General features: G+C 72.0%; 45 protein-coding genes (1 of these 45 cut by a window edge). 10 read left to right on the top strand and 35 right to left on the bottom strand.

From position 1 onward, the window contains the following. Positions 1-144: 144 nt before the first annotated feature. Positions 145-1485: an Ig-like domain-containing protein gene (locus ABH926_RS39925; protein WP_370371329.1), complete on the bottom strand. Its 1341-nt coding sequence runs from the start codon at positions 1483-1485 to the stop codon at positions 145-147. 286 nt (positions 1486-1771) lie between these two features. On the opposite strand from ABH926_RS39925, the gene ABH926_RS39920 reads away from it, so the two are divergent. Then, a complete protein-coding gene (locus ABH926_RS39920; RefSeq protein WP_370371327.1) occupies positions 1772-4087 on the top strand; it encodes a tetratricopeptide repeat protein in 2316 nt (771 codons plus the stop codon). 183 nt (positions 4088-4270) lie between these two features. Beyond that, on the top strand, positions 4271-5611 hold the full coding sequence (locus ABH926_RS39915; RefSeq protein ID WP_370371325.1) for a ricin-type beta-trefoil lectin domain protein: 1341 nt from the start codon (positions 4271-4273) through the stop codon (positions 5609-5611). 61 nt (positions 5612-5672) lie between these two features. On the opposite strand, the gene ABH926_RS39910 is transcribed toward ABH926_RS39915, so the two are convergent. The 5 genes from ABH926_RS39910 to ABH926_RS39890 form a co-directional block, all read right to left on the bottom strand. After that, positions 5673-6056, bottom strand: coding sequence for a hypothetical protein (locus ABH926_RS39910; RefSeq protein WP_370371324.1), 384 nt, complete (start codon positions 6054-6056; stop codon positions 5673-5675). Then, positions 6053-6271 carry a hypothetical protein gene (locus tag ABH926_RS39905; RefSeq protein WP_015795803.1) on the bottom strand — a complete coding sequence of 73 codons (219 nt, stop codon included), beginning with the start codon at positions 6269-6271 and terminating at the stop codon, positions 6053-6055. The genes ABH926_RS39910 and ABH926_RS39905 overlap by 4 nt, the downstream gene beginning before the upstream one ends. A 71-nt stretch (positions 6272-6342) precedes the next feature. After that, on the bottom strand, positions 6343-7209 hold the full coding sequence (locus ABH926_RS39900) for a hypothetical protein (protein WP_370371322.1): 867 nt from the start codon (positions 7207-7209) through the stop codon (positions 6343-6345). Further along, positions 7206-7760: a SigE family RNA polymerase sigma factor gene (locus ABH926_RS39895; RefSeq protein WP_370371320.1), complete on the bottom strand. Its 555-nt coding sequence runs from the start codon at positions 7758-7760 to the stop codon at positions 7206-7208. Before ABH926_RS39895 ends, ABH926_RS39900 begins: the two co-directional genes overlap by 4 nt. Positions 7761-7771: 11 nt before the next feature. Next, complete coding sequence (locus ABH926_RS39890) at positions 7772-8116, bottom strand: hypothetical protein (RefSeq protein ID WP_370371318.1); 345 nt, start codon at positions 8114-8116, stop codon at positions 7772-7774. A gap of 144 nt (positions 8117-8260) precedes the next feature. Between ABH926_RS39890 and ABH926_RS39885 the strand changes: the two genes are divergently transcribed. From ABH926_RS39885 to ABH926_RS39875, 3 genes are read left to right on the top strand one after another with little or no spacing between them, the layout of a single operon-like run. Then, positions 8261-9166, top strand: coding sequence for an NADP-dependent oxidoreductase (locus ABH926_RS39885; RefSeq protein ID WP_370371316.1), 906 nt, complete (start codon positions 8261-8263; stop codon positions 9164-9166). Between the two features lie 4 nt (positions 9167-9170). Continuing rightward, positions 9171-9512 (top strand): VOC family protein, encoded by a 342-nt coding sequence (locus ABH926_RS39880; RefSeq protein ID WP_370371314.1) that lies wholly within the window; start codon positions 9171-9173, stop codon positions 9510-9512. Continuing rightward, entirely contained in the window at positions 9509-9979 is a 471-nt protein-coding gene (locus tag ABH926_RS39875; RefSeq protein WP_370371312.1) for an NUDIX domain-containing protein, read from the top strand. The genes ABH926_RS39880 and ABH926_RS39875 overlap by 4 nt, the downstream gene beginning before the upstream one ends. Here ABH926_RS39875 and ABH926_RS39870 read toward each other — a convergent pair whose 3' ends face one another. The 8 genes from ABH926_RS39870 to ABH926_RS39835 all read right to left on the bottom strand — a co-directional run bounded on the left by ABH926_RS39870 (position 9980) and on the right by ABH926_RS39835 (position 16604). Beyond that, on the bottom strand, positions 9980-11284 hold the full coding sequence (locus tag ABH926_RS39870) for a cytochrome P450 (protein ID WP_370371311.1): 1305 nt from the start codon (positions 11282-11284) through the stop codon (positions 9980-9982). Between the two features lie 30 nt (positions 11285-11314). Further along, positions 11315-11743 (bottom strand): GNAT family N-acetyltransferase, encoded by a 429-nt coding sequence (locus ABH926_RS39865; RefSeq protein WP_370371309.1) that lies wholly within the window; start codon positions 11741-11743, stop codon positions 11315-11317. Positions 11744-12011: 268 nt separating this feature from the next. After that, positions 12012-12668 carry a histidine phosphatase family protein gene (locus tag ABH926_RS39860; RefSeq protein WP_370371342.1) on the bottom strand — a complete coding sequence of 219 codons (657 nt, stop codon included), beginning with the start codon at positions 12666-12668 and terminating at the stop codon, positions 12012-12014. A gap of 110 nt (positions 12669-12778) precedes the next feature. Next, positions 12779-13282, bottom strand: a complete 504-nt coding sequence (gene rsfS / locus ABH926_RS39855) for a ribosome silencing factor (protein ID WP_370371308.1) — start codon at positions 13280-13282, stop codon at positions 12779-12781. A 97-nt stretch (positions 13283-13379) separates the two neighbouring features. Beyond that, positions 13380-15488, bottom strand: a complete 2109-nt coding sequence (locus ABH926_RS39850) for an LCP family protein (protein ID WP_370371306.1) — start codon at positions 15486-15488, stop codon at positions 13380-13382. Further along, positions 15485-16144, bottom strand: coding sequence for a nicotinate-nucleotide adenylyltransferase (nadD, locus tag ABH926_RS39845; RefSeq protein WP_370371305.1), 660 nt, complete (start codon positions 16142-16144; stop codon positions 15485-15487). The genes ABH926_RS39850 and nadD overlap by 4 nt, the downstream gene beginning before the upstream one ends. A 38-nt stretch (positions 16145-16182) precedes the next feature. After that, a complete protein-coding gene (locus ABH926_RS39840) occupies positions 16183-16353 on the bottom strand; it encodes a hypothetical protein (protein ID WP_370371303.1) in 171 nt (56 codons plus the stop codon). Between the two features lie 77 nt (positions 16354-16430). Further along, the gene (locus ABH926_RS39835) at positions 16431-16604 is read right to left on the bottom strand and encodes a hypothetical protein (protein WP_370371302.1); all 174 of its coding nucleotides are present in this window, start codon (positions 16602-16604) and stop codon (positions 16431-16433) included. Between the two features lie 151 nt (positions 16605-16755). On the opposite strand from ABH926_RS39835, the gene ABH926_RS39830 reads away from it, so the two are divergent. After that, the gene (locus tag ABH926_RS39830) at positions 16756-17832 is read left to right on the top strand and encodes a M48 family metallopeptidase (RefSeq protein ID WP_370371300.1); all 1077 of its coding nucleotides are present in this window, start codon (positions 16756-16758) and stop codon (positions 17830-17832) included. A 109-nt stretch (positions 17833-17941) separates the two neighbouring features. Here ABH926_RS39830 and ABH926_RS39825 read toward each other — a convergent pair whose 3' ends face one another. From ABH926_RS39825 to ABH926_RS39815, 3 genes are all read right to left on the bottom strand, one after another. Further along, positions 17942-18481, bottom strand: a complete 540-nt coding sequence (locus ABH926_RS39825) for a hypothetical protein (RefSeq protein ID WP_370371299.1) — start codon at positions 18479-18481, stop codon at positions 17942-17944. A 133-nt stretch (positions 18482-18614) separates the two neighbouring features. Beyond that, complete coding sequence (locus tag ABH926_RS39820; RefSeq protein WP_370371297.1) at positions 18615-19874, bottom strand: glutamate-5-semialdehyde dehydrogenase; 1260 nt, start codon at positions 19872-19874, stop codon at positions 18615-18617. A 69-nt stretch (positions 19875-19943) separates the two neighbouring features. Beyond that, the gene (locus ABH926_RS39815) at positions 19944-20339 is read right to left on the bottom strand and encodes a hypothetical protein (RefSeq protein WP_370371295.1); all 396 of its coding nucleotides are present in this window, start codon (positions 20337-20339) and stop codon (positions 19944-19946) included. Positions 20340-20429: 90 nt separating this feature from the next. On the opposite strand from ABH926_RS39815, the gene ABH926_RS39810 reads away from it, so the two are divergent. The 3 genes from ABH926_RS39810 (at position 20430) to ABH926_RS39800 (ending at position 22962) form a co-directional block, all read left to right on the top strand. Continuing rightward, positions 20430-21254: a MerR family transcriptional regulator gene (locus ABH926_RS39810; RefSeq protein ID WP_370371293.1), complete on the top strand. Its 825-nt coding sequence runs from the start codon at positions 20430-20432 to the stop codon at positions 21252-21254. Positions 21255-21409: 155 nt separating this feature from the next. Beyond that, on the top strand, positions 21410-21928 hold the full coding sequence (locus ABH926_RS39805; protein ID WP_370371291.1) for a SigE family RNA polymerase sigma factor: 519 nt from the start codon (positions 21410-21412) through the stop codon (positions 21926-21928). Beyond that, entirely contained in the window at positions 21925-22962 is a 1038-nt protein-coding gene (locus ABH926_RS39800) for a hypothetical protein (RefSeq protein WP_370371290.1), read from the top strand. Before ABH926_RS39805 ends, ABH926_RS39800 begins: the two co-directional genes overlap by 4 nt. A 79-nt stretch (positions 22963-23041) precedes the next feature. Here the strand turns inward: ABH926_RS39800 and proB are convergent, their stop codons facing one another. The 8 genes from proB to ABH926_RS39760 form a co-directional block, all read right to left on the bottom strand. Then, positions 23042-24169 (bottom strand): glutamate 5-kinase, encoded by a 1128-nt coding sequence (proB, locus tag ABH926_RS39795; RefSeq protein ID WP_370371288.1) that lies wholly within the window; start codon positions 24167-24169, stop codon positions 23042-23044. Positions 24170-24230: 61 nt separating this feature from the next. Beyond that, complete coding sequence (gene obgE, locus ABH926_RS39790) at positions 24231-25736, bottom strand: GTPase ObgE (RefSeq protein ID WP_370371287.1); 1506 nt, start codon at positions 25734-25736, stop codon at positions 24231-24233. An 89-nt stretch (positions 25737-25825) separates the two neighbouring features. Further along, entirely contained in the window at positions 25826-26083 is a 258-nt protein-coding gene (gene rpmA, locus ABH926_RS39785) for a 50S ribosomal protein L27 (protein WP_015795828.1), read from the bottom strand. 13 nt (positions 26084-26096) lie between these two features. Further along, positions 26097-26417: a 50S ribosomal protein L21 gene (rplU, locus tag ABH926_RS39780; protein WP_370371340.1), complete on the bottom strand. Its 321-nt coding sequence runs from the start codon at positions 26415-26417 to the stop codon at positions 26097-26099. 286 nt (positions 26418-26703) lie between these two features. Continuing rightward, positions 26704-30504 carry an Rne/Rng family ribonuclease gene (locus tag ABH926_RS39775; protein ID WP_370371286.1) on the bottom strand — a complete coding sequence of 1267 codons (3801 nt, stop codon included), beginning with the start codon at positions 30502-30504 and terminating at the stop codon, positions 26704-26706. A gap of 249 nt (positions 30505-30753) precedes the next feature. After that, entirely contained in the window at positions 30754-31593 is an 840-nt protein-coding gene (locus ABH926_RS39770; RefSeq protein ID WP_370371338.1) for a TIGR03936 family radical SAM-associated protein, read from the bottom strand. Between the two features lie 182 nt (positions 31594-31775). Further along, on the bottom strand, positions 31776-33698 hold the full coding sequence (locus ABH926_RS39765) for a cell wall-binding repeat-containing protein (RefSeq protein WP_370371285.1): 1923 nt from the start codon (positions 33696-33698) through the stop codon (positions 31776-31778). A 104-nt stretch (positions 33699-33802) separates the two neighbouring features. Next, a complete protein-coding gene (locus ABH926_RS39760; protein ID WP_370371284.1) occupies positions 33803-35044 on the bottom strand; it encodes a benzoate/H(+) symporter BenE family transporter in 1242 nt (413 codons plus the stop codon). Positions 35045-35125: 81 nt separating this feature from the next. Here ABH926_RS39760 and ABH926_RS39755 point away from each other — a divergent pair, with 81 nt between their 5' ends. Then, entirely contained in the window at positions 35126-35689 is a 564-nt protein-coding gene (locus ABH926_RS39755) for a helix-turn-helix domain-containing protein (RefSeq protein ID WP_370371283.1), read from the top strand. Here the strand turns inward: ABH926_RS39755 and galT are convergent. From galT to ABH926_RS39705, 10 genes are all read right to left on the bottom strand, one after another. Then, a complete protein-coding gene (galT, locus tag ABH926_RS39750) occupies positions 35686-36723 on the bottom strand; it encodes a galactose-1-phosphate uridylyltransferase (protein WP_370371281.1) in 1038 nt (345 codons plus the stop codon). The genes ABH926_RS39755 and galT overlap by 4 nt on opposite strands. 15 nt (positions 36724-36738) lie before the next feature. Next, positions 36739-37995, bottom strand: a complete 1257-nt coding sequence (gene galK, locus ABH926_RS39745) for a galactokinase (protein WP_370371336.1) — start codon at positions 37993-37995, stop codon at positions 36739-36741. Between the two features lie 106 nt (positions 37996-38101). Then, positions 38102-40039: a TIGR03960 family B12-binding radical SAM protein gene (locus tag ABH926_RS39740; RefSeq protein WP_370371279.1), complete on the bottom strand. Its 1938-nt coding sequence runs from the start codon at positions 40037-40039 to the stop codon at positions 38102-38104. A gap of 93 nt (positions 40040-40132) precedes the next feature. After that, on the bottom strand, positions 40133-41356 hold the full coding sequence (rodA, locus tag ABH926_RS39735) for a rod shape-determining protein RodA (protein WP_370371278.1): 1224 nt from the start codon (positions 41354-41356) through the stop codon (positions 40133-40135). 7 nt (positions 41357-41363) lie between these two features. After that, positions 41364-43535: a penicillin-binding protein 2 gene (mrdA, locus tag ABH926_RS39730; RefSeq protein ID WP_370371276.1), complete on the bottom strand. Its 2172-nt coding sequence runs from the start codon at positions 43533-43535 to the stop codon at positions 41364-41366. Next, positions 43536-44117, bottom strand: a complete 582-nt coding sequence (gene mreD / locus ABH926_RS39725) for a rod shape-determining protein MreD (protein ID WP_370371274.1) — start codon at positions 44115-44117, stop codon at positions 43536-43538. It abuts the gene before it with no gap. A gap of 32 nt (positions 44118-44149) precedes the next feature. Then, positions 44150-45022: a rod shape-determining protein MreC gene (gene mreC / locus ABH926_RS39720; protein ID WP_370371273.1), complete on the bottom strand. Its 873-nt coding sequence runs from the start codon at positions 45020-45022 to the stop codon at positions 44150-44152. 9 nt (positions 45023-45031) lie between these two features. Next, positions 45032-46069 carry a rod shape-determining protein gene (locus ABH926_RS39715; protein ID WP_041543219.1) on the bottom strand — a complete coding sequence of 346 codons (1038 nt, stop codon included), beginning with the start codon at positions 46067-46069 and terminating at the stop codon, positions 45032-45034. Between the two features lie 276 nt (positions 46070-46345). Further along, positions 46346-47467, bottom strand: a complete 1122-nt coding sequence (locus tag ABH926_RS39710; protein ID WP_370371271.1) for a phosphatase PAP2 family protein — start codon at positions 47465-47467, stop codon at positions 46346-46348. 150 nt (positions 47468-47617) lie between these two features. Next, positions 47618-47692: the final stretch of a DUF4233 domain-containing protein gene (locus ABH926_RS39705; RefSeq protein WP_370371269.1), read on the bottom strand. Its footprint extends 312 nt past the window's final position; only the last 75 of its 387 coding nucleotides appear in the window; its start codon lies off the right edge, out of view; the stop codon is at positions 47618-47620.

Genomic DNA, 47692 nt, shown 5'->3' with positions numbered 1-47692 from the left:
CGGCTCGGGGCCCGCCCCCCGGGGGCCGCGCGTCGGGGGGGGGGTCCGCCTATTGACCCCCCCCCCCCCCCCCGCGCCCCCCCCGCCCCCCCCCCCCCCCCCCCCCCCGCCCGGTTCTTTGTGACTACTGACCGGCGATCGGACTCACTGGCCGGCCGGAGCGGCCGAGACGCCCGCGGCCGAACCGGCGAGCCAGGTCTGCCAGCTCTCGTTCCAGTCGGTGAAGCCGTTGCCGTTGTGCACCATGTCCGGCTCTCCGGTGATCGTCACCGGGTCGCCGACGTTGATGAAGTTGTAGAACCAGTCCGCGTCCGCGGGCTTCAAGTGCACGCAGCCGTGCGAGGTGTTGTCCGTGCCGATCGAGTTGTCCCACCCGGCCGCGTGGACGTACGTCCCCGAGGTGGTGAGGTGCACGTCGTCATAGACCTTGAGGTCGTAGTAGTTGCCGACGCCCGGCGTGCAGCTGAAGCCCGGGACCGAGCAGGACTTCATCTCGATCATCGGCTGCTTGTCCAGCACCACCATGGTGCCGTTCCAGGTGCTGTAGCCCTTCATCCCGGTGTCGGTGGGGATCTGCTTGATCTCCTTGCCGTCCTGGAAGACGTGCATGGTGAAGTGCGCCGTGTCCACGACGGCACGCTGGTCGCGGCCGACGGTGAAGCTGAAGCCCTTCGTGAAGGAGCCGTAGGTCACGTCGCCGGCCTTGACGCCGTTGAGGTTCATCTGGACCGAGACCTTGGTGCCGGAGGCCCAGAAGTTCTGCGGGCGCCAGTCGACCTGGGTCGCGGTGATCCAGCTCCACGCGCCGTCGACGTGCGGCGTGGTGGTGACCGTCATCGCCTTCTCGACGTTCGCGCGGTCCTTGGCGTTCGGCGGGTTGGTGAAGGTCACCGACACCGGCTGACCGACGCCGACGGTCGTGCCGTCGTCGGGGAAGTAGCTCTGCAGTCCGAGCCGCTTCTGCGGGGTCATGGTCGTGAACTTCGCCGAGATGTCCTTCTCGGCCCCGGTGCCGTCCACGGCCTTGCCGGTCACGGTGTAGCTGCTGGATATGAACAGCGTCCCGGTCGACGACCAGGAGGACCCGTCCGCGGCGAGTGCGCCGTTGACCTTGTCCCCCTTGCCGTCCTGCGCCGTCACCGACTCGATCTTCCCGCCGGCGACGCTGATCTGGATCCCCGTCGAGGGGTCCACGTTCGTCGCGCCGTCCGCCGGTTTGGCGCTGAGCACCAGCGGCGTCGCCGGCGCCGAGGGCGTGGTGGCCCCCGTCGTCCCGGAGCTGCCTCCCGCGCTGGGCGCGGAGCTGCCGTTGGCAGCCGGAGCCGCCGCCGAGGGCTTGGAGCCCGACGAACTGCCGCAGCCGGCCGCCAGCAGCGTGGCCGCGGCGGCGACCGCGGTCAGCTGGACGGCGCGACGCCACGCGGGCCGGACGGTGACGCGGCGGGCGGCGCCCGCAGAACCATCCCGGCCGTGCTGACGTGCCACGAGTCCCTCCTTGGAATGCGCATAGTATCTGACCACGTATAAAGCGTTTGACGTCTAGTCACGTACGGAGTGTGTCGCGGTGGTCACAGCTCGTGCATCCCTGCACGCCGGGCCCCCTGGCGTCCGTACACCCACCTAGACGTCACGTCCTGCCCTAAGGTTGCTGAAGAATTCGACCGATCATGGCTTCGTGACAGATCCGGTACAAACGAGCGAGCGTAGACGCGGTGGCAAGCGTACGGCACGTCGGCATGAGAGGGCTGTCGTGGTATCGCACAGTGGGCAGATGCCGGATCCCGGCCAGGTCGGCGGGCTGGCGGAGCTGATCGATCTGCTTGGTGAGCTGCGCGCGTGGGCCGGTCAGCCGTCCTATCGCGCCCTGGCCAAACAGGCCGGGGCGATGATGCGGCCCCCGCAGAACGTGTCGGCCTCCACGGTCGTCGACGCTTTCAAGACCGGGCGCAGCCGCCTGGACATGGATCTGGTGATGGCCATCGTCCGCGCGCTGGGCGTGGTCGAGGAGGCGGACGTCGCCCGCTGGCGCGAGGCCTACGTCCGGGCCCACATCACGGCCAAGGCCGCCACCGCGCCGTCCGGGGTGCTCCGGCAACTCCCCGCCGATCTGGCCACCTTCACCGGGCGCGCCGAAGCCCTGGCGGATCTGGTCCGGGCGGCCGGATCCGGCGCGGACCGGGTGGTGGTCGCGTCGATCGAGGGCATGGGCGGTGTCGGCAAGACGCAGCTGGCCGTGCACGCCGCCCACGAACTGACGCGGGCCGGGAGATACGCGGACGCGCAGCTGTATGTGAACCTCCGCGGCTTCGACCCCGAGCGGCCGCCCGCCGACCCGGCCGATGTGCTGGACGTCTTCCTGCGCGCCCTGCGCGTGCCCACCGAGCAGATCCCCGCCGACGCCGACGAGCGCGCCGCGATGTTCCGCGACCGCCTGCACGGCCGCCAGACGCTGATCCTGCTGGACAACGCCGCCGACGAAGAGCAGGCACGGCCCCTGGTTCCGGCCGTCTCCGGCTGTCTGGTGCTCATCACCAGCCGGCGCAGCATGGCCGGACTGGACGGCTGCATACCGCTGGAACTGAAGGCGTTCCCGGTGTCCGAGGCCGTCGAGCTGTTGGCGGCCGTCGCCGGCCGGGACCGGGTCGGCGCCGAGCCCGAGGCCGCCGAGCGGGTGGCCGATCTGTGCGGGCGGCTGCCCCTGGCCGTCGCGCTGGCCGCCGGCCGGCTCCGCTCCCGGCCCGGCTGGTCGGTGCGGGACCTGGCCGAGCGGCTGGCCACCGGCGGGCTCGACGCCGTCGCGGCCGGCGGCCGTTCGCTGCGTCCGGTCTTCGACCTCTCCTACGGTGCGCTCTCCGATCCGGCGCGGCGCATGTTCCGTCTGCTGGGCCTGCATCCCGGCGACCACTTCACCGTCGAGGCCACCGCGGCCCTGGCCGGAGTGGACGTGGACACCGCGGCCGGACTGCTCGGTCTGCTCCAGGAGCAGCACCTGGTGGGGACCAGCTCCGACGGCCGGCACGAGATGCACGATCTGCTGCGGCGCTACGCCCTCGAGCACTGTCCGCCCGAGGGCGACCCGGAGCGGGAAGCCGCACAGGATCGGCTTCTGGAGCACTACCTCCACACGGCCTATCGCGGCGCCGTCCTGCAGTTCCCGAAACGCAATCCGATCGTCCTCCCGCTCCAGACGGCTCCGCCCGCGATCGTCCCGCTGGCCGACGCGGACGCCGCCTCCCAATGGTTTGAAGCAGAACTCGCATCGCTGCGATCACTGGTCCTCTCCGCGGCCGACACCCATCCCGCGGCGGCCTGGCAACTCGCCTGGTCCCTCGTCGGGCAATACACGAAGACCGGGCGATACCGCGAGATGACCGCGATGCAGACGGTGGCGCTGCTGGCCGCCGAGCGGCTCGGCCACCCCGAGGCCCAGGCGTACGCGCTGGACCGCCGGCAATGGGCGCTGTGCGGCATGGGCGACCTCGACGACGCGGCGGCCGACGCCGAGCGGGCAGTCGACATCTACCGCAGAATCGGCCACGAACTCTATGAGGCGCAGGCGCTGTGCGGACTGGTCAGCGTCCACACCCGGCGCGGCGACTACGGCCCGGGGCTGGAGGCGGCGCGGCTCGCACTCACACTGAGCCGGGCGCAAAAGACGAAGGCGTATCAGAAGACCCGGGCTCAAAGCCTGAATCTCGTCGCGTGGTGCATGGCGCACCTGGACCACGCCCAAGCCGAGGCCGCGGTGCCGCTGGCCGAGGAATCGCTGGCGCTTTTCGAAGAACTCGGCGACATCTGGGGACAGGCGACCGTCCTGGACACCATGGCCTACGCCTATCGCGCCTGCGACAAATACCTCGAGGCCATCGCGACCTACGAACGTTCCCTGGACCTGCGCACCAAGTTCGAGGCGCCCGTGCTGCGCGCGACGACGCTGTTGCTGGTCGGGGAGCTCCATCATCTGCGCGACGACGTGCCCAGTGCCCGCAAGGCTTATGAGGAGGTCGTCGATCTGGCCACGGGATCCGGTTCGTGGGTGGTCGCCGAGGCCGAGGACCGGCTCTCGGAACTGGTCGAGAGCGCTTGAGCCAGGCAAAGATTATCAAGATTCTTTGTCTCTGTTCTGGACAGCCCCCGGTGAGAGCGCTTTCATAAGCTTGCGCGCGCAACTGGTATAGACCGCGCGGACGCATGATGCCGGCTGTGGATGCCACAGCCCCGGATCCTGGTCCGCGGGTATTCGTGGTGCGTCAAACCAGGAGATCCCCACATGTCCTCAGCCCCACAGCAGTCACCACCCCGCACCGCCCGCAAACGCTTCCGGCGCCTCGCGGCGCTGGCCGCGCCGCTGGCCGTGGCGCTCGCGGCCTGGGCCGTCGCGCCCGACGGCGCCGCGCAGGCCTCGGCGCCCCCGCCGCCGTCGGGCTGGAACCAGGTGTTCCTCGACGACTTCAACGGCGGCGCCGGCAGCGGCATCGACGGTCAGTGGATGTACGACACCGGTCCGGGCTCGAACTTCGGCACCGGCGAGATCGAGACGATGACGAACTCGACCAGCAACGTGCACCTGGACGGCAACGGCAACCTCGACATCACCGCGCTGGGCGGCGGGAGCAACTGGACGTCGGGCCGGGTGCAGACCACCACCGCCAACGTCGGGGCGCCGGCCGGCGGCAAGCTGGAGGTCACCGCCTCGATCCAGCAGCCGACCGGCGGCCTGGGCTACTGGCCCGCGTTCTGGATGCTGGGCCCCGGCCAGTGGCCGGAGAACGGCGAGATCGACATCATGGAGGACGTCAACGCCCTGTCGGAGGTCGCGGGCACCATCCACTGCGGCACCTACCCCGGCGGCGTGTGCAACGAGGGCAACGGCATCGGCAGCGGCCTGCGGGCCTGCGGCGGCTGCCAGAGCGGCTTCCACACGTACACGATGGTGCTGGACCGCACGGACACCTCCAACGAGTCCATCACGTTCTACCTGGACGGGAACCAGTACTTCTCGGTGAGCGAGGGCCAGGTCGGCGCCTCGGTCTGGCAGCAGGCCTACGACCACAACCTGTCGATCATCCTCGACCTGGCCATGGGCGGCGGCTTCCCGAACGGCGTGTGCGGCTGCACCACTCCGACCGGCTCCACCGCCTCCGGCGGCACGATGCAGGTCGACTACGTCGCGGCCTACACCACCACCGGCAACGGCGGCGGCAACCCGCCGCCCCCGCCGGGAAGCGGCCCGATCTACTCCGGCGTCGGCTCCAACATCTGCCTGGACGACCGGAGCTCGAGCACCGCGAACTACAACCCGGTGCAGATCTACACCTGCAACGGCACCGCCGCGCAGCAGTGGAGCGTGGTCCAGGCCGGCAGCACGCTGCACGTCCTGGGCAAGTGCCTGGACGTCTACGCGGCCGGCACCGCGGACGGCACGAAGGTCGACCTGTACGACTGCAACGGCACCGGATCCCAGGTGTTCATCCCGCAGTCGAACGGATCGCTCTACAACCCGCAGTCCAACAAGTGCCTGGACGTCCCGGGCGCGACCACGCAGTCGGGGACGCAGGTCCAGATCTACGACTGCAACGGCACCAACGCCCAGCAATGGACCCTGCCGTAAGCGAAGCAGCAGTCGACGCGCGGCCCCGGACACACCTCCCGTGTCCGGGGCCGCGCGCCGTTCAGGAGGCACCCGGCGGGGTCGGGTGGGCGGCGCGGCTGACGATCGACGCGGGGTCGTAGGCGAACAGGCCCCACAGCGCCGCCACGGTCGGGTGCGCCGGGTCGGCCTGGTAGGACAGCCAGCAGGCCCAGCGGCCGCGGTGGGTGAACCAGCACTGGATGTGGCCGGGGAGCCAGCGGCCGTCGACGCGGACCCAGATCGCGGGCTGGCGCGGCTCGACGCGGCGGGCGTCGCGGGGCGGACGGGGAAGGCGGCGGGCGTCGCGGGCGGGGGTGTTGGGAGCGGCGGAGTCGTTCGGGCCTTGGCGCCGGTTCGGATGTGCCGGGCCGTCTGGGCCGCCGGACCAGTAGGAGCCGCCGGCCGCGCCCCCTCCCCCGCTCAACTCGGGTAGACGCGCAGCCGGCCGGCGCCGTCGGCCTCCACGCGCAGGCGCACGCGGCCGAGCGCATGCTGGATGCGGGCGGCGGTCTCCGGGCCGGCGAGGCCCTCGATGACCACCACGGAGCGCGGGCCGTCGATGTGGACGGCGGCGGGGAAGCCTCCGAGGCGGTCGACCTCGGAGGCCACGGCACGGGCTAGCGGGATGAGCGGTTCCACGGTTCGCGATCCTACTCGAACAAACTTTCGGATCAAGGGGGGCGGTCCATCCGGGCGAGCCCACCCTGCGGTCAGCCGTCCGTGAGGCGAACCGCCATCTGCTTCGCCAGCGCCACCATCGATGCCGTGCGGTCTTGGCCCGGCGGGAGGGTCTCCACAGCCGCCGACGCGACTCGGTCGCCACTGCGGACCAGGATGTTGCCGCCGCTTCCGCCGGCGGTGAACACGATCGCTTCATCGGCGACCGTCGAAGGCGAAGCCAACAGCTTGATTGTCTGGGGATCTCCGCACCCCGCCTCAAGCGCCGTGCGCGCCTTCGCCATGACGGAGGCCCCCGTTCCCGCGGCGTATGTGTAGATCGCTTCCTGCGCCCCGAACCCGTTCTCGGCGTGCGGCGGGAAGTAGAGCTTGTTGGGGCCCGGCTCCACCGGCATTGGCGGCGAGAAGTAGCCGGAGACGCCACAGGGGCTACCGCCCAAGATCGGCGCGACATGAGGCGCCGAGCTGACCGGCCCGGTCCAACCGGCTCCCAGATCCGAGGCCAGGAGGAAGTCGGAAGACGATGTGGTCCGGGACGTCGTCGGCGTCGGCATACGTGAAGGCGCAGGCGTCCGTGAAGGCGTAGGTGTCTGCGAATGCGCAGGCGTCCGCGAAGGTGTCGCCGAACTCGACTCCGTATTCATCGGCCCCGGCTCGCTGACATCGCCTCCCCCCGGCGACCACGCCACGATCCCGACGACCACCGCGCACGTGGCCGCCAGCCCCGACAGCCCCTGGACCATCCCGCGCCGCCGGCGCCGCCTCTGCGCGCGCTGCCGCACCACGCCGATCGGCGGCGGCGGGATCTCGACGCGGCCGGCACGGGCATGCAGTCCGGAGCGCAACGCGTCGCCGGGCTCGGGCTCGGCGCCCTCGTGGGGGAAGTGTCCCGTGCTCATGCTGCGCCCTCCCGATCCTTGGATGTGGTGCGTGCCGTGGGGGCGAACTCCACGATCTGCCCGTGCCTGCGCAGCCGGGCCAGCGCCTTGGCGGTCTGGCTTTTCACGGTCCCGACCGAGCACCGGAGGACGTCGGCCGCCTGCGCCTCGGTGAGGTCCTCGTAGAACCGCAGGACTATGACGGCGCGCTGCCGTGGCGCGAGGTCGTTCAGCGCGGCCATCAGGACGTCGCGCTCGCCGTGCTCCTCGGCGTGGTCCCCGACCAGGCGGAGCCCTTCGGGCACGGCCGCGACCGAGTACTCCGGCACCCGGCGTTTGCGGAACCGGCTGCGATGGCAGTTCAGGAGGACCCGCTGCAGGTACGCGTCCGGATTCTCGGCCCGCCGTACCCTCCCCCACGAGGCGCAGGCCCGCTCGAACGCGGCCTGGGCGAGGTCCTCGGCGTCGTGCGGGTCGCCGGTGAGCAGGAAGGCCGAACGCAGGATGCGCGGCCACCGCTCCGCCATGAACCGGTCGAAGCCGTCGTCGGACGGCTCTTTCGTTTCGAGCATGCCAACCCCCTTCACCCCCGCACGATGCCGAATGGCGGGGGCATGGTTGCCCCGCTACTCGGATCGGGTTCGCGAAGCCAGGCAGCCGCGAGGCCGACAGTACGTTGTTTCGCGGCCACGAGTTTGCGGTGCCGCTGTTCGTAGGCGCGGAGCGCGTCGGCGGTGTCGCGGTGGTTCGCGAGGCTGTCGGCGAGCGTGTGGGCGCCGGCGATGGCGATGGCGAGGCTGGAGCCGTCGCCGAGCAGGGACACACACGAGGCCGCGTCGCCGACCAGGCTGACACGGCCGCGCGTCCAGGCGGCGAGGCGGACCGCGCTGACCGCGTCGAAGTCCATCGCCGACATCACCGCGGCCACCGACCTCGCGCTCGCCCCGTGGCTGACGGACCGCGGCTGACGGACCGCGGCTGATCACGGGACGTGCGCGGGCGCCGCGGGCACGCCAGACTTGCCAGCACCAGCATGCGGTCGACCCGGCCGGGACCCAGATCGGAGCACACCATGAAGGCTGTCCGTTTCAGCCGGTTCGGAGGGCCGGACGTCCTGGAGCTCGTGGACCTGCCCGAACCGCATCCGGGGCCCGGCCAGGTGCGGATCGCGGTACGGGCGGCCGGGGTCAACCCGAGCGACTGGAAGAAGCGCAGGGGGCTGATGGACGAGGAGCTTCCGCAGACGCTCGGGTACGAAGCCGCGGGGGTGGTCGACGAGATCGGCGCCGGGGTCGAGGACGTCGCGGTCGGCGATCGGGTGGTCGGCTTCTCCATGGACGGGGCCGCGCAGGCCGAGTCGGTGGTGCTCTCGCACTACGCGCCGATCCCGGCCTCGCTCGACTTCACCGGCGCCGCAGCGCTGCCCGCCGCCGTCGAGACCGCCACGCGCTCGCTCGACCAGCTCGGGGTGAAGAAAGGCAGCACGGTGCTGATCAACGGCGCCTCCGGAGGGGTCGGGAGCGCCGCGGTCCAGCTCGCCGCGGTGCGGGGGGCGCGGGTGATCGGCACCGCCAGCCCGGCCAACCACGAGTACCTGCGCTCGCTCGGCGCCGAGCCGGTCGCCTACGGCGAGGGGATGGCCGATCGGGTGCGCGCGCTGGCCCCCGACGGGGTCGATCTGGCGCTCGACGCCGCCGGGAGCGGGGTGCTGCCGGAGCTGATCGGGCTCGCCGGCGGCGCCGACAACGTGCTGACGATCGCCGATTTCACCGGGGCGCAGGAGCACGGCGTCCGGTTCAGCCGGGGGGATTCGGGACGGGCGCTGCACGCGCTGGCCGAGGTCGGCCCGCTGATCGAGGCCGGGCGGTTCTCGCTGCCGGTCGCTCGGGCCTTCCCGCTCGCCGAGGTCGCCGAGGCGCACCGGGCGAGCGAAAGCGGTCATGTGCGGGGGAAGATCGTGCTGGTCGTGGCAGGCTGATCCGGTGAGTCTGAACCTGTTCGCGGGAGTGGCCGTCGCCGACTTCGGGGCGTCGTCGGCCTGGTATCGGAAGCTGTTCGGCGCCGACCCGACGTTCTTCCCGCACGAGACCGAGGCCGTGTGGCAGCTGGACGAGGGCCGGCTGTTCTACATCGTCGAGCGGCCGGAGCACGCCGGCCACGCGCTGCAGACGCTGATCGTCGAGGACTTGGACACCGTGCTCTCCGGCACTGCCGAGCGCGGCGTGGAGCCGGCGAAGCAGGAAACGTATGCGAACGGCGTCCGCAAGGTCACGTATCTCGACCCGGACGGCAGCGAGATCGCCTTCGGGGAGGTGCCGCGGTGAAGCAGAGCGCGGGCATTCTGATGTACCGGTTCGAGGACGGGGAACTGCGGGTGCTGCTCGTCCACCCCGGCGGGCCGCTGTTCACCAAGCGGGACGCGGGCTTCTGGTCGATCCCCAAGGGCGAGTACCTCGACGACGAGGACGCGATGGCGGCGGCCGTGCGCGAACTGCGGGAGGAGACCGGGGCGGTGGTCGACACCGCCGGCCTGGTGGAGCTCGGGTCGGTGCGGCAGAAGAGCGGGAAGGTGGTCACGGCCTGGGGCGTCGAGGCGGACTTCGACGTGACGGCGCTGGTGAGCAACCTGTTCGAGCTCGAGTGGCCGCCGCGGTCGGGGGTGCTGCGGGAGTATCCCGAGGTGGACCGGGGCGAGTGGTTCGGGCCGGAGGAGGCCCGCGGAAAGATCAACAGTGCGCAGGCCGCTTTCGTCGACCGGTTGGAGGCTTTGCTCGCGGAGCGCGGGGCCTAGTCAGTCCCAGCGGACCGGCAGGTGCTTCAGGCCGTTCTGGAAGTTGGAGGTCAGACGGACCGGATCGCCGTCCAGGCGGATCCGCGGCATCCGCGCGAGGACCTGGCCGAGCATCGCGCGCATCTGGGTCCGGGCCAGGTGCGCGCCGAGGCAGTAGTGCGGGCCGAAGCCGAAGGTGACGTGGTCGTTCGGGCTGCGGGTGAGGTCGAGGCGGTCGGGGTCGGGGAAGACGGTCTCGTCGCGGTTCGCGGAGGCGTGGTAGACCACGACCTTGTCGCCGGCGCGGATCTGTATTTCCTGTTCGCCGAGGGTGACGTCGCAGGTCGCGGTGCGGCGGAACTGCATGACCGGCGGCCAGAAGCGCAGGAGTTCGTCGACGGCCGGGTCGAGGCGGGTTCCGGGGTCGCGGCGGAGTCGGTCAAGCTGGTCGGGGTGCTCCAGAAGAGTGAGGAGCGCGCCGGGGATGCCGTTGCGGAGGGTTTCGTTCCCGGCGACGGCGAAGAGGAAGAACATGTTCTCGAACTCGTCGTCGGTGAGGCCTTCGGCCAGGAGGCGGCCGACGATGCCGCCGCCGTCTTCTTCGGCGCCGACTGGAGTGGCGGCTGCCAGACCGTGTGCGTACGCGTACATGTCGGCCAGGCCGGCCCGGGAGCGCGGGCTGAGCGGACGACCGTCGGGACGGGTCATCGAGGCCGGACGTTCGGCGAGCGCCGCGCGGCCCAAAGGGCTGAGTACCGCTGCGTCGGCGGTGCTCAGGCCGGCGTAGTCCGCGTCCTGATATCCGATCACCCGGTTGGCCCAGTCGTACAGCAGCCGGCGGTCCTCGTCCGGTACGCCCATGATGCGCGCCAGCGTCCACACCGGCAGGTCGGCGGCGACCTCGACGAAGTCGGCGTGCCCGGCGGGCAGGACCTCGTCCACGAGCACGCGGGCCCGCTCGGCGATGGTCTCCTCCAGGCGCCTGATCGCGCGCGGGGTGAAGGCGGCCGCCACGATGCGGCGCAGCCGGGACTGCGCCGGCGGGTCCTGATTCAGCATCATCGCGCGCACGAAGCCCAGGTCCTCCCGGGTCTCGGGGTCGCGGATCTGGGTGCCGCCCAGGTGTGAGGAGAAGGTCTGCGGGTCGCGCAGGACGCGCTTGACGTCGGCGTGCGCGAACACGCCCCAGTACCCGGGCCCGGCCGGCCACGCGCCGACCGCCGGCTCCTCGATCCAGCAGACCGGCGCGGTGCGGCGCAGCTCGGCGAAGCGGTCGTAGGGGACGGCGCGGGTGTAGGTCTCGGGATGGAAGATCTCAGCCGTCACGCTTCCAGGGTGCCGCAAATATCCATCGGCTCACAGGGGCTTGACCCAGCGGGACCACTCGGGCTGGGGCGCGTAGCCGCCGGAGCGCCAGGCATGGTGGGCGAGATCGTTCTCGTCGAGGACCATGGCGTCGGCGCGGGTGCCGCCGAGCGCGCGGAAGCGGGCCTCGGCGGCGGCCACCAGCAGGCGGCCGATGCCCGCGCGGCGGTGGCCGGGGTGGACGGCGAGGCGGTAGAAGTGGCAGCGCCAGCCGTCCCAGCCGGCGATGACGGTGCCGAGCAGGTCGGCGGTGGCGGGGTCGACGGCGAGGATCAGCGCCTCGGGGTCGCGGACGACGAGGGCTTCGAGCGCGCGGACGCTGTCGGCGGGACGGTGCGCGTCCTCGGCGGCCAGCTGCCAGAAGGCCAGGACCGCGTCGAGGTCGGCGGTGGTCGCGGGACGGAGTTCGGGGGCCGGCATGCCGAGGACGGTAGTGGGGCGCGGGCGGGGGCGGCTTCGGGCGACCGCGATGTGGGCCCGGCGGGCGGTGGCGGCGGGCGGTGGCGGCGGGGGCTGGCGCGCGGCGCGGGCAGCGCGCTGGCATGCGGCGCGGGCAGCGGGCCGGCCGGCGTGGCTTCGACAGCGGATCGGCGGGGTGCGCGCGGGGGTGGCGGGGGCCGGCGACCGATCCGGCAGCGGAACGATCAACGCCCCGGAGTGCCGGCCTGCCCGCCCGCCCCGGCGCGTCCTACTCGTCGTCGCCGATCACCGGCTCCAGCAGCGTGCCGGCGTTGTGCTCCAGCAGCCGCCAGCCGCGGCGGGCCTCGCCGAGGATGGACCAGCAGCAGTTCGACAGCCCGCCCAGCGCGCTCCACATCTCGCTCGACAGCCCCAGCATGCGGCCGAGCGCAACGCGCGCCGCGCCGCCGTGGGTGGCCACCACCAGGGTGCCGCCGGGCGGGACCTTCTCCAGGCCGCGCAGGATCGCCGGGACCACGCGGTCGGCGACCTCGACCTCCAGCTCGCCGCCGCCGCGGCGGATGGGCTCGCCGCGGCGGAAGGAGGCGAACTCCTCGGGGAAGCGGGCGATGATCTCGTCGTCGTTCAGGCCCTGCCAGCGGCCGGCGTAGGTTTCGCGCAGGCCCTCGTCGAGGCTGACCGGCAGGTCGGTGAGGCGGGCCAGGGTCTCGGCGGTGCGGGCGGCACGGATCAGGTCGGAGGCCACGATGGCGCTGGGGCCCAGGCCCGCCAGGACCCGCGCGGCGCGCTCGGCCTGCGCCAGGCCGACCTCGTCCAGGGGGATGTCGGTCTGGCCCTGGAAGCGGCCCTCGAGGTTCCAGGCGGTGCGGCCGTGGCGCCAGAGCACGATCTGGCGGGAGCCGGGCTTGTGCGCGGCCCGGTCCATGCCGGAGGGCGGGGCCTCGGCCGGCACCGGGCCGTCCGGGGCCGAGGCGCCAGCCTCTACGCCAGCCCCTATGCCCCCGCCCCGGTCCTGGTCACGGTCCTGGTTCCCGGTCACGCGCCCGGACCGCCGGCGAGGTCGTCGGCGTCGAACTCCTCGTCGAACTCCTCGGCGCCGTCGTCCTCGGGCGCGACGTCCTCGGCCTGGCCGGCGACCGCTGCGGCCGCGCCGGCCGGCCGCTCGCTGCGGCCGTTCGTCACCGACTCCGGCAGCTCGATGAGCGGGCAGTCCTTCCAGAGCCGTTCGAGCGAGTAGTACGTCCGCTCCTCGGCGTGCTGGACGTGCACCACGATGTCGATGTAGTCCAGCAGGACCCAGCGGCCCTCCTGCTCGCCCTCGCGCCGTGCCGGCTTGGCGCCGATCTCCAGCAGCCGCTCCTCGATGCCGTCGACGATCGCGCGCACCTGGCGGTCGCTGTTGGCGGAGGCCAGGACGAAGGCGTCGGTGATCACGAACACGTCGCTCACGTCGTACGCGACGATGTCGTCGGCCACCTTGTCGGACGCCGCTTGGGCCGCCGCGATGGCGAGCTCCCTGGCGCGGTCGGTTGCGGTCATGTAGTTCTTCCGTTCGTGGTCGCTTGCTGGGCGGTTACCAGGATCTCATGCGCGCCGGGGCACCGGGCCCGGGTTTCCCGGCGCGGCGGCGGGACGGTCAGCCCGCCGAGGATCCCGTCGAGGTCGGACGGTGCGTGGCGGGTCCGGTGCTGCCCTTGGTCCCGTCGGTCGGCCCGCCGCCGGTGGCGGAGGTGTCACCGGGCGCCGACGCCGTGCCGGCGCCGCTGTCGGCCGGGCTGTCCGGCGTGGTCGGCTGGTCGGCCGGCACCTGCCCGAGCTGCGTCCAGTCCGCGCCGAGCACCACCCGGGCGTCGGTGAGCGTGGTGTCGAACGGCGTGACCCGCACCGCGCTGTCCGGCAGCCCCAGCGCCAGCGCCACCTGGTCGCCGAGCGACGTCGCCCCCTGGGACGGCACCATCACGTAGGTGCTCGGCGTCTGCGCCGTCACGCCCTGGTCCACCGGGGTGTAGCCGCCGCCGACGAGCTTGGACTCGGCCATCGCGCGGCTGGAGACGGTGTCCATGCGGCCGGTGCCGTCGGCCACCGAGACCCGGGTCAGGCCGCCGTTGTCCTTGGCCTTGGACGCGCCGTCCAGCAGGTTCTTGACCACCGCGGACGCCTTGTCCAGGTCCATCACCCCGGTACCGTCGGAGCGCACCGGCAGCGGCTGCTCGGAGAACCGGCCGCCCTGCTCCTCGGTGCCCAGCGCGGTCAGGATCGCGGCCAGCTTGTCGTTGGGCAGCGCCGGGTCCGGGACCGCGGCCAGGCTGTTGAGCACCGCAGTGGTGGTGCTCGCCTGGTGCGGGATCTTGGCCAGCATGGCCTGCACGACCTGGCCGAAGCGGGCCAGCTGCTTGTCCGGGGACTCGCCCTTGGGCTTGTAGGTGGCGTAGTAGGCGGCCTTGTCGCCGGTCATGTCCTGCGGGCCGGCCTGGAACAGCGGCTTGCCGCTCGGGTCGAGCACCGCGGCGGCCGAGGCCGGGTCCACGGTGACGGTCACGCCGATCAGGTTGTTCAGCAGCGCCGCGAAGGTCAGCCCGTCCATCGACCAGACGCCGTCCACGTTCACGCCGAGCAGCGTGGTCAGCGCGTCCTTGCCGGCCGGCGCGGTGTTGGGCATGGCGCCGCCGAACGGCTGGCTGTCCAGCGCCGCGGACTCCACGCTCAGCTCGGAGGGGATCAGCACCGCCGCACCCCGGCCGGCCGCGTCGCTCTTGCCGGCCACCTCGTTCTTGTCCGCGACCAGCACCACGTTGCCGACCGCGTTGCCGTTGGGGTCCTTGACCTGGAACAGGACCGTGGTCTCGGTCGCCTTCACCCCGCCGCCGCCGCTGAACAGGACCCACGCGCCGCCGCCCACCAGCAGCACCAGCGCGGCGGCCAGCGAGATCAGCTGGACGCGGCGGCGCCGGGCGCGCTCGACGCGGCGGTCGTCGCTGCCGACGAACTGGAGCCAGTTGTTCAGCTCGCCCTCGGGCTCGCCGGTGTCGTCGGATTCGGTCCTGGTCTCGAACTCGGGCTCGGCCGCGGCGGCACGCGCCGGTGCCGGTGTCAGTATCGGCTCGGGGTCCGGCACGAAGCCGGCGACCGGCTCCGGCATCGTCGGGAACGCCGAGACACGCTGGACGGACGGGTCCTCATAGGCGGGCTGCTGGGGGAACTGCTCGTAGGACGGAGTCTGCGGAGCCTGCGGGGCCTGGGGAACCGGGGGAGCTTGGGAACCCTGGTAGGTGGGCTGATAGAAACCCGAGGAGTCGAGGTTCTGGTACTGGGCAGGCGCTTCGGGATAGGCGCTCCCGTATCCGTACGACTGCGTTTGGTAAGGATCCTGCGGCTGGTAGGGATCCTGCGCCGGGTAGGGATCCTGCGCCTGATACGAGTCCTGGGCTTGGTACTGCTGATACCCGCCCTGTTGGTACGCGCCCTGCTGGTACGCGCCCTGCTGGTACGGATCTTGCTGGTACTGCGGCTGCTGGTAAGCCGGATCCGCGTAGCCGCCGTACTGGTCGTACGCCGCGGCCTCCTGCTCGGCCCGGGCCACGTACTCAGCGGGCCGCTCGTACTCCCCCGAACCGTGCCGTCCGGCGTTGGGCCCCTGGCTCTGCGCGGTCTGATACGGGTCCTCCGGAGGGCTGTCGGCGCGCCGCCGCCGGCCGCGTCCTCCTCCGCCGCCGCTCGGCGGATCGTTCTCCCCCGGCCAGCTCATGCCGTCCCTGTCCCAGGGGTGTCCCGATAGAGCCCCCGCTTGTTGATGTACTGGACGATGCCGTCGGGCACCAGGTACCAGACCGGCTCCCCGTGCCGGACCCGCTCGCGGCAGCCGGTGGAGGAGATCGCCATGGCCGGCACCTCCACCAGCGAGGCCTTCCCCGGCGGCAGGCCCGGGTCGGCCAGCTGGTGGCCCGGACGGGTGACGCCGATGAAGTGCGCGAGGTCGAACAGCTCCTTGGCGTTGTGCCACGAGAAGATCTGCTCCAGCACGTCCGCGCCGGTGATGAAGAACAGGTCGGTGTCCGGGCCGCGCTCGGCCGACAGCTCCCGCAGGGTGTCGATGGTGTACGTGGGCCCGCCGCGGTCGATGTCGACGCGGCTCACCGAGAACCGGGGATTGGAGGCGGTGGCGATCACCGTCATCAGGTACCGGTCCTCGGCCGCGGACACCCGGCGCTCGGACTTCTGCCAGGGCTCACCGGTCGGGACGAACACCACCTCGTCGAGCCCGAACAGGCTCGCGACCTCGCTGGCCGCGACCAGGTGGCCGTGGTGCACGGGGTCGAAGGTGCCGCCCATCACGCCCAGCCGCGTGCGGCGCCGGCGGGTCGCCCCGGCGGCCTGCGGCTCGGGCGTCGGATGAGAGGTCATGGCGCGTCACCCTACCCGGTCGGACCGGGGTGGTGGGACTACCGATCCCTGTTCAGACGCGTGGTCACGAACAGCAGGATGAGCAGGACCACGAGGACGATGGCGCCGTTCAGCGGCGGGTTGATGCCGTTGTGCGTCTTCTCAGGCGTGGCGGCCCCCTCGGCGAGGAGGGCGTGCGCGGCCTGCGTGGCGGAGGAGATTGCGGACATGGACGTCAGCATAGGGGGTGCCGGGTAGCGGAATCCCGGCAGGGTGCCCGCTATGGCGGGCACGTCAGCCGCGCGGGCTACTCGCCCTCGGAGTCGTGATTCCGGTAGCCGCGCAGACACGCCCACGCGAGCAGCGCGACCAGGATCACCGCGCCCAGGATGAACCACCTCAGCCAGCCCGCGGTGTGCGCGGCGGTCTGCTGGGGGAACGGGCTGGCAGTCGCCAGGAAGATCGTGTGAGCGGCATGCATAACGTCCACACTACGCCGGGCTTATAGGGAACTCATTGGCAGGTCCACGCGTCCCTATGGGGAGAGCTCCGCCGGCAGTCACGGGAGCGTCCCGCAGGGGCCGTGCCGGGTCTACTGTGAGCTACTGAAACGTCTACAAGGGGGTTCCTGTATGCCGGATCGCGAAGGTTCTGAGAACACGCCGGAGCGGAACCGCCAACGGTTCCCCGGCATCAGCTCCCGGGCCTACGAACACCCCTCGGACCGCACGGCGCTGGTCGCGCTGCGCAAGATCGAGGGCTTCGACATGCTGCTGCGCAAGCTGTCCGGGTTCATCGACGAGCGCAAGATCCGGCTGTCGCTGCTGGCCGACGGCGTCAAGGTCGGCGATCTGCAGTTCCCGCGGCTGCAGACGATGCTCGAGGACGCGGTCGACGTGCTGGACATCGGCTTCATGCCGGAGATGTACGTGGTCCAGAACCCGGTCCCGAACGCCTTCACCATCGGCATGGACCGCCCGACGATCGTGCTGACGACCGGGCTGTACGAGCTGATGGACGAGGAGGAGATGCGCTTCGTCGTCGGCCACGAGGCCGGCCACGTGCTGTCCGGGCACGCCGTCTACCGCACGATGCTGTTCTGGCTGACCAACTTCGCCACGAAGCTGGCCTGGATGCCGATCGGCAAGTGGGGCATCGACATGTTCATCAACGCCCTGCTGGAGTGGTTCCGCAAGGCCGAACTGTCCTGCGACCGCGCCGGTCTGCTGGTCGAGCAGGACCTGGACGCCGCCATGCGCTCCCTGATGAAGCTGGCCGGCGGCTCGCACCTGGCCGAGATGAACCCGATCGCGTTCCTGGAGCAGGCCCGCGAGCACGAGGGCGGCGGCGGCATGCGCGAGTCGATCCTGAAGCTGATGAGCCTGCGCGAGCGCACCCACCCGTACACCTCGATCCGCGCCCTGGAGCTGACCCGCTGGGTCGAGGCCGGGGACTACCAGCGGGTGATGGGCGGCACCTACCCGCGGCGCGAGGACGACCCGCAGGCCAGCGTCCGCGAGGAGGCCAAGGCGGCGGCGAGTCAGTACAAGGAGAACTTCGAGAAGACGACCGACCCGCTGCTCACGAAGGTGCGCGGGTTCGCCGACGAGGTGGCCGGGGTCGGCAGCCGGATAGGCGAGACGATGTACCGGAAGTGGGGGCCGAACCGGGGCTCCGACGGCGCTCCGGAGGACGACACCGAGGACTGAGCCCTGAGCTCTGAGCTCTGAGCTCTGGGCCCTGGGCCCTGGGCCCTGATGCGGTGAGGCCTTGCGCGCGGCGGCCCCGGTTCCGGATGGAACCGGGGCCGCCGGCGTGTCAGACCTTCATCACCAGCTGGTAGTCCAGGCCCGCGACCGAGAACCGCAGCGAGTCCCGCCCGGAGACCGGCCCGGCCGCGCTCGCGCTGGTCCGCGCGCCTGAGCCGTCCGGGGTACCGGAGGCCGGGGGCATGTTCGGGTTCCGGCCGTTCCCGCCCTTCGAGGACGAGAACAGCCGCGGCACGCCGATGATCGCCGACGTCACCAGCGCGGCCAGGACCACCCACGCCACGTTCCGCCGCCAGCGCCGGCGCCGCCCGGTGCCGTAGTCGACCGGCGCGCCCTTGTCACGGACCGGCGCGGGGGCGTCGGCGAGGTCGGTCGGGGTGCCGTCGGTCCGCCAGCCGCCGTCGCGCGGACGCTGGCGCTTCCACTTCTCGCCGAGCTCACGTTGCCGTGCCGAGGGCTCCTTGAAGGTCGCGGTCTTCGTCGACTCCTTGGTGAAGGAGCGCTCGAACTCGTCCCACTCCTGCTCGGAGAATATCGGCGCGTCGCCGGGGTTCTCGGCGTTCTGGTTCTGGTTCTTGTCCTCGGCCACGGACGGCCTTCCCCAAACCCTTAAGGCACAGCCCATTTCCCCCGGGCCGCGACACGGACATGATGGGCGAAAGGCTACTTGATCCGGCTCCGTTGCACACCTGGTTCCGGGGCCTGTCGGTGGGACCGGCGGCTCATTCGCGGATCTGGCCGTCGCCGACCATGAGGTACTTCGTGGAGGTGAGCTCGGGCAGCCCCATCGGACCGCGCGCGTGCGTCTTCTGGGTGGAGATGCCGATCTCGGCGCCGAACCCGAACTCGCCGCCGTCGGTGAACCGGGTGGAGACGTTCACGCCGACCGCGGCGGCATCGACCCGCAGCTGGAAGGCCCGGGCCGCGTTCAGGTCGCGGGTGACGATCACGTCGGTGTGGCCGGTGTTGTAGGCGTTGACGTGCTCGATGGCGGCGTCCAGGGAGTCCACCACCGCCGCCGACAGGTCCAGCGACTCGTACTCGGCGGCGAAGTCCTCGCCCGTGGCCGGCACCACGGCCGCGGAGAAGGCCGCGACGCGCTTGTCGCCGTGCACCGTGACGCCCTTGTCCGCCAGCGCGGCGAGCGCCCGGGGCAGGAACGTCTCGGCGACGTCGGTGTGCACGAGCAGCGACTCGGCGGCGTTGCAGACGCTGTAGCGCTGGGTCTTCGCGTTGACCAGGATCGCCAGGGCCTGGTCGAGGTCGGCGGAGGCGTCGACATACACGTGGCAGTTGCCGGTCCCGGTCTCGATCACCGGGACCCGCGCGTTGTCCACGACGGACCGGATCAGCGAGGCGCCGCCGCGCGGGATGAGCACGTCGACCAGCCCGCGGGCGTTCATCAGGTGGGTGACGGCCGCGTGCGAGTCGCCGGGCACCAGCTGCACGGCGTCGGCCGGAAACCCGGCGGCGGCCAGCGCGTCGCGCATCACGGCGACCAGCACGGTGTTGGAGTCCTTGGCGGAGCTGGAGCCGCGCAGCAGGGCGGCGTTGCCGGACTTCAGGCAGATGCCGGCGGCGTCGACGGTGACGTTGGGCCGGGCCTCGTAGATGATCCCGACCACGCCGAGCGGCACCCGCACCTGCCGCAGCTCGATGCCGTTGGGCAGCACTCCCCCGCGCACGCTCTCCCCGACCGGGTCGGGCAGCGAGGCGAGCTGGCGCAGCGCGTCGGCGATCGCCGCCACGCGCGCCTCGGTGAGCGTGAGGCGGTCGATGTAGCCGGCCGCCGAGCCGCCCTGCCGGGCCCGCTCGGTGTCGCGGCCGTTGGCCTCGACGATCTCGGCGGTGCGGGCGACGAGCGCGTCGGCCATGGCGTGCAGTGCCGCGTCCTTCTCACCGCGCGGTCGCTGAGCCAGGTCGGCCGCGGCCTTCTTGGCTCGGCGGGCGGCGTCCAGGACTTCGGTCTGCAGGTCCGTCATGGGTCCAGCCTAGGCCGGACGGGGGCGTCCCAACGGGGATTTCGCCTGTCGAGACGGCCCACGCCGGGGTCAGACCGCGAGCGGCTTCACGGTCAGCTGGTAGTCCTCCCGCACCCGGCCCCGCTCGTCCAGCACCAGGAACACCCGGGCCGACCAGGCGGTCTCCCCCGCGTCCTGGCCCTGTGCGCGGTCCAGGCGGACGGTGAAGGCGACCATGTCACCGTGGACGACGGCGTCGTCGCCTCCGGCGGCGGTGAAGGCGCGGTTCGCGACGAAGGCCTCGTTGGCCTCGGCGACCCGCTCGACGAGGGCGGCGTGCCCGATGTACTGCTTTCCCTCGATGTACTCGATGCCGTGCTCGGCCCACAGCTCCGCGACGGCCTTGGTGCGCTCCGCCGGGTCGGTGACGCCCCAGACGGCGATGTAGCGGTCCACGATCTGCGTGATCTCGGTGGTGTTCGTCATGGCCATGACTCTCGGTGCGCCGGTCGTGGGAGAGTCAAGCGGCCCGGTCCGGCGGGACTCTCCGGTAGGGGGAGGCTTCAGAATCGAGCCATGGGACCGTTCCTCTCCATCGGCGACTTCTCGCGCGCCACGCACCTGACCGTGAAGACCCTGCGCCACTACCACGATGTCGGCCTGCTGGAGCCGGCCGACATCGACCCGGCCACCGGCTACCGCCGCTACACCACCGGGCAGATCCCGGCCGCGCAGGTCATCCGGCGCTTCCGGGAGCTGGGTATGCCGCTGGAGGAGATCCGGACGGTGATGGCCGCCCCGGACGTGGACACCCGCAACCGGCACATCGCCGCGCACCTGGACCGGCTGGAGGCCGAGCTGGGGCGGACGCAGCGGGCCGTCGCCTCGCTGCGCGATCTGCTGGCGCCCGGCGAGGCCGATGCCGCGCCGGACATCACGCTGCGCGCGTCGCCCGCGATGCCCGCGGCGGCGATCACCGACACCGTCTCGGTGGCGGACGGCGCCGCGTGGACGCAGGGCGCGCTGGGCGAGTTGTACGCCACCGTGGCGGGCCAGGGGCTGGCGCAGACCGGGCCGGCCGGCGGGCTGTTCACCGACGCCGTGTTCACCGAGCATCACGGCGAGACGACGATCTTCGTCCCCTGCGAAGGCCCGGTGCGCCCCCTCGGCCGGGTCCGGCCCGCCGCGGTCCCGGCGGCCGAACTGGCGGTCATCGAGCACACCGGGCCGCCGATCGAGTCCGATCGGGCCTACGGCGCGCTGGCGGCGTACGTCGAGCGCCACGCCCTGGCGGTGCAGGGCCCGATCCGGGAGTACTACCTCGTCGGGCAGCGGGACACCGCCGATGTGGCACGCTGGCGGACCGAGGTGTGCTGGCCGGTGTTCCGGGTCGGGGCCTGAGGCCGGCGCGGACTGGCGGAAAAGCCGTCGGCGCCGATGCAACCGAACCCCTGACCGTCCCAGTCGGGTGGGTGTCAGCGAGCGGGGCCACCGGGTCCCGCCACCACCGGGCCGCCTGTGCCCGGCCGGCGAGACACGCAAGGAGGGCGGGGGCGATGGCGAGATCCGAGCGGGACGCGGAGTTCACCGAGTACCTCAGGGCACGATCGGCATGGTTGACCCGGGTCGGCTATCTGCTGTGCGGGGACTGGCACCGGGCCGACGACCTGGCGCAGACCGCGGCCGTGCGGCTCTACCGGCACTGGAACCGCGCCTCCCGCGTCGAGAACATCGACGCCTACGCGCGCCGGATCCTGGTCAACGCCTACCTCGACGAGAAGCAGACCGCCTGGTCCCGCTTCACCTTCCTGCACCGCGGCACGATCGACCGGGAGGCGCCGGCACTCGACGCCGACGCCTCCCTGGATCTGCGCGAGGCGATGGCGCAGTTGGCACCGCGGCAGCGGGCGACCGTGGTGCTGCGCTACTACTGCGATCTGTCGGTCGACGAGACGGCGGAGGTACTGGGGTGTTCTCCCGGCACCGTCAAGAGCCAGACGGCCCGGGCGCTGGCCCATCTGCGGGTGCTGTTGACACCCGCGTCGGCGATCGAACTCGAAGGGATCACACGATGACCGACGATCTGTATCCGACACAGACCCTGGCCACGGCCCTGCACACCATGGCGGATTCCGACCAGCCGCCCGTGATGGACGTCGAGCATGTGCTGCGGGAGGGACGGCACAGCCTGGTGCGGCGGCGCATGGCGGCCCTCGGCGGCGGGACCGCGGTGCTGGCGGCGAGCGCGCTCGCGGTCGGGACGCTGACGGGGATGGGGAGCGGGGTGGGGGGCGGCTCTGAGCCGGCTGCTTCGAGCACCTCGTACGTGGTGGACCCGCACGATCCGGTGGTCACCCACTGGCAGTTCGCCTACGTCCCGCCGGGGATGATCGCCTACGGCGGATACGACCCGACCGATGAGCAAGTGAGCACGATGATGGAATCCGAAAGCGGCCGCTTCCAGCTGGAGCTCACTCCGATGCAGGCTCCCATCGCCATCGGCGGGAAGGGCGCGAGCGCCCCCACCCAGAAGGTCCCGGTGAAAGTACCCGGAACGACCACGGCCTATTGGTTGGGCTACGGAAACGACCGGATCATCCTCAGCAACGGCGAGGGCGGCGAGATGGCCGACTTGGCCTTGCGGCTGAAGAGCGGTCAGTGGGTACAGATCGGCGTCAACAATCTCGAAGAGCGCAAGGACTGGAAAGAGCAGGCTCTCAAAGCGGCAGCAAGCCTGGTCAAGAAGGATCGGTCGGTGCCGATGCCCTTCCGAGTCGCCGAGGTCCCGCAAAGCTTCAAGCCCTTGCCCGGCGGCAATGCTCTCCACAAGAACGGGCTCACCAATGCCGATATCGGGTTCCGCCTCGGCCAGGATCAGCACGCCCCCACTGTCGGGATCTTCGCTTTCACCACCGGTGCGGAGAAGATCCCGGCGCAGCATGGCACCGAGTACACCTGTAGGGACTCCAACGGCCTGACCGTCTGTGTCTCTGTCTCCGACCCCGAACCCAAGGAGCTGAAGGCGGTCGGCGGTGCCCGGGGCCTGCTCGATCGGGTGACCTCGCTCGGCAACAACCCCGCGAACTGGACGACCGACGTCTTCCACTGACCATGCGACACGACCCGAGCCGGGGCCGCCTGCCAGGTGGTCCCGGCTCCGCCGTTCGTCGATCAGCCCTCGTAGACGCCTACCGCAGCACGACCAAGTCGTCCCGGTGCACCAACTCCCGCTCGTACTGCGGCCCCAGCGCCGCCGCCAGCTCCCGGGTCGAGCGCCCCAGCAGCTCGGGCAGCTCGCTGGCGTCGTAGTTCACCAGGCCGCGCGCGACCGCGACCCCGGCGTCGTCGACCAGGTCCACCGGGTCGCCGGCGTTGAAGGACCCTTCGACGCCGGTCACGCCGGCCGGCAGCAGCGACAGCCGCCGCTCGACCACCGCGCGCACCGCACCGGGGTCCAGGCGCAGCGAACCGCGGGTGTCGGCGGCGTGCGCCAGCCACAGCAGCCGGGTCGGCGTGCGCGAGCCGGTCCGGTGGAAGAGCGTGCCGACCGTCTCGCCGCGCAGCGCGCGCGCCGCGTGCGCCGCCGACGTGAGCACGACGGGGATCCCGGCCTCGGTCGCGATCCGCGCCGCCTCGACCTTCGTCGCCATCCCGCCGGTACCGACCCCGGCCTTGCCGGCTCCGCCGATGGTGATCCCGGCGAGGTCCTGCGGGCCGCGTACATCAGCGACCTGCGAGGTGCCGGGCTTGGCCGGGTCGCCGTCGTAGAGCGCGTCCACGTCGGACAGGAGCACCAGCAGGTCGGCGTGCACCAGGTGGGCCACCAGGGCGGCGAGCCGGTCGTTGTCGCCGAAGCGGATCTCGTGGGTGGCGACCGTGTCGTTCTCGTTCACGATCGGCAGGACGTCCATGTCCAGCAGGCGCGCCATCGTCTGGTGCGCGTTGCGGTAGTGCGAGCGCCGGGTGGTGTCGTCGACCGTGAGCAGCACCTGGCCGACCGTGCGGCCGTAGCGCGCGAAGGAGGCGGTGTAGCGCCCGACCAGCAGGCCCTGGCCGACCGAGGCCGCGGCCTGCTGGGTGGGCAGGTCCTTGGGCCGCTTGCGCAGGCCCAGCGGCGCCAGGCCCGCGGCGATGGCGCCGGAGGAGACCAGCACCATCTGGGTCCCCGGCACGCCCAGCCGCGAGGCGAGGGCGTCGACCAACGCGTCGACGCGCTCGCCGGACAGGCCGCCGACGGCGGTGGTCAGCGACGAGGAGCCGACCTTGACCACGATCCGCCGGGCGGCGGACACTTCCTCACGCAGCTGGCCGGACACGCTCGCTCAGAACCCTTACTCTCGGTTTCCCCCGGCTGCCGGCCTCCCGCGGGTGCGCGGGCTACTCGTCGTCGTCCTCGGGGGCGAACAGGTCGATTGTCCCATCCGCGCGGCGCCGGTGCGCCTTGCGATACTCGGCGTCTCGCGATGTGGGCCGTTCCTCGTGCAGGTGCAGGCGGGGGTCCTCGCCGCGGCGGCCGCCGGTGGCGGTGACGCCCAGCGCGCCGGTCGGGATCGAGGGCTGCCAGTCGAAGACCACGGCCCGCGGGCCGTCGCCGATGACCACGGTGTCGCCCTCGTTGGCGCCCATCTTGACCAGTTGGTTCTCGACGCCGAGCTTGTTGAGCCGGTCCGCGAGGTAGCCGACGGCCTCCTCGTTGTTGAAGTCGGTCTGGCGCACCCAGCGCTCGGGCTTGTCGCCCCGCACGAAGTAGGCGTCCTCGTCGGCGTCGTAGGTGATGGTGAAGCCGATCTCGTCGACCGCCTTCGGGCGGATGACGATGCGCTCGGGCTCCGGCTCGACCCGGGTGGCGCGGGCGGTGTCCACGATCTTCGCCAGTACGAAGGACAGCTCGCGCAGGCCCGCGCGGGACACCGCGGAGACCTCGTACACGTCCAGGCCGCGGGCCTCCAGCTCCGGCCGCACGATGTCGGCCAGGTCCTTGCCCTCGGGGATGTCGGTCTTGTTCAGCACGACCAGGCGCGGCCGCTCGGACAGCTTGCCGTACAGGCCCCACTCGCTCGCGTCGCGGGATTCCTCGTAGGCGCGCAGTTCGGCCTCGATGACGTCCAGGTCGGAGATCGGGTCGCGGTCGCTCTCCAGCGTCGCGCAGTCCAGGACGTGCACCAGCACCGCGCAGCGCTCGATGTGCCGCAGGAACTCGTGGCCCAGGCCCTTGCCGTCGGAGGCGCCGGGGATCAGGCCGGGCACGTCGGCGATGGTGTACACCGACTCCCCGGCGCTGACCACGCCCAGGTTCGGGACCAGGGTGGTGAACGGGTAGTCGGCGATCTTCGGCTTGGCCGCGGACATCGCGGCGATCAGCGAGGACTTGCCGGCGCTGGGGTAGCCGACCAGGGCCACGTCGGCGACCGACTTCAGCTCCAGGGTGAACTCGCCGTCCTCGCCGGGCTCGCCGAGCAGCGCGAAGCCGGGGGCCTTGCGCTTGGAGGTGGCCAGCGCCGCGTTGCCCAGGCCGCCGACGCCGCCGTGCGCCACGACGAAGCGGGTGCCGCCGCCGACCAGGTCCGCGACCACCTCGCCGGAGGAGTCCTTGACCACGGTGCCGGAGGGCACCGGGAGCACCAGGTCGGTGCCGTTGGAGCCGGTCTGGAAGTCGCCCCCGCCGGGCTTGCCGTTGCCGGCCTTGCGGTGCGGGGAGAAGTGGTAGTCCAGCAGCGAGTTGGTGTTCGGGTCCACGACCAGCACGATGTCCCCGCCGCGGCCGCCGTTGGCGCCGTCGGGGCCGCCCAGGGGCTTGAACTTCTCGCGCTTGACCGAGGCGCAGCCGTGGCCGCCGTTCCCGGCCGTGACGTGCAGCTTCACACGATCGACGAATGTCGCCATGGTCAGCGCCTCCTTGCTCTCTGTATAGGTCCTAGAACACGAAGAAGCGGGCCGGGGATCTCCCCCGGCCCGCTCCGTGAAGCCGAGTGTTACTCAGCCGCCGGGACGATCGAGATGACGCGCCGGCCGCGCAGAGTGCCGAACTCCACCTTGCCCGCGGCCAGCGCGAACAGGGTGTCGTCCTTGCCACGGCCCATGTTCAGGCCGGGGTGGAAGTGGGTGCCGCGCTGGCGGATGATGATCTCGCCGGCGTTGACGTTCTGGCCGCCGAAACGCTTCACGCCGAGGCGCTGGGCGTTGGAATCGCGGCCGTTCTTGGAGGACGATGCGCCCTTCTTGTGTGCCATGTCTCAGCCGCCCTTACTTCTTGCCGCCGTCGATGGCGGTGATCTTGATCTGGGTGTGCTTCTGGCGGTGGCCCTGACGCACGCGGTAGCCGGTCTTGTTCCGGTACTTGAGGATGTGGATCTTCGGACCCTTGGTCTCCTCGACCACCTCGGCCTTGACCTTCACGCCCTCCAGGACCCACGGGTCGGAGGTGATGGCGTCCCCGTCGACGAGCAGGATCGCGGAAAGCTCCACTTCCTGGCCGGCCGGGGCACCCGGGAGGCGGTCCACCTCGACGACGTCGCCGACAGCCACCTTGTGCTGCCGTCCGCCGCTCTTGACGATCGCGTACACCGCGAAACTCACTCTCTTCTCGTCGACTGTGGGTCGATCAGGTCTGCTGCCTTACTCGCGACCAACTCAGTTGCCGGTCACGAGCGTCCGGCACTTCTTGCGAGGTGCGGACTGACGACCCATCGAGCCGATCATCATCCGGGCCGCGTCTGCTTGCGCAGGGGCCCTGCGATGCCGGGCACGCGTATCGCATGCCGAAGCTCAAGGGTACGGAAGTCCGCGCCTGTGGGTCAAACTGAGGCCCGCCAGGCCCGGCCGAGCTGTGGTGCCCGGCCGGACCTGCCGGTCAGTTGTGCGCCGCCGGCGGGCCGGCGGGACGCTTGGCCGCACGGCGGACCCGCAGGCCGCGCCGCTTCGGGGCGGCCTCGGCCGCCTCGGCGCCGTCGGCCTCGGCCTCGGCCTCGGGCGCGTCGGCCACGGCCACCGCGGTCGCGACCGGCGCGGTGCCGGCCTGCCCGGCCGCCTGAGCCTCGGTCTCCTCCCGGTCCGCCGCCGCGGCGCTCACGCCGGCGCCCGCGGGCGGGACGTAGACGGTGTGCGCCTGGGCGTCGCCGGCGGCCAGCCGCTCGGTGACGTCGGCCTCCTCGGCGGCGACCACGTCGCCCGGGGTCACCACCGGGGCCACCACGTGCTCGTGGCTCGGGATGCGCTCCACCTCGCTGTGCTCGGACAGCTCGGCGGCCTCGTCCTGGGCCCGGCCGTCGGCCGCGGCGACCTCGGCCGCCCTGGTCACGGTGACCGGACCGGCCTGCGCGTGCTCGCCGTCGGCGAAGTCCTGGAACTCCTCCGGCACCCCGTCGACGTCGTACTGCGGGTCGAAGTGCTGCTGGCGGTCGGCGTGGCCGTGCGACTTGCGCCGCTTGCGCCGGCCGCGGCCGCCCTCGTGCTCCTCCTCCGCGCCGCCCTGGCCGCCCTCGGCGCGGGACTCGCCCGCCCGGCCGCCCTTGCCCGCGGACCCGCGGCCGTCGCGCTCGGCGCCGTCCTCGGCCCCGTGGCCGTGGCTGTGGCCGACCGGCACCGGCTCCATGTGGACCAGCACGCCGCGGCCGTTGCACTTGTCGCAGGTCTCGGAGAAGGCCTCCAGCAGGCCCTGGCCCACGCGCTTGCGGGTCATCTGGATCAGGCCCAGCGAGGTGACCTCGGCCACCTGGTGCTTGGTCCGGTCCCGGCCCAGGCACTCCAGCAGCCGGCGCATCACCAGGTCGCGGTTGGACTCCAGGACCATGTCGATGAAGTCGATGACGATGATGCCGCCGAGGTCGCGCAGCCGCAGCTGGCGGACGATCTCCTCGGCCGCCTCGATGTTGTTGCGGGTGACCGTCTCCTCCAGGTTGCCCCCGGAGCCGGTGAACTTGCCGGTGTTGACGTCGATCACGACCATCGCCTCGGTGCGGTCGATGACCAGCGAGCCGCCGGAGGGCAGCCAGACCTTGCGGTCCAGCCCCTTGGCCAGCTGCTCGTCGACCCGGTGCACGGCGAAGATGTCCTGCTCGGAGGTCCAGCGCTCCAGGCGCGGGGCCAGGTCCGGGGCCACCCCGCCGACGTACTCGCGGATGGTGTCCCAGGCCTGGTCGCCGGAGACGATCAGCTTGCTGAAGTCCTCGTTGAAGATGTCGCGCACCACGCGCACGGTCAGGTCCGGCTCGCCGTACAGCAGGGTCGGGGCCGAGCTCGCGGAGGAGGCCGCCTTGCGCTGGATCTCCTCCCACTGCGCGGACAGCCGCTCCACGTCGCGGCGCAGCTCGTCCTCGGTGGCGCCCTCGGCGGCGGTGCGCACGATGACCCCGGCGTGCTCGGGCACGACCGCCTTCAGGATGGTCTTGAGGCGGTTGCGCTCGTTCTCCGGCAGCTTGCGGCTGATCCCGGTCATGGTGCCCTCGGGCACGTAGACCAGGTACCGGCCGGGCAGCGAGATCTGGCTGGTCAGCCGCGCGCCCTTGTGCCCGATCGGGTCCTTGGTGACCTGGGTCAGGACCGCCTGGCCGCTCTTGAGCACGCTCTCGATGCGCTTGGCGTGGCCGGTGATGCCGGCCGCGTCGAAGTTGACCTCGCCGGCGTACAGCACGGCGTTGCGGCCCTTGCCGATGTCGACGAACGCCGCCTCCATCGAGGGCAGCACGTTCTGCACCTTGCCCAGGTACACGTTGCCCACGTAGGACGCGGACTGCGCGCGGTTGACGTAGTGCTCGACGAGCACGCCGTCCTCCAGCACGCCGATCTGGGTCCGGTCGCCGCTCTGGCGCACCACCATGACCCGCTCGACGCTCTCCCGGCGGGCCAGGAACTCGGCCTCGGTGATCAGCGGCGCGCGGCGGCGGCCGGTGTCCCGGCCCTCGCGGCGGCGCTGCTTCTTGGCCTCCAGGCGGGTCGAGCCGCGCACGCCCTGCACGTCGTCGTCCGCGGCCAGACCGCCCTTGCGGTCGCGGCTGCGCACCCGGGACTCGCGGACCTTGACCACGGTGTTCGGCGGGTCGTCCGGACCCGGCTCCACCGACTCGCCACCGGCCCGGCGGCGACGACGGCGGCGACGGCGGCTGGAGGAGCCGGTGCCCTCCTCGTCCTCGTCACCCTCGTCCTCGGCCTCCGCCTCGGCGTCCTCGGCCGCGGACTCGGCCTGCTCCGCGCGATTCCGGTTCCGGTTGCGGGTCCGGGTCCGGCGGGTCGGGGCCTGCTCCTCCGCGGCTTCGGCCTCGACCTCGGTCTCGGCTTCGGCCTCCTCCTCGGTCGCCTCGGCCTTGGCGGCCTTGACGGCGGCCTTCTGCGCGGCGGCGGTGGTCAGGTCCGGCGCCTGGAACAGGACGCCGGCGGCCGGCGCGGCGGCGCGCGCGGCGATGATGGCGCGGGCCCGCTCGGCCGGGGACAGGCTCTCGAGGTCGACGGCCTCGGCGCCCTCGGCGGCCGGCTCCGGGGCGGCGGGCTGGGCGCCCTTGTCCCGGCGGTCCTGCTTGTCCTGGCGCTGCTGCTTGTCCGGACGCTGCTGCTTGTCCTGGCGCTGCTGCCGGTCCGGCTTGGACTCGGCGGCCTCGTCCTGGGCCCGCGGCGGACCCGCCGGAGCGGAGGCGGCGCGGCGGCGGGTGCGCTTGGGCTTGTCCTCCGACTCGGTGTCGGTGTCGGCAGCGGGCTCGGCGCTCTCAGCCTTGGCCTTGGCAGGCGCCTCGGCCGGAGCCTCCTGGGCCTGCGCGGCCTTCTTGGCCGTCTTGGCCGGGAGCTGCGGCGCCGCGAACGGGTTCGCGAACGGCGAGGCGAGGCCGGTCGGGCGGGACGCGGACTCGGCGGGCTGGTCGCCGGCCGTGTCGGTGTCGGCGGCGGTGTCGGCCGCCTGCTCGGCGGCGGTACCGGCCGAGGTGGCACGGCGGCGGGTACGGGCGCGGGGCGCGGTTTCCGGCTGAGCGGCCGCCTCGCCCTTGTCGGTGTCGCTCTTGGCGGTGTCAGCCTTGTCCGCGGCGCTGTCGGCGGACGCCGCGGCCTGCTCGCGGTCGGCCGCGGCGGCCCGGGTGCGCTTGGCGGTCCCGGCGCGGCCGCTCTCGGCCTCGGCACCCGATTCGGCACCGGAAGCCTGCTCGACGGCGGTACCGGCCGAGGTGGCACGGCGGCGGGTACGCGTGCGCGCGCCCTTTGCGGTGGTGTCGGACTCCTCCGATGCCGGCGGCTCAGCGGAAGCGGCGGGCGCGCCATCGGCGGCCTGACCTGCCGTCTGGCCGGACTCGGCCGATTCGGCTCCCGGGACCGGCTCGGCCTCGGCGGCCTTCTTCCGGGTCCGGGTCCGCGTGGTCTTCTTGGCAGCGGGCGCGTCCGCCTCGGCCGTCTCCGGCTCGGGCGCGGCGACCTTCTTGGCCGCGGTCTTGCGGGCCCGCTTGGGCTTGCTCTCAGGCTCCGCGGCGGCGTCGTCCGAGCCCGTGGCCTGCGGCCCGGTCTCCGACCCCGGCTCCGGGGGCTGCGGCGGGCCGGCCGGGCGGCTGGCCGCCCGCCGGCGCGAGCGCGTGGGCGCCTCGCCTTCGTTCGTGGCGGCCGTGGCGGCCGCGTTCTGCGCGTCTGACGTCTGGTCCGGCTGTTCGCCGGGGACGCCGGTGGGCTCGTTGTCGAGCATCCGGGCGGTTCTCCCGTCATGCCCCCCGGGCGCGCGCGAAGCGGTGACCCACATCCTTGCTGCCGATAGGCAGACGATGGGCACGGCCGGCGAATCCCTGACAGATCCGGGTGCTCTGCGGCGCCACACAGGTGGCTGTTGTTGTCTTCACCTCGTCTGTCCGACGGGCCCGGCGTTAGAGGGGCCGGGCACCGACCTGACGAGAAGTCTGGTTGGTTCGTGCTCTCGACGTCACCGGCCGCCTCACCTCTAAGCCGCCGACCCCGCGGCGGCCCGGTCCGGATCCAGGGGATCGGACAGCGCCTCCACGCTCACACTGGTCGGCGTCGCGTCGGATCCGTCCCGCAGCGGCCCCTGCGCCAGCCTCGTCACCTGGGGCGGGACGGGCGGCACCAGGCCTGCCACACGACCGAGTCCGGTCAGGACGTCGTCGGGCCGCACGGCGGGTGTCAGGTGCCGCACGACTAGTCGCAGTATCGCACAGGGTCGATCCTCACGCCCGCCACCCTCGCCGACACCGCCCTGACCTGCGGAAACGCCGAACCCCCCGGAGTCGTCCGAGCTCACCGCCCCGGACTGGATGCCGGTGACGGCGGCCCGGGCGTCGAACGTCCGCACCCCGTTCTTCGTCATCCGCTCGACCAGCACCTCCTCGGCCGCGCCGAAAGCGGCGACAGCCGCGGCGGCCTCCTCCGGCGCGACCCCCGGCAGCCGGATCTCCCACACGGAGGCCTCCAGCCGCTCCATCAGGTTCGGCGTGGCGGCCTCCACGACCTCCAGGATGTCCAGGTCGGCCGGCAGCGACCCGTCCAGCGCGGCCGCGAGCTCGGCGGGCACCAACGCCCGCGTGACCCCGATCTCGACGTACTCGGCCTCACTGGCCACCCCGGTCGGCGCGGCCCCGGCCCACGACACCTTCGGATGCGGCGTGAACCCCGCCGAGTACGCCATCGGCACCCGCGCCCGCCGCAACGCACGCTCGAAGGCGCGCTGGATGTCACGGTGGCTGGTGAAGCGAAGCCGCCCGCGCTTGGCGTAGCGGATACGGAGCTTCTGGACGGTCGGCGGCGGGGGCGGGCCGTCGGGCATGCGGGCCACGGGGCGGAGTCTCCTCGGTGATGCTGGGTGGTGATGCTGGGTGGTGCGGTTCTGTGACTGTTCAGGATAGCCGGTTCAGGCGGGTGGTTACTGTGGGTAGCGAAGAGGGCGACGGCGCCGGGTGGCGTCGTCGCCCTCTCGCGAGAACGTTCGGGGGCCGGAGCCCGCCGGGATTAACGGGGACCGGTGTGAGCAGCCGGGTTGTTCTCCTGGTACACCCACTGGTTGGGCTCGCCCATGAGGTCGCCGACCTGGTCCTGGATGCCCTCGTCGAGCACCTCGGGACCGCCGAACAGGATGGCGTCGTTGACCGAGCCGGAGGCGTCGCGCAGGTAGTCGGCGGTCTCGGACGGCAGCGCGGTCGGACCGGTCAGCAGCAGCGGGCCGCCGACCGAACCGGCGAGCACACCGCCGGCCAGCGCGTCCGGGAACTTGTACCCGGTCGCGATGCCGACCACCTGCGGCCCGCCGAAGAACGTGCGAGCCACGATCGCGGCCGTCTGGAACCGGTCGTTGCCCTTCGCCGGCGCCGCCGCCACACGCACCGAGCTCAGCGCCGTCACAGCCTGGCCGCCGACCCCGAACACCGTGCGCTGCGACACCGAGTTGAGGAAGTTCAGCGTGGGCGCCGGCATGACCTTGTCGTCGGTGAGCACCACGACGGTGTTCGGCCGCGACGCCGCCACGGCACCGGCCGCGAGCGCGTCGGGGAAGTCCAGGCCGGTCGCGGCGAGAACGGTGACCGGGTCGTGCGTGTAGGTCGGGACGATCGTCTCCGCGACGTCGACAGCGGTCTCGAAGCGGTCCTTCCCACCGATGCGCGACGGCCGGAACCCGGCGGCTGCGATCTGCTGGAAGGTGTGGTCGGAGATGGCCTTCGTCTGCCCGAGCACGTACACGTACGAACCCGGCCGCAGGGTCCGCTTCAGCTCAGCGAGCGTACGCGGGTCCAGGCTGTCGGTCTCGGTGAGCAACAGCGGACCCTTGCCGCCCTTGAGCTGGCGGGCCAAAGCGGTACCGGCAAGCGCGTCGGCGGGCACATCCTCACGCGCGATGACCGCGATGTCGGCCTGGCGCGCAGCCGGCGGATTCGACGCGGTGGGGTCCCACGACCAGTGCGAGATCTGCACCGCGGTCTCTATGCGGTCGGCACCGTCGAGGCGCTCGACGAGGTTGACCGGGTTGTCGGCGGAGGGCGGCTGGTTCATGTTCGCCGCGGGCTGCCAGCTCAGGCGACCGCTGAGCGGGCTGATCGGGGTCTCCGGCGCCCCCTTGACAGGCGCGATAGTCATGATCTCGCCGTTGACGGCGTTGGCGTAGGCGATGGTGCGGCCGTCGGGCGACCACACGGGGCGGTCGTTCTTGATGTTCGAGCCCTGGTCAACGGTCAACTGGGTGAGGTTCGAGCCATCGACCCCGATGGTCCAGATCTGCAGCCCCTTGTTGGGGTACTGGGTGTCCAGCATCGAGAAGGTGACAGTCCGTGCGTCCGGCGACAGTGAGGGGTTCCGGCCGCCGCCGGTGTTCAGAACGAACCCCGCGTTGCCGGTGTAGCCGTTGTAGACCCAGACCCCGGAAGTGTGGCTCTTGCCATCTATGCGCTGGAAGGCGAGCACACCGTTCGCGCCGCCCTGGGGCGCGGAGTCCTGGTCGCCCGCCTGGTGTCCTGCGGAAAGCACTACCGGAGCGGTGCCGCCGAGGCTGGGAACCTGGTAGAGGTTGCCGCCTGCCGCATAGACGATGAAGCTGCCGCCGTTCATCCATGTCGGGTGCGTCGCACCGGCATTGGCGGCCACGACTATCGCGTCACTGCCGTCGTACCGGGCCGAGATCACGCTGCCGTTCTGGTCGACGTAGGCGACCCGGCTGCCGTTCGGAGACCACTCGGCGTCGGTGACCTTCGAAGAAGGCATGTTCTCAGCGCTGGTGCTGCCCTGGCTGACGAAGTGCAGCTGGTTGTCCCCAGTGGAAACAGTCAGCTTCCCGTTCAACCCCGGGAACGTCTTCGGCGAGACATTCGCATGCGCCGGCATCGCCAAAGAAGTGGCTGCGGCAAGGGCTGTCGCGGCGGCTGCCGTGAGCTTCTTTGCGGACACCTTTACTTCTCCCCTGGGTAGATCTGGGTCCTGCGATCCGACGTGCCAGCTTATCCATCAGGGGTCTTGGGGTCCACCCTGCGCAAGGTGTTGATTGCCTTCGGTCACGCGTTGTTCACTTCACGGCTCTTGAACTGGGACGCGGCCAGCAATGCCATGCCTACAAGCAGCCCCCAGAAGGCCGCTCCGACGCCCACCACCGTGACTCCCGATGCCGTGGTGACGAAGGCCGCTGTCGCCGGTTCGCGGTAGCGCGTATCGGTGAGGGCCGTTGTCAGTGCGCCGCCGAGGGCCGGCAGGAGGGCGAGGCCCGCGACGCCTTCGATCAACAGTGGCGGTGCCGCTATGAGCAGTGCCGTCGCCGCTGCCGCGCCGAGCCCGAGCAGGACGTACAGCGCGCCCGCCGTCGTGGCGGCGATCCAGCGGTGGCGGGGGTCGCGGTGCGCGTCGGGGCTGGCGGCCAGGGCGGCGGTGATGGCGGCGAAGTTGATGGCGATGCCGCCGAAGGGGGCGCCGAGGGTGGTCGCGGCGCCGGTGCCCATGAGGACTTCGCGGATCGGGGGTTCGTAGCCGTAGCTGCGCATGACGGCGATGCCCGCGAGGTTCTGGGATGCCATCGTCACCAGGTACAGCGGGAGGGCGAGGCTTATCAGGGTTCCGATATGCAGGCTCGGGGTGGTGACCGTCAGGGTCGGGAGCAGGCCTCCGGTGAGGTGCCCGCGGGTGGACGGGTCGAGGGCCAGGCCGATGAACGCCGTGGCGAGGGCGGCGGGGGTGGCCCAGCGCTTCGCGAAGCGGCCCAGGAGCACCCAGACCGCGATGGCCGGCAGGGCCAGCTTCGGCAGGCGGACCGCCGCCTGCGCCGACTCGAGGCAGATCGGCGCGATCACGCCCGCCAGCATCGCGGCCGAGATCGGGGCCGGGATGCTCGCGATCCAGCGGGTCAGTGTGCGCGAGAAGCCCGTGACCACCGTCAGCAGACCCGCCACCGCGAACGCGCCCAGCGCTTCCCGGTAGCCGGACGCCCCGCCGTGGCCGGCGTGCGCGCGGCCCGCGCCGATGCTCACGAGCAGGGCGGCGCCGGGGGTGGACCAGGCGATGCTGATCGGCATGCGGTGGCGGGCGCTGAATACGATCCCTGCGATACCCATCGAGACGCTGAGGACCAGCAGTCCCGACGCCGCCTGGCGCTCCGTGGCGCCGATCGCCCGCAGTCCGGCGATGACTACGGCGAACGAGCTGGTGAACCCGACGAGCGCCGTGACGACGCCCGCGCCGAACGTGGGGCCCAGCCCCTCAGCCGATTCCTCGGCGGCCTCGGCCTCGCCGATCTGCTCCACAGTCACGACGGACCTCCACTGTTCCGTATATGGAACAAGCTACCAGCCCGGCCCGGTCCGCTTCCGCCCTAGGTGTAGGTTGCGAACGTGGGAGACGGCACAACAGCGGACTTCGCCGCCCAAATCGGCGCACGCGTCCGGCGCCTGCGCCGCGAACGCGATGTGAGCCTGTCGGCCCTAGCGCGCGACGCCGGCGTGGGCAAGGCGACCCTGTCCGGGCTGGAAGACGGCTCGCGCGGCAACCCCACGATCGAAACCCTCTACGCGATCGCCGGCCGCCTCGGCGTCCCGATCGGCGCGCTGCTCCCGGATCCGCAGCAGCAGGGCGACAAACCGCTGGAGACGATCCATGGAACCGCGGTGTCAGCCTCGCTCCTGGAGACCTTCTCCGATGCGGATACGGACACGGAGCTCTTCCGTCTCCACATCCGCCCCGGCTACCAGCAGCTCTCCCCCGCGCATCCGCCGGGAACGGTCGAGTACCTCACCGTTTTCGCCGGGACCTCGGAAGTGGGCCCGCCCGGCGCGCTGCTCACCATCGGGCCGGGCGAGCACGCCTCGTGGAAGGCGGACGTGCCGCACACCTACCGCGCGATCGGCGACGAAGCCGTCTCCGCCAGCCTGCTGATCCGCACCCCGAGGATCCGCTAGTCCTCGCCGCGCAGCATCGCGGCCGCGCGCTCCGGCCGGATGTCGTTCATGAACGCCCCCGCGCCGGATTCGGTCCCGGCCAAGTACTTCAGCTTGCCCGGCGCGCGCCGCAGTGACGCGAGCTGCCACCGCAGGTGCGACTCGGCACGGCCGGCGTTGACCGGGGCCTGATACCACGAGCCGATGTACGGCATCGGGCCGTCGAACAGCGCGTCGAGCCGCTGTACGCAGTCCTTGCCGATCACCGCCAGTTCGTCGCGCTCGGCGGGGGTCAGTTCCGGGAGGTCGGGAACGTGGCGGTTCGGGACTATGTCCACCTGGAACGGCCAGCGTCCGGCGTAGGGCACGTAGGCGGTGAAGTGCTCGCCGGCGGTGATGATGCGGGAGCCCTCGGCCTTCTCCTCGGCCAGCGAGTCGCACGCCACGCAGCCGCCGGTGCTCTCGTGGTAGGCCGTGGCGACGTCCAGCATCTTCTGCATGCGCGGCGGGACGAAGGTGAACGCGTAGATCTGGCCGTGCGGGTGGTGCAGGGTGACGCCGACCTCGACGCCGCGGTTCTCGAAGCAGTACACGTACTCGATGCCGGGGCGGGCGGCCAGTTCGGCGGTGCGGTCGGCCCAGACGTCGACGATGTGGCGGATGCGGGAGACCGGCAGGGCGCCGAAGGAGGCGGCGTGCTCGGCGCTGAAGACCACGACCTCGCAGCGGCCGGTGTCGCCGGCCAGGGAGGGGAAGCGGTTCTCGAAGACCGCCACGTCGTAGTCGGCGGCCGGGATCTCGCTGAGGTGGCCGGGGCGCGAGGGGTCCAGCGGGCACTGGTCGGCGGCCGGCAGGAAGGTGCGGTCCTGCCGGTGCCCGGCGACGGCGGTGATCTCGTTGGTCAGCGGGTCGCGGCGCAGTTCGCTGGTGGTGGACACGGTCGGCAGATCGCGCTCGTCGGCGGCGGAGCGGTCCTGGCCGGGGGTCTCGTCGTAGTAGATCAGCTCCCTGCCGTCCGAGAGCTTGGTGACGGTCCTGGTCAGATCGAGGTCCATGGTTCGAGGTCTCCGTCAGGGGATCCGGTGCGCGCCGGCCGAGGCGACGGCTGGGAAGAACTGGGGCTCGGCGTATCCGTGCTCTGCGAAGGCGGCGAGGATGGCGTTCTGGACGTCGTCGAGGATGTCGCGGTCCACCAGGGCGATGGCGCTGCCGCCGAAGCCGCCGCCGGTCATCCGCGCGCCGTGCGCGCCGGCTGCGACGGCGGTGCTCACGGCCAGGTCGAGTTCGGGGGCGCTGACCTCGTAGTCGTCGCGCAGGGAGGCGTGGGACTGCATCATGCGGTGCCCGAGGCGCGGCAGGGACAGGGGTTCCTGGTGCAGGATCTCGACGAACTGCTCGACGCGCGCGTCCTCGGTGACCACGTGCCGCAGGCGCCGCGCGAAGGTCTCGCCGAGGCCCACTGAGACCTTCGCGAAGGACTCCGGCAGGCCGGACAGCGGGATGTCGCGCAGGGCCGGGACACCCAGGAACTCTGCGGCGCGCTCGCAGGCCGAGCGGCGGTCGGCGTAGCCGTTCTCGCCGTGCGCGTGCGAGACCCGGGTGTCGATGACCAGCAGCAGTGCGTCCTGGGCGGCCAGGTCGAAGGGCTGCGGGCGGACTTCGCCGCTGCGGGTGTCGATGAACAGCACCGAGCCGTCCTGGCCGAACGCCGAGGACATCTGGTCCAGCGGGCCGCAGGGCACACCGGCGTAGATGTTCTCCGCGCGCTGGGTGTGCCGCGCGAGCTCGGCGGTGGTGAGCTCGAACCCTGAGACGCCGGCCAGCGCGAGGGCGGTCGCGCACTCGAGCGCGGCGGAGGAGGACAGCCCGGAGCCGACCGGCACCGTGCTGGTGAGGTACACGTCCGCGCCGCTGACCGGGAATCCGCCCTGCTGCAGGATCCACGCGACGCCGACCGGGTAGCCGGCCCAGCCGGTGACCGCCGGCTCGGCCAGCGGCGTCATGTCCGGGTCCGAGGCCCCGCGGGCGTCGGCCGCCGAGGCCGGGCCGACGAGCGCGTCGAGCGAGATCTCGACCGTCTCGCCGAGCTGCGCCGCGTGGACGCGCAGGACGCGGTCCGGCCGGGGCGCGGCCGCGGCGTAGCAGGCGCGGTCGATGGCCATCGGAAGTACGAAGCCATCGTTGTAGTCGGTGTGCTCGCCGATGACGTTCACCCGTCCCGGCGCGGCCCACACTCCGGCGGGCTCACCGCCGAACCGCTCGGTGAATCCGCTTCGCGCGCTGTCCACGGCCGACGTGGCCGATCCCATGTCGAGGCTCACCGCCACCCTCACCCCAGCTGTTGTGATCCGTTTGATTCTGTTCGGATCTGGTGAGGTCAGAGTAGCGGTGAGATCATCGCCCCGACAAGCGCGCCGCCGCGGCGATGTCCGCTCAGACCACCGTCAACGGCAGCAGCTTCACCCCGGTCGGTCCCACCTGGATCTCGGTCCCCATCTGCGGGCACACGCCACAGTCGTAACAGGGCGTCCAGCGGCAGTCCTCGACCTCGGCGCCGCCACCCTCGGCCGCCTCCAGCGCGTCCTGCCAGTCCTCCCACAGCCAGTCCCGGTCCAGGCCGGAGTCGATGTGGTCCCAGGGCAGGACCTCGTTGTACTCACGCTCGCGGGTGGTGTACCAGGCCAGGTCGACCGGGGTGTCGGCGAGCGCGGCCGCGGCCGCCTCGGCCCAGCGCTGGTAGGAGAAGTGCTCGCTCCAGCCGTCGAACCGGCCGCCGCGCTCCCAGACCTCGCGGATCACCTTGCCGACGCGCCGGTCGCCGCGCGAGAGCAGGCCCTCGATGACGCCGGGCTTGCCGTCGTGGTAGCGGAAGCCGATGGCCTTGCCGTAGTTCTTGTCGGCGCGGATCGCGTCGCGCAGCTTCACCAGGCGGGCGTCGGTACTCTCGGCGTCCAGCTGCCCGGCCCACTGGAACGGGGTGTGCGGCTTGGGCACGAACCCGCCGATGGACACCGTGCAGCGGATGTCCCGGGTGCCGGAGGCCTCGCGGCCGGCCTGGATCACCTTGCGGGCCAGGTCGGCGATCTGCAGCACGTCCTCGTCGGTCTCGGTGGGCAGACCGCACATGAAGTACAGCTTCACCTGCCGCCAGCCGGCGCCGTAGGCGGCGGTGACAGTCCGGATCAGGTCCTCCTCGGTCACCATCTTGTTGATGACCTTGCGCATGCGCTCGCTGCCGCCCTCCGGGGCGAAGGTCAGGCCGCTGCGGCGGCCGTTGCGCGAGAGCTCGTTGGCCAGGTCGATATTGAAGGCGTCGACCCGGGTGGAGGGCAGGGACAGCGAGGTGTTGGTGCCCTCGTAGCGGTCGGCCAGGCCCTTGGCGACGTCGGCGATCTCGGTGTGGTCGGCGCTGGACAGCGAGAGCAGGCCGACCTCCTCGTAGCCGGTGGCCGCCAGGCCCGCCTCGACCATCTCGCCGATGCCGGTGATGGAGCGCTCGCGGACCGGGCGGGTGATCATCCCGGCCTGGCAGAAGCGGCAGCCCCGGGTGCAGCCGCGGAAGATCTCCACCGACATGCGCTCGTGCACGGTCTCGGCCAGCGGGACCAGCGGCTGCTTGGGGTAGGGCCACTCGTCCAGGTCCATGACCGTGTGCTTGGCCACGCGGAAGGGCACGCCGTGCTTGTTCGGCGCGACCCGGCGGATCCGGCCGTCGGGCAGGTACTCGACGTCGTAGAACCGCGGCACGTAGACGTTGCCGGTCTTGGCCAGGCGGAACAGCAGCTCCTCGCGCCCGCCGGGACGGCCCTCGGCCTTCCAGGCGCGGATGAGGTCGGTGATCGCCAGCACCGCGCCCTCGCCGTCGCCGACCACCGCGGCGTCCAGGAACTCGGCGATCGGCTCGGGGTTGAACGCGGCGTGCCCGCCGGCCAGCACGATCGGGTGCTCCTCGGTCCGGTCCTTCGCCTCCAGCGGGATCCCGGCCAGGTCCAGCGCGTTCAGCATGTTCGTGTAGCCGAGCTCGGTGGAGAAGGACAGGCCGAACACGTCGAAGTCCTTCACCGGCCGGTGCGCGTCCACGGTGAACTGCGGGATGCCCTGCTCCCGCATCGCCTTCTCCATGTCCGGCCACACCGAGTAGGTCCGCTCGGCCAGCACGCCCTCGCGCTCGTTGAGCACTTCGTAGAGGATCATGACGCCCTGGTTGGGCAGGCCGACCTCGTAGGCGTCGGGGTACATCAGGGCCCAGCGGACGTCGCAGGCGTCCCAGTCCTTGACGGTCGAGTTGAGCTCGCCGCCGATGTACTGGATCGGCTTCTGCACACTCGGCAGGACCGCTTCGAGCTGCGGGAACACGGATTCGACTGGCATCGGATTACTCGTCCTCGGGCTTTGGAGGGGATGTGGCGGGCTGACGGCGCCGCAGATCCAGCCTAACGCGTGCCCGAAGGACGATCCGTCGCTTCACTCCACCGTGATCGCCGGCCTCGTGGACCTCAGCCGCACGTTCTCCACCAGCCCGACCGCGATGAAGCTGGCGAACATCGACGAGCCGCCATAGGAGACGAACGGCAGCGGGATCCCCGCGACCGGCATGATCCCCAGCGTCATGCCGATGTTCTCGAAGGTCTCGAACGCGAACCAGCTGACCACGCCGGCGCAGACCAGCATGCCGAACAGGTCCTCGCACTGCCTGGCGATCGCGATGCCGCGCAGGAGCAGGACCGCGAAAAGCGCGATGAGGACCACACCGCCGACGAAGCCCAACTCCTCGCCGGCCACCGTGAAGACGAAGTCCGTCTGCTGCTCGGGGACGTAGCGGCCGTTGGTCTGCGTCCCGTTGAACAGCCCCTTGCCCAGCACGCCCCCGGAGCCGATGGCCAGGCGGGCCTGGGCGGTGTTGTAGCCGACGCCCTGCGGGTCCAGATGCGGGTCGGCGAACGCCGCGAACCGGTTGACCTGGTGCTGGGCCAGCAGGTGCAGCTGGGTGGCGGCCACGGCGGCGACCGCCGCGCCCGCGCCGAGCACGGCCAGCCAGCGGCCGCTGGTGCCGGCGAAGACCAGCAGGCCGGCGGTGGCGACCAGGATCACCATCGCCGAGCCCAGGTCCGGCAGGAGCATGATGATGCCGGTCGGCAGGCCGGCGACCAGGCCGGCCCCGGCGATCCGGCGCGGGGTGACCGCGTCGTCCCGCTCGGACATCCCGGACAGCACGCCCTTGGTCGGCGGCAGCGTCAGCACCACCGCCAGGCCCAGGACCACCGCCACCTTGGCGTACTCGGCGGGCTGGATGGAGAAGCCGCCGCCGAGCTCGATCCAGGACTTCGCGCCGTTCACCGTGGAGCCCAGCGGGCTGAGCACCGCGCCGAGCCCGAGCAGTGCCAGCACGTAGAACACCGGAGTGACCGCGCGGACCCAGGCGTAGGACAGCACCGAGGTCAACATCATCAGGACCAGGCCGATCGCCAGGTTCATCAGGTGCCGCTTGAGGAAGAACTGCGGGTCGCCGCCGGTCAGGCTGGTGCGCCCGCGGGTGGCCGACCACACCAGGATCGCGCCGTACACCGACAGCGCCAGCGCCGCGGCCAGCAGCGTCCAGTCGAAGCGGCGCAGCCGGCTGGAGCGGCGCCGGGTCTCGGCCACCGGCATCGCCGCCGGGCCCTTGTTGATCGCGGGATTCAGGGTCACGGCGCGCTCACTGCTTCGTGGGGGACGGCGACGGCGGCGGGGGCGTGGGCAGGGTGGTGGCCGGCGGCAGGGCCGGCAGCAGACCGTCGGGGCGCACCACCGGCAGCGCCGTGGGCAGCGTGCCGTTGGGGTTCGGATGCCCCATGTCCACGCCGAACAGCGCGGCCAGGATCGCCTCCACCGACGGTCCGGACGTCCCGACACCGGTGCCACCCTGGGAGACCATCATCGCCACGACGTAGCGCGGCCCGGTCTCGGTGCCGGCGTAGGCGACGAAGCAGGACGTGGTCTGCTTTCCGTAGACTTCCGCGGTTCCCGTCTTGGCGTAGGTCGGGATCAGGCTCTCCGGCCAGCCCGCGAAGGCCGGGCCCGCGGTGCCCTCGGTCGAGGTGCCGTGCAGCGCGTCCTGCAGGAACGCCAGCGTCGAGGCCGACACCGGGAGCTTGCGGGTCACGATCGGCGCCAGGTCCTTGTCCACCTTGCCGTCCGCGGAGATGAGCGCCCGCCCGATCTGCGGCTGGTAGAGGATGCCGCCGTTGGCCACGGCCGCGTACACCCGGGCCAGCTGCAGCGGCGTCACCAGGTCGCCGCCCTGGCCGATGGCCGAGATCGCGGCGTCGCCGGGCTGGTACTGGAAACCGGCGACGCAGTTCTCCTTGGCGATCGCCTGCAGGTACGCCGCGCGCGTCGGGTCCGAGCCCAGCAGCTCGGGATAGCCGTCCTTGGCCCGCTTGCACCAGATGGTGTGCATGCTGTTCCAGGTCGCCTGCTTCTCAGCGCGGGTCTGGATGTCGCCCTTGGCCTCGCCCGGCAGGTCGATGCCGGTCTTGGCGCCGAGCCCGAAGGCGTGCGCCATGGTGGCGATGGGCTCCAGCGGATGCGCGATCGGCTTGAGCCCGCCGTCGCGCAGCCACATCTGGTAGGCGACGCCGTAGAAGACGGTGTCGCAGGACACCTCGATGGCGCGCTTCAGGGAGATCGGCCCGAAGGCTTCGCCCTCGAAGTTGGTGAAGCTCTGCCCGCCGATCTTGAAGGCCGGCGAGCAGTCGTAGGTGCCGGTGCCGAAGCCGTCCTGGAGCATCGCGGTGGTGGTCACGGCCTTGAACGTGGAGCCCGGCGCGAACTGGCCCTGGAAGGCTCGGGACAGCAGCGGGGTCCCGGCCGAGGCGGAGGTCAGCGCGGAGTAGTCGGCCTGCGAGATGCCGCCGGTGAAGACGTTGGGGTCGTAGGTCGGCGTGCTGGCCATCGCCACCACGCGGCCGGTGCGGGCGTCCAGCACCACCGTGGCGGCCGAGTCGGCGACGTACGGCCGGCCGTTGGTCGGCGAGGTCTGCGAGCGGGCCCGGCTCACGGCGTTGTTCAGCTCGCGCTCGGCGATCGCCTGGATCCGGGCGTCGATCGAGGTCACCAGGTGGTCGCCGTTCACCGGCGGCTTGGTCGCCAGGGTCGACTGCGCGTGCCCGAGGATGTCCACCGAGACCTGGGTCTCGCCCTCCTGGCCGCGCAGGTAGGAGTCGTAGCTCTCCTCCAGGCCGGCCCGCCCGACCAGGTCCGAGCGCTGCATCACCTCGCCCTTGGCGGTGGCGGCGGCCAGTTCGTTCTCGGTGACCGGGGACAGGTAGCCCAGGATGTGCGCGGCGTTCAGGCTGTACGGCGCCGGGAACCGGCGGACGGTGTCCGGGCCCGCGGTCACGCCGGGGAAGAGCTCGTGCTGCTCGGAGACCTGGAGCGCCTGCTGCACCGAGACGTTGCGCGCGATGGGGACCGGCTGTAGCAGCGAGCCGTTCCAGCAGGGCTTGGGCACCTTGGCGGTACAGGGCCGGATCTCGTCGGAGATGGTCTGCGGGGTGGTGCCCAGCACCGAGGCCAGCCGGGCCAGCGTCGAGACGCCGTGGTCCCTGGTGCCCAGCAGGGTGTTGCGGTCGACCGACAGCGTCAGCGCCGACTTGTTGTCGACCAGGGGGCGGCCGAGGTCGTCCAGGATGTCGCCGCGCACCGCCGGGGTGATCACGGTGCGGACGTCGTTCGCGGCGGCGGCGTCGCGGAACGTCTGGCCGGTGCGCACCTGGAGGTACCACAGCCGGGCGACCAGCGTCCCGAGCAGCGCGAGCACCAGCACCCGCAGCACCATCAGCCGCGCGCGGCGCCGGTCGGCGAGCCGGCTCTGCGTCGAAGTCATCTACAACACCTGCGTACTGCCGGCCGAGGTCCGGCGATTCAAGGTCTTGACGCCCGGCAGCCGGCTGTGCGAGCGCTGGGTGGGCAGGCCCCGGGACTCGCCCCGGCCCAGCACGAAGCCCACCACCGGGATGACGAACGGGGCGAGCAGGCCGGTGTACAGCGCGGACGCCGCGGCGGCGGCCGGCACCCCGTGGAACTGGGCGTTGCCGACCGCGAACTCCAGGCCGGCGTACAGCGCCGGCGAGATCGCGGCCAGGCACGCGACCACCAGGATCGGCCGCACGACGGTGCCCTGCACCGCGCCGGCTACCTGGCCGGCCAGATAGCCGGACAGACAGAGCACGAACGCCTGGCTGCCGATCGCGTGCGCGGCCGGCGGCGAGACGTCCGCGGCCAGGCCGAGCAGGAAGCCGGCGAGCAGCCCGGAGCGCGCGCCGCGGGCGAAGCCGATCGCGGCGACCACGGCCAGCAGCAGGTCCGGGGCGGCCAGCGGCAGGTGCACCGCGGACAGCAGCGCGTCCTGCAGCGCCAGCACCAGGGCCAGGCCGCAGATCATGGCCAGGAAGCCGGTGAGTCTCAAAGGTCACACTCTCTTCGAAGTCGGGCCGGGGTTCAGCGCGCCACCAGCGCGTCGCGCGGGTCGTTGCGCGGCGGTTCCACCACGACGCCGACCGTCTGCAGGCCGTCGTAGGCCACGAACGGCTTCACCACCGCGGTGCGGGTCATCGCGCCGGGCGTGGGCTGCACCGAGGTCACCGTGCCCAGCGGCACGCCGGGCACGAACGGGGTGCCGCCGGCCGAGCCGAAGGTCAGCACCGGCGTCCCGAGCGGGATGTCGGCCTGGGGGTCGAAGAACTGCACGCTGAAGCGGCCGTCGCCGCCGCCGGTCGCCAGGCCCACCTCGCCGCCGCCGGCGCCGCCGGTGCCGGGGGTGCGCACGCCGACGGTGAAGCGCGGGTCGTCGGCCAGCAGCACGGTCGCGGTGTCGCGGCCGACGGCCACGGTCCGGCCGACCAGGCCGTCCCCGTCGAGCACGGTCATCCCCGGCTTGACCCCGTCCAGCGTCCCGGCGTCGATGGTCGCCGACCACGTGCCCTGCTGCTGCGGGGCGAAGGACATCACCCGCGCCGGGATCGTGCGGTAGCCGCCGACCGTGGCGACGTGCAGCAGCTTGTCGAGCTCGGCGGCCCGGGCCCGGGCGTCGGCGGCGGTCTCGCTCTGCACGCGCAGCGCCGCGTTCTGCGCCTTGAGCTGCGCGATCTCCTTCTTGTCCTGCTTGCTGTGGCCCAGGCCGTGCACGAAGTCGCCCACCGGCCGCTCGGCCGCCGAGACCGTGTCCGCCACCGGGCCGAACACCGCCTCGCCGCCGGCGCGCAGCGGCTGCAGCGGCGAGCGCGACCCGCCCCGGGCGTCCACGGTGATCATGGCGAAGGCCGCCGCCAGCAGCACCGCCAGCAGCAGCCTCGTCCGCTTGTCGTCACGCACGCTCCCGGACTACCTCCGCCCGGGACGGCGGCGGTTGTTCAAGGAGCCCAGCACCGGGGCCAGCGCCTCGAACTCCTCCAGGCAGCGCCCGGAGCCCAGGACCACGGAGTCCAGCGGGTTCTCCGCGATGTGCACCGGCATGCCGGTCTCCTCGCGGATCCGCTCGTCCAGGCCGTGCAGCATGGCGCCGCCGCCGGTGAGGACGATGCCGCGGTCCATGATGTCGCCGGCCAGTTCCGGCGGGCACTTGTCCAGGGTGTCGCGCACCGCGTCGACGATCGCCGTCACCGGCTCCTCGATCGCCTTGCGGACCTCGCCGGAGGACAGCAGGATCACCTTCGGCAGCCCCGAGACCAGGTCGCGGCCGCGGACCTCGGCGCGGGTCTCCTCGCCGGAGTCCCAGGCCGAGCCGACCGTCACCTTGATCTCCTCGGCGGTGCGGTCGCCCAGCAGCAGCGAGTACTCCTTCTTCGTGTACTGGATGATCGCGTTGTCGAGTTCGTCGCCGGCCACCCGGACGCTCAGCGCCGTGACGATGCCGCCGTAGGAGATCACCGCGACCTCGGTGGTGCCGCCGCCGATGTCCACGACCATGTTGCCGGTCGCCTCCTGCACCGGCAGGCCGGCGCCGATCGCCGCGGCCATCGGCTCCTCGATGAGGTGCACGCTGCGCGCGCCGGCGGCGCTGGCCGCGTCCTCGACCGCGCGCTTCTCCACACCGGTGATGCCGGAGGGGACGCAGACGATGACCCGCGGTTGCGCCAGCCACCGCCGTTTGTGCGCCTTGCGGATGAAGTAGCGCAGCATCCGCTCGGCGACTTCGAAGTCGGCGATGACGCCGTCCTTGAGCGGCCGGATCGCCACGATGTTGCCGGGCGTGCGGCCGATCATCTTCTTGGCCTCGGCGCCGACCGCGAGCACCGCGCCGGTCGTGGTGTCCACCGCGACCACCGAGGGCTCGTTCAGCACGATGCCTCGGCCGCGTACGTACACCAGGGTGTTCGCGGTCCCGAGGTCAACCGCGATGTCCCGACCGATGACCGCCATCCCGGAGCCCATGCGCGATCCCCATCTTCCGTCGCTCGGATGTTGTTGCCGATGTCTTGTTCTTTCGGTGTCGGCGACAGGCGCATACTGCGGCGCCCGCGACCGATCCTAACCAGCGTTATGCCCGATAGCTCCCGGAGCATCCGATTCACCCCCAAGCGGTACGCCCGAACGGGTGAGAATGCTTATGTCAGGGGTCTGGAGGGCGGAAGTGCGGCATTCCGCGAGGCGCGCGCCACGCAGAGCCGTCAGTGCTCGAAAACCGGCCGGGAGGAGTCACGGCGCCTGGATCGTCAGACCGCGCGGCGGACGATGCCCCACCGACTCCAGGTTCCGGCACACGGCGAGCATGACGCCGGCCGCTGTGACCGCCGCGCCGAGCGCGATCGCTTGTGCGGACCAGTAGGCGGCATCGGCGCGCACCCCTTCGGAGACGGCACCGTGGTAGCGCACGAAGTAGGCGGCCCCGACCGCGAGCGCGGCCGTCGCGATGCTGAGCACCACCGCGTAGAGCAGGCGCTGGCTCAGGCTGCTCTGGCCGACCGACGGACCCGGGCGCACCAGGCCGAGTTGGGACACCGCCGCCAGCCCGAGCAGCCCGACGGCCAGGGCGAGCAGGTCCGCGGCGATGGTGTCGGAGACCCGGTGCCAGTCCGCCGCCACGGTCGCCACGCCGGCGAAGGCCGCGCCGGGCAGGGCCAGCGCGACGACCGGCACGTACCAGCGGCGGCTGACGACGATGAGCGCCCCGACCAGCAGACCCATCGCCGCGGCGGCATGGCCGGAGGGCAGCGTGTTCGGGGCCTGGCCGGGAGCGAGTGCGGCGTGAGCGGTGTGGACGGCGTGGACGGTGGCGGCCGCGTGCCCGGCTGCCGCGGTGACGCCGGCGGCTACCGCGTGCGCGCCGGCGGCCGCGGCTCCGGCGGCGTGCGCCGCCACGTCCGCCGCGCCCTTGGCCAGGGCTGTATGAGCCCCCTGACCGGCGCCCGCGGTTCCGGCTCCGAACACCGGCCGGCTCGGCAGCGCGCCCTTCAGGAACCGCGCCGCGACCACCGTCCCGGCGGCCGTGAGCACGCCGCACAGCGCGAGCAGCAACCGCCGCCGCAGCAGTCCGACCACCGCGATGACGACCAGCGACACCCCGAAGCTCTCGGCGGTGAGCCGGTTCAGCCACCGGTCGGCGTCGCCGTACCAGCTGCCGGTCCGGTGATCTCTGGCGCCGACCAGCGCCGCGTTCTCGAAGTCCTGCCCCCACCGTGTCCGCACGGCGAGCAGGTAGACCATGAACACGCCGGCGAGCGCGACCACCGCCCCGGCCACCAACCGGTTGCGCAGGTCACGTCGCGAGCCGACGGTCGCCGTGTGGCGGTCCACGGCCAGGGCTTCGGGGTAGAGCATGTGAGGGAGCTACCCGGGCAATGCGCGTGAATGGCGCGGATTAGCCCGAAATAGTGATGGGGATTCCGCTTCAGCAGTGTGGCTGGTCGCTTTCAGCGTGAGGCTCCGGTACCGGACCAGCCATGGAACGGAAACCGGGGGCGGCAGACCTCAGGACTTCACAGCCTCCGCCTGGGCCGCCTGGGCCGCCTGCGCCGCTTCGTAGGCCGCGTACGCCGCCGCCTT

Origin of the sequence: Catenulispora sp. GP43 (assembly GCF_041260665.1) — a bacterium.
Classification (GTDB): domain Bacteria; phylum Actinomycetota; class Actinomycetes; order Streptomycetales; family Catenulisporaceae; genus Catenulispora.
The sequence above is the reverse complement of the archived record's forward strand: the minus strand, read 5'-3'. Positions and strand labels throughout refer to the sequence as shown.

Excerpts from the sequence above, each read along its gene's own strand:
- ABH926_RS39920 (WP_370371327.1), top strand. The coding sequence starts at position 1,772 with ATGCCGGATCCCGGCCAGGTCGGCGGGCTGGCGGAGCTGATCGATCTG.
- ABH926_RS39915 (WP_370371325.1), top strand. The coding sequence starts at position 4,271 with ATGTCCTCAGCCCCACAGCAGTCACCACCCCGCACCGCCCGCAAACGC.
- ABH926_RS39900 (WP_370371322.1), bottom strand. The coding sequence starts at position 7,209 with ATGAGCACGGGACACTTCCCCCACGAGGGCGCCGAGCCCGAGCCCGGC.
- ABH926_RS39895 (WP_370371320.1), bottom strand. The coding sequence starts at position 7,760 with ATGCTCGAAACGAAAGAGCCGTCCGACGACGGCTTCGACCGGTTCATG.
- ABH926_RS39885 (WP_370371316.1), top strand. The coding sequence starts at position 8,261 with ATGAAGGCTGTCCGTTTCAGCCGGTTCGGAGGGCCGGACGTCCTGGAG.
- ABH926_RS39865 (WP_370371309.1), bottom strand. The coding sequence starts at position 11,743 with ATGCCGGCCCCCGAACTCCGTCCCGCGACCACCGCCGACCTCGACGCG.
- ABH926_RS39860 (WP_370371342.1), bottom strand. The coding sequence starts at position 12,668 with ATGGACCGGGCCGCGCACAAGCCCGGCTCCCGCCAGATCGTGCTCTGG.
- rsfS (WP_370371308.1), bottom strand. The coding sequence starts at position 13,282 with ATGACCGCAACCGACCGCGCCAGGGAGCTCGCCATCGCGGCGGCCCAA.
- ABH926_RS39850 (WP_370371306.1), bottom strand. The coding sequence starts at position 15,488 with ATGAGCTGGCCGGGGGAGAACGATCCGCCGAGCGGCGGCGGAGGAGGA.
- nadD (WP_370371305.1), bottom strand. The coding sequence starts at position 16,144 with ATGACCTCTCATCCGACGCCCGAGCCGCAGGCCGCCGGGGCGACCCGC.
- ABH926_RS39840 (WP_370371303.1), bottom strand. The coding sequence starts at position 16,353 with ATGTCCGCAATCTCCTCCGCCACGCAGGCCGCGCACGCCCTCCTCGCC.
- ABH926_RS39835 (WP_370371302.1), bottom strand. The coding sequence starts at position 16,604 with ATGCATGCCGCTCACACGATCTTCCTGGCGACTGCCAGCCCGTTCCCC.
- ABH926_RS39830 (WP_370371300.1), top strand. The coding sequence starts at position 16,756 with ATGCCGGATCGCGAAGGTTCTGAGAACACGCCGGAGCGGAACCGCCAA.
- ABH926_RS39820 (WP_370371297.1), bottom strand. The coding sequence starts at position 19,874 with ATGACGGACCTGCAGACCGAAGTCCTGGACGCCGCCCGCCGAGCCAAG.
- ABH926_RS39815 (WP_370371295.1), bottom strand. The coding sequence starts at position 20,339 with ATGACGAACACCACCGAGATCACGCAGATCGTGGACCGCTACATCGCC.
- ABH926_RS39810 (WP_370371293.1), top strand. The coding sequence starts at position 20,430 with ATGGGACCGTTCCTCTCCATCGGCGACTTCTCGCGCGCCACGCACCTG.
- ABH926_RS39805 (WP_370371291.1), top strand. The coding sequence starts at position 21,410 with ATGGCGAGATCCGAGCGGGACGCGGAGTTCACCGAGTACCTCAGGGCA.
- ABH926_RS39800 (WP_370371290.1), top strand. The coding sequence starts at position 21,925 with ATGACCGACGATCTGTATCCGACACAGACCCTGGCCACGGCCCTGCAC.
- obgE (WP_370371287.1), bottom strand. The coding sequence starts at position 25,736 with ATGGCGACATTCGTCGATCGTGTGAAGCTGCACGTCACGGCCGGGAAC.
- rpmA (WP_015795828.1), bottom strand. The coding sequence starts at position 26,083 with ATGGCACACAAGAAGGGCGCATCGTCCTCCAAGAACGGCCGCGATTCC.
- ABH926_RS39775 (WP_370371286.1), bottom strand. The coding sequence starts at position 30,504 with ATGCTCGACAACGAGCCCACCGGCGTCCCCGGCGAACAGCCGGACCAG.
- ABH926_RS39770 (WP_370371338.1), bottom strand. The coding sequence starts at position 31,593 with ATGCCCGACGGCCCGCCCCCGCCGCCGACCGTCCAGAAGCTCCGTATC.
- galT (WP_370371281.1), bottom strand. The coding sequence starts at position 36,723 with ATGGACCTCGATCTGACCAGGACCGTCACCAAGCTCTCGGACGGCAGG.
- ABH926_RS39740 (WP_370371279.1), bottom strand. The coding sequence starts at position 40,039 with ATGCCAGTCGAATCCGTGTTCCCGCAGCTCGAAGCGGTCCTGCCGAGT.
- mrdA (WP_370371276.1), bottom strand. The coding sequence starts at position 43,535 with ATGACTTCGACGCAGAGCCGGCTCGCCGACCGGCGCCGCGCGCGGCTG.
- ABH926_RS39715 (WP_041543219.1), bottom strand. The coding sequence starts at position 46,069 with ATGGCGGTCATCGGTCGGGACATCGCGGTTGACCTCGGGACCGCGAAC.
- ABH926_RS39710 (WP_370371271.1), bottom strand. The coding sequence starts at position 47,467 with ATGCTCTACCCCGAAGCCCTGGCCGTGGACCGCCACACGGCGACCGTC.